Here is a 51,233-nt window from a genome sequence, read left to right as displayed (position 1 = left end):
AACGATCTCGTGCGCTCGCGCGAGGTGCTGGACGAGGTGATCGAACGGGCCGGTGAACGGGCGGCGACCTAGGTGTTGACCCCGACCCGGCGGGCGAACGCACGCAGCGGCATCTTCCGGTCGTGGTCGAGCAGTTCGGACACGATATGACGCGGCAGGGTCTGGTATTTCAGCCAGTCCGCGCCGCCCACCCGTTCCGCGGTGAGCAAGGCGTCCAGCGCGCGCCGGTGCTGTCCGGTGCGCGTCAGCGCGACCGCCGTGTCGGCGAGGTGCCGGGCCCGCGACGCCTGCGGGAGGCTGCCGTTGACCGGCATGTTCTTGGCCGCGGCCAGTGCCTCGGGGTAGCGCTCGGAGGAGACGTTGACATCGACCGTCTGCATGACGACCTGTGAGGGGCCGAAATAGGTCTCGTAGTCCTGCCGGTCCACGCCGATCCGCATTGCGACTTCGCTCGCGGCCTCGACCAGGGACAACGCGTCCCGCACGTCCTGCGCCCGGCCCGCGGCGGTCGCGCCCTGCAACACCAGCGAGCCGTAGGCGGACAGGTGCGTCGGCGTGACGTCGCCGGAGGGCTCGAGGGTCGCGGCCGCGTTGAGCGCGACGCCGCGCGATTCGTCGTAGCGGCCCTGCACCAGCAACTGCCAGGCCACCGAACCGCGGATGGTGGCCAGCAGCAGGGGGTCGTTGCCGAGCTCGGCGGCGGTGAGCGCCTGCCGGATCGCCAGGAACGCCGGATCGGTCTGGCCGAGATGCACCAGCGTGCAACCGGTCACCCAGTACATCCGGGCCAGCAACTCGTTGGCAGGCGCGACCGAACCGTTGCGCGCGGCGTGCACGGTGGCGCGGAGCTGGGTCAACCCGGGCGGGAGGATCGAGGTCAGCAGTTCGTAGCGGCCCGACCAGTAGGCGCCCCAGGCGTAGTCGACCGCCCGACGGCCGTCGTCGAGGCTGACCGCCGCCTCCTCCTTGGTCTCGCCGAGCAGGTCGTCGACCGGTGTCAGGGCGCGGCGGATCGCCACGATGCCCGCGTCCGGATCGGTAGACGGCACACCTTGGCGCTTGCCGATCAGATCGGCGATGTCCACGTCCAGGGCGCGCGCTATCTTCTGCAAGCTGGCGATGGAGGCGGTCTGGCGGCCGCCCTGCTCGAGCTTGCGCACCAGATCCACGCTGACTCCCGCCTGGTCGGCGAGCTGACGCTGGGTGAGCGCCTTGCCGCGGAACTGGCGGATCCGAACTCCGATCGACGAATCGTCCATACCCAAGTCCTTTGTTAAATCTGGGTTTCAGAGTACGACGCTATGTTATCTGGGACTACCGAAGTGGGACATTGCGTACGACTCGTTCGCTGCTGGTTGGAATACCGTTGCCTTTCTGCAACTTTGACTGCAAAGGGCGGCGGCGATGAAAACCATGCCGAATACCACCGTGCAGGCCGGGCGCGCCGATCGCGCGCCGTGGCGTGGTCCACAGACCACCCGGCCGGTGCGCCATGTCAGCGTTCTTCCCGCGAATCCCCGCACAGGGATGCGCGACCAGCGCGGGTTGCTATGCCGAAAGTCCGCCGTTATGACCGAATTCGGCTTCTGTGATGCGGAGTAGGGCGATGTTCGAGAGCTGTCACACTCCGCATGAGGTCGCGCATCTGCTGCGGCATACCTACGGGCTGCCGGTCCAGCTTCTGGCCGGACGCCCGATCATCACCACCGGATCCATCATCGGGGCGATCGTCATGCCGCCGGAACTGGGCCGGAAAGTGCTGGCCCAGTTGGACCGCAACCACACCGCGCCCGTGATCGCCGACCCCGGCGAACGCACCTGGACCTTCCTCGTCACGCCCCCGAGCCCCGCTCGTCCGGTCGAAGTCCCGGTTCGCCGCTGCCTCGCCGGTCACGGTGTCACCGTGGTCCCCGGCGGTCGCATCATCCTGCTGCCCAGCTCCGACACGGCCCTCGGCTGGCATTGGGCGGGCGAACCGGCGCCGGGCGTCCTGCGCATGCCCCCGCGCGCCGCGGTGATCGATGCCGTGCACGAGGTCATCGGCTCGCGCACCTACTGACCACCTGGCGTGACCGGTCCGTATCCGACAGCCCCGGGTGCGGGCCGGTCGGGTAGAACCCGGCTGTCTACCAGGGGTAACTACTCATGCCCGCGCACCTCGCGGAAATCAGCATGAGAGTCATGACTACCTCCATCGATCCGGCGCTGCTCGCGCGGCTCTCCGGCGAGTTCACCACGTTGGGGACGCAGCTGGGCGTGCTCGGCCAGGATCTGCGTCTGCTGCACGAGCAGGTCGCCGCGGATACAGGCGGCGTTCAGGGGGATACCGGCCTATCCGATACGGCGGGTGGACTCGTTGCCGGAAAGGCTCGCGGGTCTACGGCTGACACGTCGGCTACGTCCGTGACCGGAGACGCTCGCGGGGGGACGGCCGGTACGCGGGGTGAGTCCGTTGCCGGGGGTGGGTTCGCGGGACCGGGGCGTGCTCCGTCCGGCGCAGTGCCATTCGGGACGCCGCCATGGCCGGGCCATTCGCCGACCACCGGTATGCCGGTTTCCCCTCCGCAACCCCACTACGCTCCGCGTTTCACCCCGCCGCCCGGTGGCGCGTGGGGTGCTGCTCCGTGGCCGCCGAACGCACACGGTCCGATGCCGCCTCGACCGCCTGTCCCACCGCGCGCGAAGGCACCGGTGCCGCACACCCCGTGGTGGCAGCGCGACGGGGTGATCAGCCGGATCCTCGCGCTGGCCGGTGTCGCGGTGACGCTGATCGGCGTCGCGATGTTGCTGGTATTGGCCGCGCAGGCGGGGTTCTTCGGGCCGGTGCCGAGGGTTGTCGCCGGGGCGGCTTTCTCGGCAGCGCTGGTGGGTACCGGCATGCGCGTCTTCGGGCGGTCGGGTGGGAGGGTCGGCGGTATCGCGCTGGCGGCCACCGGTATCGCGGGCGCTTACCTCGATGTCGTCGCGCTGACCGCCGTCTACCACTGGCTGCATCCGGTGCTCGGGCTCGCCGTCGCATTCGGTGTCGCCGCCGCGGGCGTCGGGCTGGCGATGCAGTGGCGTTCGCAGCCTCTCGCGGTGCTGGTGGTGCTCGCCGCGGCGGCGCTGTCTCCGGTTCTGACCACGCGGCTGGTCCTGCTCGCGTTCTTGATCGTGTTGCAACTGGCCTGCGTGCCGGTGCAATTGACGCGGAACTGGCCGTATCTGCACGTGACACGGACTTTGCCTGCTGTATTGGCGACGTTCGCGTTCGTCGCGGGGGCGATCCTCGGTACGCCCGCGGCCGAGGAGCGCACCTGGGTGCTCGTGGCCGCGGTGGCGGTCGCGCTGGTCGGGGTCGCCGGGACGCTCGTCGTCGTCCGGCATCGGGCCGCCGATGTCACTGCCTCGCTGACGATGGCGGCGGCGCTCGCGCCGATCCTGGTGGCTCCGGGGATGTTCGAGGAGCGGTTCGTCACGGTCTCGGTGGCCTCGATCGCCGCCGCAGTGCTTCTGCTCGTCGCGGCGGTGACCATGGTGCCGAAACTGAACGCCTACCTGCGGATTCCGGGACACACCGGGCTCGTGGCCGCCGTCGCGGGCTCGATCGCCTTGCTCGAGGCGTGCGTCGGTGCGACCGGGCCGCGAACGCTCCCCACGGCGCTGCTCCTGGTGGCGTTGACATTCCTGGGCGTAGCGGGCCAGCGGAGATCACGTCCGGCGGCGGGTCTCGGCACGGCGTTCGCGGTGCTCGGCGGCTTCGCACTGCTGAATGTCGCGAGCCCGGAAATCCTCGCCTCACAGCATCGTTCGGAAGCGGAGCTGGGCGTGGCGACCGTGCTCGGCGCGGTACTCGCCCTTGGCGTGGTCGCGGTGGCCCTGTGGTGCGCGCGGCGGGTGCCCGGCTCGGCCGCGGGCAACGAGTGGCAATGGATCACGGCCAGCGTCGCCGGGTTGTACGCCGTCACCGCGACCACGGTGTCCATCGGCGTCGCCACCCGGACCCCGAACGGCTTCCTCGTCGGCCACAGCGCCGCGACCATCCTCTGGATGGCAGCCGCGACCGCCGCCCTCCTGTTCGGTTTGCGCAGGCTCGCCACCGCACCCGCCGTGGCCAAACTCGCCTTGGGCTCAGGACTGTTGGTCACGGCGGCCGCGCTGGCCAAACTCTTCCTCTTCGACCTGGCCACCCTGGACGGCTTGGTCCGCGTCGCCGCCTTCCTGGTCGTCGGCATCCTGCTGCTCCTGGCCGGAACGCGCTACGCCCGCGCTTTCGCCGATGCGAAAACCGTCAACCCCGAGGAAACGACCGTCGACTGAGCCACCTCCGGTGCGCAGTCCTGCTTGCGGCGAATCGCAGTGATCAACGAACGCGCACGGTCTACACCGGATGCGAACCGTACATTCCGGACGTCAAGCCGGACTGATGGTACTACACAGCGCGTCCGTAAACACGGATCGGTAAGGCCGCTGCGTTCTTTCCGGGCGAACTACCCGGCCAGGTCGCGGCGGCGTTTCCATTGCGCCGCCTACACGCTCACTCGCGGTCGCGGCGGCGCAGGAGTTCGTTCACGCTCACCGTGCGGCCGTCGCCGCCGTGGTGGCGGCCCTCCTCGGGCCTGCCGACGTGGCGGCGGGAAGAGCGGAGTTCGGCCATCCAGCTCTCGATACTGCTGCGGTTGGTCGTGTCCGGCCCGTTGTACGGCTCCGCGGGCGCTTCGGGCTCGGGCTCGGGTGCGCGGTGAGCGGGACCGTCGAAAGCGCCAGGGACCTCGGGCGGCAGGTGCCGCGCCGCACGAGGGGCGCCGGGCTGCTGGGCGAGGTCGAGGGTCGGGTCTTGCGAGATGCCGGACAGCGGAAGGGGTTCCGGTGCGGCGGTCGGGCGCGGTGCGGGCGGCGTGACCGAGGACACGACGGGCCGCGGGCTGTGCTCGGGGAAAACAACCGACGGCACACCGGCGTGCGGCGCGTTCTGGTCCTGCGGCAGACCCGTGGGCGGAATCGGGCGGGGCGCTACGAGGCCTTGCGGGTTCGCGGGTGGCGACGGCGGCCGCTGCTCCGTCCGGTCCGGCGTCGAGCGCGGAGGGTTCGGCGCCTGCGAGATCCGCCGCGGGCGAATCGGCTCACCCTGCGGAGGGGTGGCATTTCGCGGCGGTTCCGGTCGCTGCCTGCTCGGATCGAGCGGCGGAGGCACGGGCGTCGCCTGCGGCGCGGGCGACGGCGGAACCCGGTCCAGCCGCCTGGTGGGCGCTTCGGCCTCGATCTCGGCGACCGTACGCGGCTTACGCCTGCGCGGCATCTTGTTGGCGTCGGCGACCGCGGGAATCTGCATGGTCACCGGGTCGGTGATCGGCGTGGTCTTGACCAGGTCGACGAGATCGTCACCGCCGACTCGCTCGTCGTCGAGGATCGGCTCACCGAGCCCGACCTTCTCCTGCACCTTCTTCATCCAGGCAGGCGCCCACCAGCAGTCGTCACCGAGGAGCTTCATGGTCGCCGGGACCAGCAGCATGCGCAGCACGGTCGCGTCGATGAACAGCGCGGCGATCATGCCGTAGGCGATGTACTGCATCATCACCAGGTCGGAGAAGGCGAACGCGCCGGTGACGACGAGCAGGATCAGCGCGGCGGCGGTGATGATCCGGCCGGTCTGCGCGGTGCCGATCCGGACGGCCTCGGTGGTGCTCGCGCCCTGGGCACGCGCCTCGACCATGCGCGACATCAGGAAGACTTCGTAGTCGGTCGACAGACCGTAGATGATCGCGATGATCAGCACCAGCACGGGCGACATGATCGGCTGCGGAGTGAAGTTCAGCAGGCCCGCGCCGTGGCCATCGATGAAGATCCAGGTGAGGATGCCGAGCGTGGACCCGAGACCGAGGGCGCTCATCAGCGCGGCCTTGATCGGCAGCACCAGCGACCCGAAGGTCAGGAACATCAGCAGCGTCGTCACGAACAGGACCAGAGCGATCATCAGGGGCATCCGGCCCAGTAGCGCTTCGATGCTGTCCTTCTGGATCGTCGGCTGGCCGCCGACGAGCAGGGTGACACCGTCGGGCAATTCCAGCGAGCGCAGGTACTCGATGGTCGGATCGGCGTCTTCCGAATTGGTCAACGTGACGGACGTGTTGTAAATGGTCTTGTCGTTGGGAGCTGTGCTCGGCGGATAAGCGAATTCGCCGGCCAGCCCGGGCGCTTTGCTCGCCTCCTTCACCACCTTGCCCACCTGGGGAGCGAGGCTGGGATCGTCGACGACGAAGACCAGTTCGATCGGATCCGACTTGCGCAGCGGGAAGATCGTGTCGAACTGCTTCTGCGCCAGCCGGGTCGAATTGTCCGGCGGCAGATACCGCTCGTTGATGCCGCCGAAGGTCAGGTTCTTGACCGGAATGATCAGCAGCAGCAAGACGATGCAGAGTGGAATCGCGATCTTGAGCGGATGCTTCATCACCCAGCGGGTCGACTGCCCCCAGAGGCCGCCCTCCACCTCGTCGGCGGTCTTCGTCTTGCGGAACCGCTTGAGGCCCAGCATGTCGACGCGCTTGCCGAGCACCGCCAGCATCGCGGGCAATACGGTGATCGAGGTCAGTGCCGCCAAGGTGACCGTCGCGATGGCGCCGTAGGCGACCGATTTCAGGAAGCCCTGGGGGAACAGCAGCATGCCGCCGAGGCTGGCGACGATCATCGTGGCGGAGAACACCACGGTGCGGCCGGCGGTCATCACCGATCTGCGGACAGCTGCCTTGGTGCTGTAACCCTCGGCGAGTTCTTCCCGGAATCGGCTCACGATGAACAGGCCGTAGTCGATGGCAAGCCCGAGGCCGATCATCGAGACGACCGGCGAGACGAACGAATTCACCTCGGTGAACTCGGTGATGAAGCGGACGATCCCCCAGGCGCCGACCACGGTGAGGCCACCGACGATCAGGGGCAGCGCGGCGGCGACGATTCCGCCGAAGATGAAGAAGAGCAGGAGGGCCACGGCCGGAATGGCGAGGATCTCCATGCGCTTCTGATCGTCGGCCATGGTGTCGTTCAACGTGCCCGCTACGGCCTGCAACCCGGTCACCTGGACGTCGACGCCGGGGATGAAGAAGACGTTCTTCACCTTGCGGTAGTTGCGCACCATATCGGTGTCGTTATCGCCCTTGATGGCGATGGAGGCGAAGGCATACTTCTTGTCCTTCGACCCGAAAACGCTGGTTTGAACCGGGATATTCGCGTCGTTCCGCCAGTAGATCCCGTTGATCTTGGTGATCTCGTCCGGATGCTCGCGGGGCAGAGCGGCGAGATTCGCGACGATCTTGCCGCTGAATTCCGGATCATCGATGGTTTTGCCCTCCGGCGCCGTGTACAACACGATTACGTCGGAGTTGTGATCGCGTGCGAAGGCCCCGTCTTTGATCCGCGCCGCGCGCGCCGACTCCGAGGTCGGATCATCCCACCCGCTGGAGCTGAGGTGGTCCTCCAACCCGAGGCCGTAGCCACCGAGAGCCAGAAGACCGGCCACTACTACGCCGATGACGGCGAAACGCAGCCGGTATACCAGATCGCCCCAGCGTGTGAACACTAAGCGACTCCTTGGGCGGGGCGAGAGGTGAGCAGTGCCGACAGCGGCCGGAACGGCTGCAGCCAGGCACCCTCGTCGGGCAGCGAGTCGAGGCTCACCCGGGGCAGCGGTTCACGGAACACGCCCGGAATGTCCTCGAGGTCGATGAATTCGAGAGTATCGGATGTGACGGCCCAACTCGCGTGCTCGCGGAAGCCGAGCACCTGGACCGGGACTCCCTTGGCGGCGAGTTCCTCCAGCGGCTCGCGGAAGGCTTGGCCGTCGGCCGAGGCGACCATGATGCCCGCCAGGCCCGCGCCGCGACTGCGTAGGGCGATGTGCGCCAGCATGTCGGCGTCGACGTCGGAGTCGTCGTCGATCTTGGGTTTGGCGAAGACCGCGTAGCCGACGTTGCGCAGCGCCTCCACCCAGGGGCGCACGACGTCGGCGGTGCCCGGCGCGATGTTGGTGAAGACGGTGGCCTCGGGTTCCACGCGGTGCACCGCGCCCACCGACAATTCGGCGGTCCTGGCCAGCAGCCAGCGGCCGAGCGCGTCGAACCGCGGGCGGTAGGCGGCGGTGGGGCGACCGCCGAGAATGGCGCCGAGGCCCATGTCGAGATTCGGGGCGTCCCAGACCAACAGGACGCGGCGCACGTCCGGCGTCGAGCCGCCCAGGCCTTCCGCTCCGTCCCCGTGCACCTCCCCGGCAACATCGACCACTTCGTGGGCCATTTCACTGACGCTCATCGGTCGATCTTCCCCCATATGAGCTCGGTGATGGCGCTACCGGCGCGATGTGCCTTGCCTTCGAATTTCGTGACGGGACGCTCGAAACCGATCGGCGCCGTGCCGCGATGCTCCTCGCTGACCCCGCCCGTGGCCTCGTTCAGGCCCTCGAACAGGGGTTCCGCCATGCCGACGGTGTGGATGTGCTCGGCGTAGTCGGCATGGTCGGTGGCGACGTGCAGCACGCCTCCCGGCTTCAGGCGGCTGGCGATCAACGCGACCGTCGCGGGTTGCAGCAGCCGTCGCTTGTGGTGGCGCGCCTTCGGCCACGGGTCGGGGAAGAACACTCGGACGCCGGTCAGCGACTCGGCAGCAATCATGTTCTCCAGCACGTCGACCGCGTCTCCGCGCAGCAGGCGGATGTTCTCGATCCCTTCGCGCTCGATGCGCTGCACCAGCTGCGCGAGGCCGGGCTGGTAGACCTCGATGCCGATCAGGTTCAGGTGCGGTTCGGCCTGCGCCATGGCGGCCGTCGCGGTGCCGGTGCCGCAGCCGATCTCGATGACCAGCGGTGCGTCGCGGCCGAACCAGGCGGCCGCGTCCAGTGGCTCGTCGGCGACCTCGCGGCCGATCGAGGGCCACATCCGGTCCCAGGATTGCTGCTGGGTCGCGGTCAGCGCGCCCCTGCGCGACCGGAAGCTGGTGACTCGTGGGTACAGGCGGGAGCCGGTCTTGTGCCTGGGCCCGCCCTCGGCCGGGGCCGAAGCTGTGGACGGCGGGCCCGGAACTGACTCGGCAGTATGGTTCGCGGCGTCGTTCACGGCGTCCATTGTCCAGCATCCCGCGATCGGTGCGGTAAGCGGTTGTGTGCGGACCGCTGAGCAGGAGGTCAGGCGGCGCGTGCGGGCGCGATTCTGGTCACCGTGGGCTGTTGCTGGCGCAGCGGCCTGCCCAGCGCGACCTTGGCCGCGGTCACCGCCATTTCCACCAGGCCGCGCACGCCCGATGGCGAGGCCGCGACCGACCAGACGGTGGTGTCGCCCACATCGCGCACCGGCTGTCCGGCCAACCGGTCGGCCAGCCAGTCCAGGCTGATCGGCGTGGACAGCGGCAGCAGCGAGAAGTGCTCACTGAGCCGGTCGCGGACGTAGGTCACCGCGGCGCCGCCACGGCGGTAGCGCGCTACCTGACCGTCGATACCGTCGATGTGGATGATCTGATCGTGGATGGGTTGCACCACCAGCAGTGGGCAGGCGGGTGTCGCGTTGCCGAGCCGCAGGTCGTCGAACATCGCCCGCAGCTGCGGGGTGTCGAGTACCTCGGCGAGCGGGCGGTCGAGGAAGTCGTCCACCTTCTTGTTGGCGAGCCCGAGGATCGCCCCGAACGGCGTCGCGTTCTCCGCGCGGACGACGAAGCGGTGGCCGTCGGGGCTCAGTTCGTCATCGATGAGTGAGCTCAACGCCGGATACAGCCTGCGCAGGGCGGCGATGACGATGGCTGGCAGGCCCGCGTAGGGGGTGCCGTTGAGCCGGTCGAAGACCTGGCCCGGGTCGCCGACCGGGGCGCCGAGCACCGCGCCGACGATGTCGAGTTCCGGAGCGTAGGTCGGCGCCATCTCGACCGTCCAGGAGCTGGCCATGCCGCCGCCGGAGTAGCCCCACACCGCGACACGGGTCCGCGGGCCGAGGCCGAGCGGGCCGAAGCGCAGGGCGGCGCGGATGCCGTCGAGCGCCCGGTAGCCGGGCTCCCGCGGGGCGCCGAAGTTCCCGTGCGGTCCCTCGTGGTCGGCGATGGTCACCGCCCAGCCGCGCCGCAGCGCGTTCGCGACCAGGAGCCATTCGAACTGGGTGACCGATCCGAGTGCCCGCGCGCCGTGGCGAAGGGCGTAGGAGGGGGAGCACTTCTCGGTGACGGCGTCCATCGCGGTCTGGAAGGCCAGCAGCGGGCGATCCTCGTCCGGTTCCGCGTCCAGCGGCAGCAGGACCGTGGTGATCGCCGCTTCCGCCGCCCCGTGCAGATCACAGCTGCGGTACAGTAGCTGCCAGGCCGAGACCTGTTGCGGGACAATTCCGAACAGTGCCACGTCGATCTTCCTGCTGCGCAGGATGGTGCCGGGCGCCTTGGCCGCGAACCCCTTCGGCGGTCGATGGAACGGGTCCAGGCTGGGCAGCAGGGGCTTGCGGTCCGCGGGACCGGCGGGCTCCGGGTCCACAGCGCCGATGACATTCGCGGTCATCGCAACCTCCTCATCGTCGAGGTCGGTTGCCGCATGCGAAAGGTGAAGCTGCGCACCGGTTATGGTGCCGACCACTTCTGCAGGGTAAGTGACCGGCGGGCGTCTGGGAACCCCGGAGTACACGGCGTTCCCGGCACTAGACTCCCCGGGCATGAGCAGACCGACAGTATTCATCACCGGCGCGGCGGCCGGTATCGGCCGGGCTACGGCCTTGCTTTTCGCTGCGCAGGGATACCAGGTCGGGGCTTACGATCTCGATGAAGTCGGGCTGACCAGGCTTTCCGGTGATATCACAGCCGCCGGTGGCGCCGCGCACACCGGGGTATTGGATGTGACGAACGCCACGCAGTGGGCGGAGCGGCTCGCGGAGTTCCACGCGGCGACGGGGCGGCTGGACATCCTGGTCAACAACGCGGGCATTCTGCGCGCCGGACCGTTCGAGGCGATCGAACTCGCAGCCCATCGGGCGATCATCGAGGTCAACCTGACCGGCGTGCTCACCGGAACGCACAGCGCGTTCCAGTACCTTCGCGACACCCCGGGCGCCCAGGTGGTCAACCTCTGCTCGGCGTCGGCGATCTACGGCCAAGCCGAACTCGCGAGCTACGGTGCCAGCAAGGCGGCGGTCAAGAGTTTCACCGAGGCGCTCGACCTCGAATGGGAGCGCCACGACATCCGGGTGCTCGCGATCTGGCCGATGTTCGTGGCCACGGCCATGGTGGACGGTGTGACGACCGGGACGACGAAGTCGCTGGGTGTGCGGCTGACCGCCGACGATGTCGCCGCAGGGATCTGGGAGGCCACCCGCAAGCGCGCCCGGCTGCCGAAGGTGCACTACGAGATCGGCGCGCAGGCCAAAGTGCTGGCGACGGTGGCGAAATACGCGCCGAACTGGGCGGTGCGGACCGCGAACAAGTACTTCAGTGGCAGCTGAGCGGTCGAGCCTGTCCCTCGACCGGACTTCTGACAGAATTGCGCACCGTAAAGGGGGTGTGCGGCATGTCGACAGCCACTGATTCCGATGGGCCGCTGCGGGAGCGCGGCGTTCCCACGTCCGCTCACGATCAGCTCGGCAAACTGCTCGCCGAGCTGCGCTTCGGCACGGGGCGCGATCCGCAGATCGGATACGCCGCGGCGGCCGCTGTCAGCGCTTGGCGCAAACCGCCGCGGATCCAGGTGGCCGGACGCGCGCACGCGGGGCGGACCACGGTGCTGCACGCGCTCGCGCTGATGTCGGCGGTGGAGACCGATCCGGTGGACCGGCCCGGGACGCCCGATCCGGAGCTCGACGCCGACATCGTCGTCTACGTGTTGTCGGCCGCACCGTCGCCCGCGGATCGCAGGGTGCTCGCCACGCTTCCGCCGCAGCGCACGATCGCGGTGCTGAACAAGGCCGACGCGATCGGCTCCCGCTGGAGCGATGCGGTGGCCGCGGCTCAGCAGTACGGCAGGGAACTGCGGATCCCGGTGGTTCCGGTGGTCGCGTCTCTGGCGACCCGCACCCGGGCGGGCGCGCTGACCGACGCCGATGTCGACCTGCTGCGCAAGCTCGCCACCGAAGCCAACCCTGCCCTGATCCTCGCGCCGGACCTGTTCGTCGCACCCGGGCCGGACGCCGCCGAGCGCGAGCAGTTGCTGCTGCGCTGGGACCTGTACGGCGTGGCCTGCGCGTGCGCCGCCCTGCGCCACGATCCGGACCTCGCTCCGCAGCAGCTGTCGCAGATCCTGCACGCGGCCAGCGGCATCGACGCGCTCCACCAGTTGCTGCACCGCCGCTACGAGCAGGTGTCCGCGCTGCGCGGCGGCGAACTGCTCGACGAGCTGGCCCGACTCGCCGCGCGCGCGGTCCCGGAGGAGGGCGGCCGCGCGCGCGACCTGCTGGAGTCCTATCTCTACAGCGACGACGCCCTCTGGCTCGGGCTCTGCGCGGGCTTGGCCGGGCCCGACGTGGCCCACCTGGCCGCGGGATACGCGACGCCTGCGCCCTCCGACGCCGACGACGCGCTGGCCCGCGCGAGCCGCTGGCGCGCCGTCGTCACCAGCGATATGCCCCCGCCCGCCCGCCGTGCCGCGTTGCGTGTGCACAACGGCTACGTCCGACTATGGGAACGGATGAGCAGTGCCGGTCTCTGAGCCTCCGGAGCCGGTGCGTACGTTGTCCGACGCGGATCCGGCGTCTCAGGTGGGGGCCGATCGAGACCCGATCGGCGCGCCGATCGTCCGCGCGGGCACGACGGGCCGGGGCGGCGTCGACCTGCCCGCCGACGGCGACACCGAGCACCCCGTCCGCTCGCTCACGCCCGAGCTCGCGGCCGTGGTGGAGCGTTGGAATCCGCAGGGTATGGCGCTGCTGCGCGCGATGGACGGGCCCGGTGCCGCGGGGGCCGTCACGGTGATCGGTCCGGCCGACGTCAACACGACGTTGTTGCGGACCGAACTCGCGCGGTTCGAACCCCGTGTCACGCTCTCGGAGCCGCGCGCCGACGCGGGCGCGGAGACCGCCGCACCCGCCGGGGCGGTCCCTCCCGCGGTGGCGTTGATTTTGCTCGACGCCGGCTCCATCATCGGCGCGGACGTGCTGGAGGCGATCGCCCGGCTGCGCGCGGACGGCACCCGTCTGCTGCTCGCCATGAACGGCATCCACGCCTATCAGGACTGGCGCGCGGTGCGGGAGCGGAACCTGGAATTGCTCGCCGCGCAGGGCTCCGCCGAGCTGGATATCGTGCCGGTCTCCGCCCGGCTCGCGGCCGCCGCCCGCACCGCGGGCGACACCGGACTGCTCGATCGGTCCGGTCTGGGCGCGCTGCACGCGCAACTCACCGCGGCGGCCGCCGCCGGGGGTGACCGGCGGGGCACGGTCACCGCACGGGTCTTGGCCGACACCCGTCAGCGGGTGGCCGAGCAGGTGGCGGCGTTGCGCTCCGGGGCCGAACCGGCGCGGCTGCGGGAGGAACGTGCCATCCTCCTGGCCGGTCGTGACGGTGGACGCGCCACCGCCATGTCGACCTTGCGCGGGCAGCTGCACTTGGCCCGGGTGGATCTGATGACCGAGATCGGTGCGAGCATCCGGGCGCTGCACACCGCGGTGCGCGCCGAACTGGATCGGCTGCGTCCCGCGGAACTCGCCGATTACCCCGCGCGGTTGCAGCAGGCCGTCACCGAGATGACCGGCGCGCTCGACCACGTCATCGACCTGCGACTGGCCGAACTGAGCGCCCGGATCGAGCGCGCGAACGACGCGCCGACGCGCAGGCGCGACCCGGCCCCTCGGGTCGGCCCGGATCCCGAGCCCCGCCATAAAGGTGTCGAAGATCACCTTATGGTCGCGCTCGGCGCGTCGGCCGGTGTCGGCCTAGGTCGCCTGCTGGTTGCTCCGTTCTCGCTGGTACCGGCCCTGGACGTGGCGAGTGTGCCGGTCACGCTGCTGCTCGGGGGCGGCGCTGCGGCATGGGTGGTCCGTGCCCGCAGGCAGCTGGCCGATCGAGCGCACATCCGGCAATGGATCGCCGACGCGTTGGTCAACGTAAAAGCCCAGCTCGAGCAGCGGGTGGCGACCGCGCTCGTGGAAGCGGAAGCCGTTTTGGCAGATCACGTGGTCCGAGCAAGCACCGCGCGAATGATCGAGACGGATCGCCGGGTGGCCCGGTTGGAGACCGACTTGCGCCGAATGGCGGCCGAACAGCCGGGACAGCTCGCCGCGTGCGAGCGCGATGTCGGGATCCTCGATCGATGGATCTCACCTGTTGAAACGAACGACCGATTGGGTACACAGTGAGGAACCCGATACCGTACCGGCCGTCACATCGCGTTAACCTCTATTCAGGAACTTGGGCGTCCGCTAAGTCCTGATCTGCCGCCCTCCTGGGTGCGCGTTCGACCGGTCGGAGCGGGCGCCTTCCCGCCAACGGTGGCGCTCGGTGCATTCGCGCTGGTCATGGGCCTAGGGCCAGGCGGCGAAGCAGCGAGTAGCCGCCCATCTCAGGAGAGTTTTCATGACGTCAGCGACCATTCCTGGTCTTCGTGGATCCGACGGCAAGGCGCCGACCGAGCACAGCGAACTACTCGCCTGGGTACAAGAAGTCGCCGAACTCACCCAGCCGGATCGTGTGGTCTGGGCGGACGGCTCCGACGAAGAATGGGAGCGGCTGACCGAGCAGCTCGTGGCAGCGGGGACGTTCAAGCGGCTGGACGAGAAGAAGAAGCCGAACTCCTTCCTCGCCCTCTCCGATCCCTCCGACGTGGCCCGGGTGGAGTCCCGCACGTTCATCTGTTCGAAGTCCGAAGCCGACGCGGGCCCCACCAACAACTGGGTCGACCCCGCCGCGATGCGCGCCACGATGACCGAGCTGTACCGCGGCTCGATGAAGGGCCGCACCATGTACGTGGTGCCGTTCTGCATGGGTCCGCTTGGCGCGGATGACCCGAAGCTCGGCGTCGAGATCACCGACTCCGAGTACGTCGTGGTGTCGATGCGCGTGATGACCCGCATGGGTGCCGCCGCCCTGGAGAAGTTGGGCGCCGACCGTCCGTTCGTGAAGGCGCTGCACTCCGTGGGCGCGCCGCTGGCCGATGGCCAGGCCGACGTGCCGTGGCCGTGCAACGACACCAAGTACATCACCCACTTCCCCGAGGACCGGGAGATCTGGAGCTACGGCTCCGGCTACGGCGGCAACGCGCTGCTCGGCAAGAAGTGCTACTCGCTGCGGATCGCCTCGGCGATGGCCCACGACGAGGGCTGGCTGGCCGAGCACATGCTGATCCTCAAGCTGATCTCCCCGGAGAACAAGGCGTACTACATCGCCGCCGCGTTCCCGAGCGCCTGTGGCAAGACCAACCTCGCGATGATCCAGCCGACCGTGCCGGGCTGGCGCGCGGAGACCCTGGGCGACGACATCGCCTGGATGCGCTTCGGCAAGGACGGCCGCCTCTACGCGGTGAACCCCGAGTACGGCTTCTTCGGCGTCGCGCCGGGCACCAACCGCAGCTCGAACCCGAACGCCATGGCCACCATGGAGGCAGGCAACACGGTCTACACCAACGTCGCGCAGACCGACAACGGCGACGTGTGGTGGGAGGGCCTGGAAGGCGAACCCGATCACCTGATCGACTGGAAGGGCAACGACTGGTACCTGCGGGAGACCGAGACGCTGGCGGCCCACCCGAACTCGCGCTACTGCACGCCGATGGCGCAGTGCCCGATCCTGGCGCCCGAGTGGGACGACCCCCAAGGCGTGCCGATCTCCGCGATCCTGTTCGGTGGCCGCCGCAAGACCACCGTTCCGCTGGTCACCGAGTCCTTCGACTGGCAGCACGGTGTGTTCATGGGCGCGACGCTGTCCTCCGAGCAGACCGCGGCCGCCGAGGGCAAGGTGGGCACCGTCCGTCGCGACCCGATGGCCATGCTGCCGTTCCTGGGCTACCACGTCGGCGACTACCTGGGCCACTGGATCAACCTCGGCAAGAACGCCGACGCCGCCAAGCTGCCGAAGATCTTCTACGTCAACTGGTTCCGTCGCGGCGACGACGGCCGATTCCTGTGGCCCGGCTTCGGCGAGAACTCCCGCGTGCTGGAGTGGATCGTCGGCCGCATCGAAGGTTCCGCCGAGGCCGAGGCGACCGCGATCGGTAACGTGCCGACCGCCACGCAGCTCGACCTGGACGGGCTGGACGTCGATCCCAAGGACGTCGACGAGGCGCTCGCGGTGAACGCCGAGGAGTGGCGCAAGGAGATCCCGCTGATCGAAGAGTGGTTCGAGTTCGTCGGTGACAAGCTGCCTTCCGGCGTGCGCGACGAGTTCGAGGCGCTCAAGGAGCGTCTGGGCTGACACTCCACCCAAAGTAGCACCTCGCCCGCACCATCTGTCGGATGGTGCGGGCGATTTGTTCTGCGCGCCAAACGTTTTGCCGCCTGGATGGCGGATCGTTCCGAGCAGCGGCGCTATTCGGGGAACGGTGACATCCGGATCATGGCCAGGAAGCCGGCGCGGTTGAGCCAGCGGATCCGGCCGGTCGGCATCGCCTTCGCCTCCGCTCGGAACGCCGCGACGACGTGCCGCTTGAACTCCAGCCGCGGATGACGTCGCAACAGTTCGGCGACCCAGACCCGGTCCAGCTCGGCCAGCCGTGTTCCGAGCAGGTCCACCGAGGCTCCCGCGGAGACGAAGCCGCCGGGGTCACTGAGATCATCGGCAACGCCGGGTGTGATGTGGGTGGCGATGGCCGCGCCGATCGCGTCGGCCCGTTCCGGCGTGGCGCCCGCGTCGAGTGCGAGGGCGGCGGCCCGCTCTCCGCCTGCTACCGCGAAACACCTTCCGGGCGTGGGATGTTCGAGCTTCAGATCGTGCAGCAGGCAGGAGACGTAGACGAGTTCGTCGTCATAGGCGGCGCCGTCGAGGTCGGCCAGGACCCGTCCGAAGTAGTAGGTCCGCAGCGAATGGTTCAGTACGTGCGGAGAAAGCGCTTCACGCGCCTCGGTCTCCGCCGCGACGGCGAGCTTCGAATCCGGCAGCCGCAGCCCGGCGAACTCCAGTTTCCCGCGTCCCCGCCGCCCCAGCGCGAGCCGGACCCGGTTGGGCGCCACCGCGGGCAGCGTGCGGGCGGTCGCGACGGCCAACCCGCGGCGTTGCTGCGTCGACAACGTGCCCCCGGTGCGGGTGGCCCATGCCCAATCGAGGCCCGTCGGTCCGGCCACTTCGCCCTCCTTCTCCTCGGTACTCGGTGTGCACTCGAGTCAAGTGTGCGACGAGATCCGCGACGAGTGGCGGAAATGACAGTGATACTCGGATTCGTGCCAAACTGGGAGTGATGAAGCGAGTGGTGGCCCTCGCCCTGGACGGCGTGATGGCCTTCGATCTGGCCTGCGCCGTTCAAGCGTTCCGGCACGGGCCGGGGAAGACCGGCGAGCCGTCCGGGTTCGAGATGCGCACCTGTGGGGTGCGGCCCGGGCCGGTGTGGACGCCCAATGGCTTCGAGCTGCGGGTGGAGCACGGGCTGGAGGCGCTGGAGGAGGCGGATGTCGTCGTCGTGCCGGGGATCGGGATTCCGACGCTTCCGACCCCGCCGGAGGCGCTGATCGCCTTGCGGAGCGCGGCGGCGCGGGGGGCGACGATGGTGAGCGTTTGCGTCGGGGCTTTCGTCCTCGCCGAGGCCGGATTATTGGACGGACGACCGGCGACCACGCATTGGGCCTACTGCGGCGAGTTCGCCGAGCTGTATCCGGCGGTGAAACTGGACCCGACGGCGCTGTATGTGGATGACGGTGACGTGCTGACCTCCGCCGGGCTGTCGGCGGGTTTCGACCTGTGCCTGCACCTCGTCCGCCGCGAGCTGGGCGCGCATGCGGCGGCGGAGCTGGCCAGGTGGAATGTGACCGCCCCGCATCGAGAGGGCGGGCAGGCGCAGTACGTTCCGGATCGGCCGGGCGCGGCCGCCCGCGATGGCGGCCTCGCCGCCACCCTGGCCTGGGCGGTCGCCGAACCTGCTGCGGCGGTGGATGTCTCGGCGCTGGCCGCGCACGCGTTGATGAGCGAACGTACCTTCATCCGGCGCTTCAAGGCGGAAGTAGGACCACGCCGCGGCGGTGGCTGGATGCCCAGCGCACCGCGCGTGCCCGCGAACTTCTGGAAACTACGCGTTTGCCAGTAGAAGTCGTCGCGGCCAAGGCCGGTTTCGGCAGCGTCACCGCACTGCGCGTGCATCTGCGAGCGGCGACGGGCGCCACACCCGCTGCGTATCGCCGATCGCTGGGCCGGTGAAGGCGGCTGGACAGTTGTCCACCAGGACGAATTTCCTTGTGGAGCAAGTCTTTCGATGGCGCTGACGGAGGTGTGGCGCGGGTGGCCGCACAAGAGAGTGCCGCTGGAGAGCGAGAATTCGCGAATTTTCCACGGCTGAACGGGTTTAACCCCGAGTAGATCGGGGTAATGATCTTGTTGAGAGATTTCGTGTACTCGTGATTTATGCTTGGCGTGTTCTACCTTCCCCATCACACAGTCGGATTACCAACGGTTAACTGATCGACTGGACTACTTCCCTACCGACATCGGACCCGCGATGCCCGCGGCGTACGGCGAGATCGACGCGAGAGGTGGTTGGAGCATGGCCGATCTGGAGACGGCGACGTCCCTCGCCCCCATGGTTGCCGAATTCGAGTCGGCGACCGCGAGCACTCCGCTGCGCCGGGCCGCGGGGCGGCTGCTGGCGGTGCTGCCGCCCGGGTGGAGCGTCGAAGTCGTCGACGCGCCACCCGGGCGTTACGGCAACCGCGCGCCGCTGCTGCGGGTGGTCATGCCGCCCGACTGATCACCCGGTCCAGCCGAGTGGCATGAGCAGCGATTTCTGCTCGCAGAACGCATCGAGACCCTCCGGGCCGTTCTCGCGTCCTAGCCCGGAGGACTTGTAGCCGCCGAACGGCGAAGTCGGGTCGAAGGCGTACCAGTTGATCGCGTAGGTGCCGGTGCGCACCCGCGCCGCGATCTCGGCTCCGTGCTCGATGTCGGTCGTCCACACCGAGCCCGCGAGGCCGTAGACCGAGTCGTTGGCGATGGCGACAGCCTCGTCCTCGGTCTCGTACGGGATGACCGACAGCACCGGCCCGAAGATCTCCTCCTGGGCGATGGTCGACTTGTTGTCCACGTCGGCGAAGATCGTCGGCTCGACGAACCAGCCCCGGTCCAGCCCCTCCGGACGGCCGCCGCCGAGCACGAGTCGCGCGCCCTCGGTCTTGCCCTCGGCGATGTAGCCCTCGACCCGGTCGCGCTGGCGCTCGGAGATCAGCGGGCCGAGCAGCACGCTCGGGTCGTTCGGGTCGCCCACCTTCATCGTCTTCACATGGTCGACCAGCGCGTCGAGGATCTCGTCGTACCGGCTGCGCGGGGCGAGGATGCGGGTCTGCGCGACACAGCCCTGACCGCTGTTCATCAGGCCGGAGAACGCGAGCACCGGGATATTGGCCGCGAGGTCCATGTCGGGCAATAGGATCGCCGCCGACTTGCCGCCGAGTTCGAGCGAGACGCTCTTGAGCTGACCGGTGGCGATGGCCCCGATCTTCCGGCCGACGGCGGTGCTTCCGGTGAAGGTCACCTTGTCCACGCCGGGATGCGAGACGAGGTACTCGGCCGCGTCGGGCTCGGCGGGCAGCACCGACAGCACGCCTTCGGGCAACCCGGCCTCGGTGAAGATGTCGGCGACCATGTTGGCCGTGAGCGGCGTCAACGGGGCGGGCTTCAGCACCACGGTGCAACCGGCCAGCAGGGCCGGGGCGAGCTTGTTGACCGCGAGGAACAGCGGGACGTTCCACGCGGTGACCGCCGCGACGACACCGCGCGGCTCGCGGGTGACCCGCGTGGTGCCGAACCCGCCGACCCGGGTCTCCCGCCAAGGGAAGGACTCGGCCAGGGCGGCGTAGGCGTCCAGCGCGGCGACCGCGGGGATCTGGTTCAGCGTCATAGCCATCATCTGCGGCACGCCGACCTCGGCGGTCAGCGCGGCGAGCAGGTCCGCGGAGCGCTGCTCGATCAGCCGGGCCGCGCGGGTGAGCACCTCGGCGCGCTCCTTCGGCGGTGTCGCGGGCCACGGGCCGTGGTCGAAAGCGTGCCTGGCCGCGGCGACCGCGGCGTCGACGTCGGCCCGGCTCACCGCCGGGACGCTGCCCACCGGCTCGACCGTGGCCGGCGAGATGACCTGGATGCGCTCGGCGGTGGCTGGCGCGGTCCAGCGGCCGCCGATGAACAAGCTGTCGTAATGCATGAGAACACGTTACAGTTTTGCTCTGCCCTTGTCTGTAACCTGTTCCAGTTTTGCGCCACGGCAGCGCTCTGGCCAGTGTGAATCCCGACCTCTCGGTTCGCTTTTCGTAGAACGCACTATTGCGTTCTGTTGCTGGACGGGGGATGCTGTATCGACATATCAGCTCGCTCCATTACCGAACCGTTACCGCAAACTGGGGAGTCCGAGTCATGGCGGTGCAAGTGATCGGCCGGTCGCTGATGACCAGCGATCAAACCGAGCATCAGGCGAAGTGTGTCGGCCACGGCGGGTGGGTGGTCTCGTTCCTACCCGGCCGTACCCTGACGATCGAGCAGGCGACCGCGGCTATGCAGGCCGCGGAGGCGGTCGCCGCCGTAGGGATGCTGGCCGATCTGGTCGGCCTCACCACGCTCGAGACCGTCGGACTGGCCATGCGGGAATCGCCGTGGAGCGAACCCGTGCACGCGCCCTGCGGTAAGCGGCATTGGCGCCGCGGGTGGCTCGAGGCTTAGCTCGGCTAACTTTTGGTTGCCACCACGACCAGATTGCTCACAAGTAACTCACGCACCATCGGCACCCGGACCAACCACCACGCCCAGCGGGGGTGATAACGCGGGAAGACGGTGTACACCTCCGCCGGAGTGCCCGCCGCCCAGCGCAATCCGTCCGCGGCCCGCACCGCGAACAGCGAGGTGCCGAACCTGTTCTTGGGTTCGCGCCCGTGCTTGCGCCGGTACCGGCGCGCGGCGTACTCACCACCGAGGTAGTGCCAGGGTCCGGTCTCGTGCCCGCCGAACGGGCCGTGCCACACCGTGTAGGAGAGCACGATCAACCCGCCCGGCCTGGTCACCCGCACCATCTCGTCGGCCATCACCCACGGCTTCGAGACGTGCTCGGCGACGTTCGACGAGAAACAGATGTCGACGGCGTCGTCACGGAACGGCAGTGCCATCCCGGATCCGCGGACCGCGCCCGCCACCGAGAGCCCCGCGGCGTGCATCTCCGTCGGGTCGGGCTCCACCGGGATGTAGCGCGCCCCCGTACGGGCGAACTCGTCGGCGAAGTAGCCCGGCCCCCCACCCACGTCGAGGATCGTCGCACCGACCAGTGACCGGCCGGTGAGATCGGTGTAGAAGTCGGCGATCATCGCCGAGGTATCGGCGGCCAGACCCCCGTAGAACAGCGCAGGATCGGTCTGCTCGAACCGGAAACTGCCGAGCAGCCGCAGCGCCCGGCGCAGGGTCGCCCGGCGGGCGAACCGGGGCGAGTCGCTGCGCGTCGGCGTCGTTTGGGCTTCGAGCACGGCGCCGAGTCTCGCACAACCCCGATGCTCGGCATCTCGGGCGGGTGCTCGGGTTAGGGTGTAGCGCGACATCCGACGTTCCCACCACCTACCGACCGAGAGAAGCTCCACCGTGCGCGAAGTCCTCCTGCTCTGCTGGCGTGACACCGGGCACCCGCAGGGCGGCGGCAGCGAACGGTACCTCGAGCAGGTCGGCGCGCAGCTCGCGGCACGCGGGGTCAAGGTCACCCTGCGCACCGCCCGCTACCCAGGGGCGCCGCGGCGGGAACGCCTCGACGGCATCGATATCAGCCGCGCGGGCGGCCGCTACACGGTGTATCCGCGAGCGCTGGCCGCGCTGCTGCTCGGCAGGATCGGTCTCGGCCCCTTGCGCGGCCTGCGGCCGGACGCGGTGATCGACACCCAGAACGGCATCCCGTTCTTCGCCACCGCTGTCACCACGGCGCCGTCGGTGGTGCTCGTGCACCACGGCCACCGTGAACAGTGGCCGGTGGCGGGCCGGCTGGTCGGCCGCATCGGCTGGTGGATCGAATCGCGGCTGTCTCCGCGCGTGCACCGGCGCAACCAATATCTGACCGTTTCGCTCCCGTCGGCAGAGGAATTGGCCACGCTCGGTGTGGACCGCACGCGAATCGCGGTGGTCCGCAACGGAGCTGAACCTGTTCCAGTCGACGCGCCCACCGGCGCCGCGGAAACCCGTACTCCCGCACCGACTGTCGTGGTGCTGTCGCGTCTGGTGCCGCACAAGCAGATCGAGGACGCGCTCGCGGCCGTGGCCCGGCTGCGCGACCGCGTTCCCGGCCTGCGCATGGACGTGATCGGCGACGGCTGGTGGGCGGACAACCTGCGGGACAACGCCCGTGAACTCGGCATCGCCGACGCCGTCACCTTCCACGGGCACGTGGACGAGCGTCGCAAGCACGAACTCCTCGCCCGCGCATGGGTGCATGTGCTGCCGTCCCGCAAAGAAGGGTGGGGGCTCGCGGTGATCGAAGCCGCCCAGCACGGCGTGCCGACGGTCGGCTACCGGAGTTCGCGCGGCCTCACCGATTCCATCGTCGACGGCGCCACCGGAATCCTGGTCGACGACGTCGCCCAGTTGGCCGATGCCGTCGGTGATCTGCTGGACGACCCCGGTGCGCGCACGGTGATGGGTGAGAAGGCCCGCGCCCGCGCTCGCGAATTCTCCTGGGAGCAGACCGGGAACGGCGTCTACGAAGTGCTGGCCGCGGCCGCCCGGGGCGAGCACACGAGCGGGTTGCTCGCACCCCGCACGGTCGATTGAACGTGCCGCCGTCCGGCGGGAGACAAGACGCCCTCCACGGCGGCGCGCGTTCGTGCCGATGAGCCGGCAGCGACTCGAGCCGTGCGAGGAGCACGGTCCGGGCGTGACGTCAGCGGACCTGTAGCGCGTCGATGACCTCGGGGAGTTCGGTGAGTCCGTCGTCGGCGAGGAAGTGGCCCGCGCCTGGAATCACCCGAGAAGGGACGCCGAGGAGGCCGGCCAGGCGATCGGTGTGCGCGATGGGAACGTAATCGTCCTTGTCCGAGCGGAAGATGGTCAGGCGGTCCACGTGGTCGGGGATCGTGCTCACATCGCAGCCGGATTCGATATAGGCGTCGAGTTCGGGCAGGGCGGGGAGCGGGTCCAGGAAACCGGATACCAGTACCAGGTGCCCGAGGCGCCACTCGCCGGGAAGCGCCGTCAGGTAGCGCAGGACGGTGAGGCAGCCGAGGCTGTGCGCTACTAGGGCGGTGCCTTCGTCGGGCGGGTCGACGGCCTTCGCGGTGGCGGCGAGCCAGGCCTCCGGATCGGGATTGCCGGGGTCCGGGAGGGCGGGGACGTGGGTCGGGACGCCCGCGTTGCCGAGGCGGTCGGCGAGCCAGGCGAACCAGTGGTCCTCAGGGGTGGCGTGGTAGCCGTGGATGACGACGGCGCGGACGGGTGTTGGTCGTGATGTCACGGCGACCGACGGTAAGGGTTCACGTCGGCGTGAAGGTCAAGCCGAGGAGGGATCGTGCTCATCGGGGAACTGGCGGAGCGCGCCGGGGTGAGTGCGCGCGCCCTGCGGCACTACGAGGAGAAAGGGCTGCTGGCGCCGGAACGCGATGCGAAAGGGTACCGGCACTACGACGAGTCCGCGGTCACCGTCATCGCGCAGATCAAGGTCATGCTCGGAGCGGGGCTGAACGCCGCGACCATCCGGCGGTATCTGGATTGTGTGCGTACCGGCGAGCAAGGCGTCACCCTCGACATGTGCCCAGCCCTGCGGAAAGAGCTCGACCGGATCGCCGCCCGACTGGCCGCGCAGCAGGCGGCGGTGGAATCGGCGCGGCGCAGGCTGGACGCGCTCAGAAGTGCGTGACCGCCGCGGAGAGCCTGCGGCAGACGCAATGGCAGTTGCTGGATGCGGCGCGTTCGGTAAGCAGTTGTCGCCCGAGCAACTGGAGCGCGCGGCGGGACGGATCGGCGAGGCTTTGCGGGCGTACGCCGGGATGGATTCGTCCCGCGACGCCCTTCCATCTGGCCGGGAACGTCTGGCCCGGAGTGGATGAGCGCGCCGCGGCGTCCCGGACACCGAGCGGGCCGTCGAAGAGGCCAGCCCGTACCCGCCCCTGGGCGCAGGAGACTGTCCGTCAGTTTCGTGGTCTCCGACGCAATCGTGCGCGTGCGCCGAGGGCGGCGAGTGGACCCGCGACGAGCAACGCTCCCCAGAGCAAGTGGGCCGCGGCGGCGACGGCCCGGTGTGCGGTCGTCGATCGACCGTGCTCGACGACACCGGGCACGCGATACAGCGCGAGGTCGGCGTCCTCGTAGACCCGCTCGACGCGGGCCAGGGTCGCGGCCGATTCACCGAGCGGTCCGGGGGTGGTTCGTTCCACTAGGACCCAGCCCACTCCGAGGCGGGCCAACTCCGCGGGGGAGCCGCCACGCAGCAGCAGGCTTTCCACTTCTCTGGCTCGAGTGCCTTCGCCGGATACCGTGCGCCCGCGTACGGGCAGCTCACCGGTCTGCAAGACGTCGTTGGGCAGCATGCGCGGCGCCGGGTCCAGCACGGGCGCGGCCCCGCTGTAGCGGAACTTGCGGAACATCCCGCCCGGCAGTACGGCGATGTCGCCGGGCCCGTCCACCCGGTCGGCGACCTGCTGCCAACCGGCGGGATAGCGCACCGGGCGGACGGCCCCACCGGCGCCCCAGGCGAGGTCGTACAACGGCAGCACCAGAAGCGCGACGAAGACCACCGCGACCGTGGACGTCACGGCAGGCGGCGCCGTCGCGGGCCGGTCCGCCGACTCCCGCCGGGACGACAGACGCCGGGCCGTGACCGCGCATCCCGCCGCCGCGCACAGGGCATAGGCGGGCATGGCCAGCGCCACGTACTTCTGGGTGTCCCGCAGCAAGCCCGCACCCGGCATGTGGGCGACGAGCCACTCCAGTGCGCTCATGCCCCACACCGTCGCACCGAGCGCGGGAAACAGGATCGCGACCGCCGCGAGCAGCAGCAATGCGCGGCGGACGTGGCGATTGTCGGGGTCGGCGCCGCCGGTGGCCACGACGCGCACACCCAGCGCGACGATCGCCAGCAGCGCCAGAGTGCCGACCGCGGCCAGCGGTGTGGTTCGCGAATCCGGTACCGCCTCGGCGTTCCAGATCCCGCCGAGTCCGGCCAGGCTGCCGAGCGTGCCGAGACCGGGTTCGCCCCGCGCGGCGAAGGCCGCGATGCCCGCGGGATCCGAGGGCTCGGCGCCCGCACCCGAGAGCGCGGTCGCGACGAGCCATGGCGCGGAGGCGGCGAGCCAGAGGACGAGCGCCGCGAGGAGTTGGCGTCGATGGACCAGCGCGAAGGCGGTCACGCCCGCCAACAGCGCACCGGTCGGGGTGAGCCCGGCCGCGGCGAGTGATCCGGCCAGTGCCGCCCAGGTGGATACCGTGGCGGTCGGTGGGGCCTTCTCGAAGTGTTCGGCTTCCCGCGGTGCGGGATGTCCGATAAGGCCGTTCGCGTGCTGTGCCGGTGCGGTCGACAGAGTCCGCCTGCGCCGTTTCGCGGTGGCCGTGGATCGGAGGCGGTACGCGGCCAGTGCCGTCCACGGCAGCGCGGCGTATCCGGCCAGCAGGCTCCAATGCCCTTGCAGCATGCGCTCGGCCACGTACGGGTTCCACAACGCGACCGTCGCGGCCACCAGTTGCGGACCGAGCGACGCGCGCAGCAGCTCGCGCGCGAGTGCCGCCGCCCCGTACGCCGCGGCCCACAGCGCGACGACGAGAATCGCTTTGACCAGCAGCCCGCCGTCGACGAACGCCGACAGCACGGCCAGCAGCGCATCCTGCGGCACCGCCCGGGGCGCCGCGTCGCCGAGGCCGAGCGCCGAGTCGGTCGGATAGCTGCGCGGGGTGCTCACCGCGTCGCGCAAGAGCAGGTATCCCGGCCGCAGCAAGGGTGCGGTCACCAGCAGCGCCCCGGCCGCGCTGTATCCAGCAGCCACCGCTCGGTCTCGACCGCTCCCATTCACGCCTGAGCACTGTACGTCCCGCCGTCTTCCGTCGCCGAGTCAGCGGCCTCGCGCGTCAGTGGCCGGGCTCGGTTGATTGATGCTGGTCTCGGGCCCACAGTGCTGTCATGACGCGGTCGGTTCAGCGAGACGGCTCGGCGGAACCCAATGCGCGATCGTGCTCGAGCACCGGGGCGGCGATTCGTGCTGTACTCCGCGAGTCGCGGGCCGGTGCCGTTTCCGGCGACCGGCCTGCGCGCGGCGGAGCCCGCCGGCGTGCGTGCATGACCGGTCGCCCGGTCCGGCGGTTGGGACTGCCTGAGCAAGGGCGAGCGCGTTCGCGCTGCGGCGGGGCGGGACGGGCAACGGCCTGCGCGGGTGGGACGATGGGCCACGTGTCTGCTGTCCGTCGGTTTCCTGTGGTAGCGGATCTGACGTGGGTGACGGCGGGTGCGATGACCGCGAACGTCGCCGGATATCTGTTGCAGCTGCTGGCCGGCCGGTGGCTGGGAGTCACCGGCTACAGCGAGTTCGCGAGTCTGCTCGCCGTGCAGCTGCTGTGCGCGGTTCCGGCGCTGGCGTTGCAGAACGTGGTGGCGAGGGAACTCGTGCGCGGCGCGGGGACGGCTGCGCTGCGCGGGCTCCAGTGGCGGTGCGCGGTGATCGTGGCCTTGGCGGCCGCGGCGCTGGTGCCGCTGGTCGCCGTCACGCTGAACGTGGGGGTGGCCGCCACCGCGGCGGCGCTCGGTGCGGCGCCCGCGCTGGTGCTGTTGTCCGGTGAGCAGGGAATGTTGCAGGGCGGCAGGCGGTTTCGGGCATTGGGAACGGTGCTCGGCGCCGCCGGGATCGCCCGGGTCGCGCCCGCGCTGGTGATCCTCGCGCTCGGCGGCGGCGCGACGCTCGCCCTGTGGGGCGCGGCCTGCGGGGTGGCGGTGGCGGCGCTGCTGGCCAGGATCGTCGCCGGTGCGCCGTCCGCGCGCGTCCGCGCCCAGGAGCCGGGTGAGGTCGCCGCGGCTCCCGGCGTGCTGCCGGTGCTGCGGGCCGCCCAGGTGCAGGCGGCGATGATGGCGCTGTCGTCGGCGGATCTCATCGTGGTGCGGATCGTGCTCGACGACGTGGACGCCAGCCGCTACGCACTCGGCACCATCGCCACCAAGATCGCATTCTGGCTGCCGCAGGCGGTCGGTGTCGTGCTCTACCCGCGAATGGCACAGCCGACGCACTCCGCGAGCGCGATCCGGGCGGCATTGGCGGTGCTCAGCGGGATCGGCCTCGTCGCGGTGCTCGGCGCCGCGCTCGCCGCGCCGCTCGCTCCGCTGCTGGCCGGCGAGGACTACGCCCCGATCCAGGGCTTGCTGTGGGTGTTCGCGCTGCACGGCGCGCTGCTGGCCGTGCTGCAAGGCGCGGTGCTCTCGGCCATCGCCGTGGACCGCACTTCGCTGGCGATGGTCGCCTGGCTGGGGCTGGCCGTCGAAGTCACCCTGATGCTGTCGCTGGCCCGCTCGGTTCCGGCGCTGATCATCACGGCGGTGTCGGTGGCCGCGACCACCACCTTCGTGGTCGCCGTCATCGTCCTGCGGGCGGCAGACCACACGACTCGCCCCGAACCGCTTCGCCCCGTCGGGTGACCGCACCGCCTACGATCGTTCCATGATCACCGCGGTGCACACCCTGGTCTACGCGGACGATCCCGACGCGGCCCGCGCGTTCTTCCGCGATGTCCTGCGCTGGCCGCACCTCGACGCCCACGACGGCTGGCTGTTGTTCGCCCCCGGCCCGAGTGAACTCGGCGTACATCCCACCGAAGGCACGCCGTGCCACGAGATCTCGCTGATGTGCGACGACCTGGACCGGACGACGGCCGAGTTGGCCGCCCGTGGAGCACGGTTCGAGGGGGAGGTCACCGAGCGGGGTTTCGGCCGGTGCGTGGACCTGTGTGTTCCCGGCGCGGGCACGATGCTGCTGTATCAGCCACGGCACCCGGTCGCCTATCCGCTCGGCCGCACCGGACCCTGAGAGAACCCCCGCGAACGAATTCGGCTCCCCAGCCGGTAGGCGGGGGAGCCGAATGCGATGGCGATCAGCCGGTCAGGGCTGTTTGTCGATCCGAATCTGCTCCGTCGGCGCGTCGTCGGCGCCACGGTTGGCACGCGGTGCGGGTGCGGTCGGAGCCGCGCCGCTCGGACGCTGGCCCGGGAAGCCGCCCGCCCGCGCGGGCGTCGGAGCCGAGCCGCCGCGGATGCCGAGCACCACACCGGCGATCAGCGCGATCACACCGAGGACGCCCAGGATGATCGGCATCACCCGGCCGTAGAGCGACAGCTTGTCGATGTTCTCCTTGGCCACCGACAGCTGCGACTCGATCGTGTTCTCGTCGAACACGATGTGCGACTTCAGCGCGGTCACCTCAGGCTTGTCCGCGGTACGCGAGTAGTAGAGGTGCAGCGCCTCGCCGCCCTTGACGACCGTGCCGGTCTTCGGCTCCACCCACAGGTCGCGGGTGTTGGTGTAGTAGCGGGTCATGGTCACCGGGGCGTCGCCGCCCTCCACGCCCCACTTGGCGGCGGGCAGGCTCAGCCGGTTGGTCGGCGCCTGCACGACGTCCCACAGGCTGGTGGCGGGCACCGACATCTGGAAGTGGTAGACCTTGGTGCCGTTGACCTCGGTCTCTTCGAGGAAGTTGGCGTCGAAGGTCTTGCGGACGTTGAGATCGAAGTACGGGTAGGTCTTCTTCTCGGTGCCGATCGGGAACCGGTACTGCAGACCGGTGTGCTGCACCGGCTCGGCGAGGCTCTGGCCCTCGAGGTTCGCGGTCACCGCGATCGAGCCGTTGGGCTCGGTGCCGACCGGCTCGCCGGTCACCCGGTCGATGGTCACCCGATCGACGGTCGCGGTGAGCAGGCCGGTGTCGCCCTGCTTGTCGATGCGCCGCAGCGTCTGGCCCGCCTGCACGGTCATCTGCTCGGCGTCGGCCGGGTCCTCGACGGTGAGGAAGCGCTGCGAGACCAGCGGGACATTGGTGTCGACCTTCGCCGCGCCTTCCGGAGCGGTCAGTGACTTGGAGTCGAGCACCAGGCTGTCCTCACCCGGCTGGTTCGTGGCGATCGTGGTGATCTCCAGATCGAGGGGAGTTTTGGCCAGCTTGTCGACGGTGTAGGTCGGGATCATGATTGCGGCGACGATCAGCAACGCGCCGAGACCCACGAGCAGGCAGGCCACCGTCCTTCTGGTACCGGCACTCAGTGCCATGCAAACTCTCCTCGTCGTAGAACACAGGTCGCTCGGCGAGCACTGCGGGCAGGCCGCGGCACTCGTGAGCCCCGACACTAACAGTCCGATGTCGTACCATGCGGCGTCGAGGCCGAAACGGCCGAGAAATCGCCCGAGTCTAGCGCGAAATCTGAAACGCCGGGTTATCAACTGTGGATCCGCCAAGGCAGACTGGAGCCCGATGACAGCGACCCTGCCCACCGCCGCGCCCGCGACCGAACGGGTGCGCCCGCGCGCCTTCGTCCCGGCCCTGGAAGGCATGCGCGGAATGGCCGCGCTCGGCGTGCTGCTGACCCACGTCGCCTTCCAGACCGGCGCCGCGGGCACACCGGTCGTCGGCCGGGTGTGGGGTCGGTTCGATATGGCGGTGGCGGTGTTCTTCGCCCTCTCCGGGTTCCTGCTCTGGCGTCCGCACGCCACGGCCGCGCGCGGGCTGGACACCGCCCCGCCGGTCGGCTACTACCTGCGACATCGTGCCGCTCGCATCCTGCCCGCGTACTGGGTCGTGGTGTGCGCGGTTCTGGTGCTGCTGCCCAGCGCCGCCGGGACGGCGGGCTTGCGGGTGTGGGTGTCGAACCTGGCGCTGTTGCAGGTATTCGTGCCGCTGACGCTCACCGACGGCCTCACCCAGATGTGGAGCCTCTCGGTGGAGGTCGCCTTCTATCTCGTGCTGCCCGTGCTGGCTTTCGCGCTGGTGCGCCTGCGCGGCCCCGCGGCGCGGCGGCGGGTGCCGGTACTGCTCGCGCTCGCTCTGGTCAGCCTGAGCTGGAACTTCATTCCGGTGCCGACGCCCGACGCGATCCACGCGGACAACTGGCTGCCCGGTTATCTGCCCTGGTTCGCCGCGGGCATGATCCTCGCCGAGCTCGCCGAACATAGCGTCCGGCTATCACGGTGGTGGAAAGTCGGAGCGAATCAGCCCCTGATGTGGACCGTCGCGGTGTGCGCTTTCCTGCTCGCGGCGACCGATCTGGCCGGTCCCGCCGGGCTGAACCGGGCCGAACCCTGGCAATACGTGGTGAAGATGGGGCTCGGCGCGATCATCGGGTTCGCTCTGCTCGCGCCGCTGGTGCTGCGCGACCCGGCGGCGCGCGCGCACCGCTGGCTGGAGTCGCCGGTGGCCGCGACGCTCGGCCGCTGGTCCTACGGCATCTTCATCTGGCACCTCGCGGTGCTGTCGATCGTGTTCCCGGTCTTCGGCATCCTGCCCTTCCAGGGGGACTTCGGTTACGTCCTGGCCCTCACGATCGCCGTCACCCTTCCGGTGGCCGCGGCCAGTTACGCGCTCATCGAGGAGCCGGTGCGGCGCTGGGCCCGCCGCCGGGACCGGGTGCGGCGCAACCCGGAACCCGAGCCCGCGCCCTGATCTGCCACCCGCGCGAGGTCAGCCGTCGAGTTGCAGGTGCATGTCCAGCAGGTGGTGGCGCAGCTCGTGCAGGGTGTGCACGGCGAGCCAGCGCAGGGAACGATCCGCTGGTTCGGGATAGGGGAAGCCCAGGGTCCGCTCCCAGTCGTCGTCGCCGAGTCGCTCCAGCACGTTCGCGAACAGGAGGGCGGCGTCGCGAATCTGGCGAGCAACGTCCGCGGGGTTCTGCTCGGCGTATCCGTCGTGCTCGACGCGCTCGTCCCGGCCCATCGCGGTAGCGGGCGGGTTGTCCGAACGACGCGCGGCCAGCACGCGCTCGCGCTGGGCGAGCAGTACGTCCCGCACGTGGCAGGCGTATTCCAGCGGTGACCACACGTCCGGCTTGCCACGCCGGCGTAACTTGCCGCTGTCGGCGCCGAGCAGGTCGGCGTATTCCACTGCGTGCTCCCGCGCCAGCGACGGCACATCGGCCGCCGAAGCCAAGTCGTAGACGAAACCGCATTCGGCACAGGTGTTCACGCGGGGTCACGTTAGCAACGAGTGCGCTTGCGGTGCACGGCGAATGCGCGCCTCGTCGAGCGGAACGCCTCGCGTGCGCGCTGACAGGGGCGGTCGGATCATTGATCGGTGTGGACCGTCAGTCCCCGGCCGTCGGGGGATGCGGCTCGTCCGACCCGCTCGCACCGGCCCGATCGGCGTGCTTCGGCCGGGGCAGCGCCGCGATGCCCACCGCGATGATCGCGAGCAACGCGGGCAGCTGCACCAGCACGGAGCCGCCCATATAACCGTCCGGCGAGCGCCACGGACCCGTGGACAGTGCGGCGGCGGAGAGCATGGTGCCCGCGCCCGCCACGACGACGAGCGCGCGCGGGGTGACGTACCGCGTGAAACGGGTTGCGGCCAAGGCGATCACCGTGGCGACGGCGCCCACCGGGCCCGCGATCACGGTGGCGGCACCGGTGAGCCCTACCGCGCCCATCCAGCGTCGGCCCCAGGTACCGCGAGCATCGGCGCTCGCATCCGGCTGCTCGGCGGGCACCTCCGATTCCGCTCCGCCCGCCTCGGCCCGGGTGGTGCCCGGCCGCGCGCGGCGGGGGAAGGCCAGGACCGCGAGCGGCAGAAGCAGCAGCAGGCCGCCGAAGATGCCGAGGCGGTACCACCGGTCGTCCGGGAAAGCGATCGTCACCGGGCCGGTGGCATCGGCTGGCAGCAGCCAGGCCTGCTGCCAGCCGTCCACCACCACCGGTTCGAGCGCATGTCCGTCCGCGCTGGTCGCACGCCATCCGACGTTGGTGCTCAGCGGCAGCACGAGCAGTCGCGTGCCCGCGTCCACCGCGGGGACCGCGGCGGTTTCCGCCCCGCTTCGGTGCAAGCGCAGCCGATCCACGAAGAACAGGTCGGTCGGCCCGACCGCCACGTCGGCCCGGCCCTGCGGCAGGGCGAACTCGCTCGGTGTCCCGGCCTCCGGCTCGCCCGCGTCGTCGATGCACACCCGGGCGGGAACGGGTGCGCCGGAGCGCAATTCGCCGACGGTGGCGGTGACCGACGTGCGCAGCGTCCGACCGCCCGCATCGATCGTCGGCCCGAGCGCGCACGGCACGGTGATCTCGCGGTCCGGTGCGGCGGCCGGGGGGTAGTCCGGTCCCAGCACCGTCACCTCCGCCAGTCCGGGCGGCTGGGTCTGGACGAACCCGAGCGCGGTCCGGTCCAGCACCGGCCGCCAGGTTCGCATGCTGAGTTCGATGCGGTCGGTCACGGTGGGATGCAGGGAGATTCGGATGGGTGTGCCCGAGCCGTCGTCCTCGAGTTCACGCACCTGCGGGCCGTCCCCGAGATTCACCGTCACCGAGGTGGGCGTCGCGGGCAAACCGCCGAGCGATGGGGTCAGCTCGAGGCCGGTCACCAGCGTGGGCTCGGGCAGCTCGAGGGTGAGCGTCGGCCTGCCGCCGGTCGGCTCGCGCACCGAGGCCTCGGGCGCGGTCCAGCTCGTGCGCGGATCACCGTCGGTCGCGGCGAACGCGGCCCCGCGCAAGTCGCCGACGTCGGCCTTGCCCCGGGCCACCGGCCGGGCGTGGTCGGTGAGCAGCGCCTCCAGGGCCGGGCCCTGCCTGGTGCGGACGGTCAGTTCCGGGGCGACCGACATCGGTTCCGGGACGGTCAGGGTGCGCTGGAACGTGCCGGGTTCCTCCGGCGCCAAAGCGAGACCTTTGCTGCAACGCACCCGGTCGGGCGCATCGAAACACGCGCTGCGGCCGGGAAATTCCTGACCGAGATCCCAGCCGCGCAGTCGCGCGCCCGCTGGAGCGGACGGAACCACCGTCCGATGCCTGATGTCGACACGGACCGGCGCGTTACGCACCGAATAATCGTCCAGCGCGAGTTCGCTGATGCCGAATTGCCCACCACCCGAGCCGCCTTCGGTGCGAATGGCGGTGATGGTCAGCCACTCCGTGCGACCGGCGGGAAGCGAAACAGAGACCGGCGCACCGGGTTCGGGCACCCGGACGGAGACGGTGCCGTTCGCGGTGCGCACCTCGATCCATTTGACCGGGTCGCCGATGGCGGCCGAACTGGTGGTCAGTTTCAGCTGCCCGGTCTGGATCGGATGGTCGAGATCGAGTCGCAGCCACTGTCCGAGCGCGCGTTCGATGCCGTTGCTGATCCACGCGGTGGCCGGATCGCCGTCGACGACGGCCGCGGTGGAGCTTCCCGGCGCGGCGCCGCCGAGCTGCGTGGCGTCCGCGGCCGAACTGGACGCGGTGATGGTGGCGCCGGACCATTCGCCGCGCACCAGTTCCGCGCCGGGCACCGGATAGTCGGGCACCAGGTTGTGCGTGCGGCGCGCGTCGTCGGGGGCGCGCAACGCCGAGTTGTGGTTGTCCACCCGGCCGAAATCGGCTTCGCGATCCATCGGCGTATCGGTGACCGTCACGGGGCCGATCGGCAACCCGGCCCCGATCGCGTCGGCGGCGAGCAAGCCGGGCGTCCGGGCGGCGGCAGGGTCGCGACGCATCCGCTCGAACACTTCGGGTCCGCCCTGGACCACCGGAACATCGCCCAGCGGGACGGTATACGCGCCGGGGAACGCCTCCGGCGCACCGGTACCGCCGCGCACCTCGGCGGGCGTGCCCAGCGCCGGCGGGTCGACCCGGTAGATCTCGACCGCCGGATACGGCGGGCGCAGGTCGCCGTCGGCCACCAAGCCGTCGGCGAGCACCACCGATTCGATCGGGTTGCCGAACTCGGCCACCTTGCGCAGACCGGGCGACTCGTCGAGCGCCTGGTGGGCCAGCATCGGCCGGGTCGATCGGGAGGTCTCCGGGTCGAGATCGTTGCGCAGGACGACGACGCCGATGCCCTGAGCGCTCAGCGTCGCGGCAAGGCCCGCCGAGGGCCTGCCGTCGGCGATGAGCCGCTGCACCGAATCCATCGCGCGGATGGTGCCGGGCGGGTTCAGCGGCACCGCGTCGCGGATCGCCCACGGCGTTCGGGCCAGCGCCTGCAGTGGTTCGTCGCGCGTGAGTCCCCAGATCTGGCTGCCGAAGGGGGCGCCCGGCACCACCAGGGCGCGGGTGTCGGAGGCATTGCTCGCGAGCCAGTCCGCGGTCTGCTGCCAATAGGCGGGGACCCGGTCGTAGGCGCCGCGCGGCGCGAGCTTACCGGTCCAGGCCAGTGAGCTGGACAGGGCGAGCGCGGTGAGGATCAGCGCCGCCACCGCGACCGCGCGGTCCCGCTCCGGGTGCGCGAACGCGCCGCGCCAAACCCGGAAAGGAACGGAGGCGGGCAGCGGAACCCGGGCGAGCAACTGCGCCAACCCGAGCACGAGCGGGATGCGGATCAGCGGCTCCAGCTTGTGCACGTTGCGCAGCGGAGCGCCCCCGGAGTCGAGGAAGACGCGTACCGACTCGGCGAACGGGCCGCTCAGCTCACCGACGAATCCGGCGCAGATGCCGACCAGCCCGACACACAGGATCAGGACGAGCCTGCCCCGGTACGGCATGGATCGCAGCGCCAGACCGGCCATGCCCGCCGCCGCGACCAGCCCGGTCGCGAGCACCGCCGCGGGCTGGGTCACCAATACCGCGCCCGCGATACGTTCCGGCGAGACGAACGGGGTCCAGCTGTCGGTGCCGCGCAGCACCTCGCCCAGCGACGCCCACTGCGTCGTCACCCCCGACGACTCGATGTAGTCCAGGAACGGCGGACTCACCTTGCCCAGCAGCAGCAGCGGGACCGCCCACCAGAACGTGGCCAGCACCAGCAGCGGAATCCACGCCGCGGTGAAACGCCACCAACTGCGATCCGGCCGATGGGAGCCGCGTCGCGCCGGGGCGAGCGCAGGCGAGGCAGCCGCCCACCACAGCAGCGCGGGCAGGAAGGCGGCCACCGTCGCGACCGCGTTGACCGAGCCCATCAGGGCGAGCGCGAGCGCACTGCCCGCGGGCGACTCCGCTCCGCCCCGCCGCCTGGCGCGCCCGGCGACGCCGAGCGCGGCGGGTGCGAGCAGCACCCACGGCGCCAGCATCATCGGCAGCGTCTCCGAGGAGATCGACCCGATGGTGGTCAGGACCCGAGGTGACAGCGCGAACGCGAGCGCGGCGACGACCCGCGACCCGCGCGACCCGATGCCGAGCGCCTCGCACAGGCGAACGATCCCCCAGAAGCCGGCGAGCAGCAGCAGCGCCCACCAGACCCGCTGCGTCACCCAGGCGGGCACGCCCAGCAGATGGCCGAGCGAGAAGAACGCGCCGTGTGGGAAGAAGTATCCGTAGGCCTGGTTCTGCACCTGGCCCATCGGCGCCTGGCTACTCCACAGATGTGCGGCGCGCGCGAGAAACCCGAGCGGATTCTGCGCCAGGTCGTATTTCGTGTCGGCGACCGTGAGTCCGGGCGCCTGCACGAAGGTCAGCAGGAACGCCGCGAGGACGGTCGCGGCGAACCAACGTCTGCCCAGCGGCGCGGTGCTGTGCTGCCCCGGCGCCGCGGAAGATCCGAACGAATTCGCGGTTGAAGCGGAGGTCAGCGGGTCAGCGGCTGCCGTACTCAACGTTGTTCAGCAGCGAGGAGTCCTTGTCGCCGCTGCGGTCGATGTCCGGGCGCGAGTTCTGCTGCACCGCGAGGGTGATGAGGAAAACACTGAGCACGCCCAGCACGGCGCCCGCGACAGCACTCGCAACACCCGGGACAGCAAACTTCATCGCGGCACTCCAATACGTCGATGCAGGCACGTTCCCGGCCAACCTAGCAGGACGTCCGGTATTTGTATGCGTTCAGGCCGGGGAATCTCCGGTGAGCACGCGTCGGCCGGCCCTTCGGACCGCGCGCCGGACCACTTCGAAGCGGGTGCGTCAGTGGGTGGGAAGAGCGCAGTGCAGCGCGCCGAGCAGGGTGCGCAGTTTGGCGGTGGTCTCGTCGAGCTCCGTCTGCGGGTCGGAGGCGGCGACGATGCCGCCGCCCGCGTACGCCCGCACCGTACGACCGTCGGCCGAGAGTTCCGCGCAGCGGATGGCGACCACCCAGGCGCCGTCGCCGTCCGCGGCACACCAGCCGACGGCGCCTCCGTAGAAACCGCGGTCGTCCTCGATGTGTGTGATGGTGTCCAGTGCCAGATCGGTGGGAGTGCCGCAGACCGCGGGCGTGGGGTGCAGCAGCAACGCCAGGTCCAGCGCGGTGGTCGTGGTGTCGCGCAGGCGCCCGGTGATCGGCGTCGCCAGATGCCACACCTCGGGGGTGCTGACCAGTTCGGGGCTCTCCGGAATCGACAGCTCGGCGCAGACGGTTCCGAGCCGCTCCCGGATCCAGTCGATCACGAACGCGTGCTCGTCGCGATTCTTGGTGCTGGCCAGCAGTTCCCGGGCCTGCGCGGCATCGGCGCCTCGATCGAGCAGCCGTGGCGCGGTGCCGGCCAGCGGGCGCAAGGTCACCAGGTCGCCTTGCCGGGCGATCAGCACTTCGGGCGTCGCGCCCACCAGCGTCGCGCCGGGGCGTCCGGCGGGAGTGAGATCGACCGCGAAGACGTTCGCGTGCGGGTGCCTGGTCAGCAGGTGCCCCGCGACGACCTGCGGGTCGAGCGCGGACTGTGCCTCGGCCAGCACCGAACGCGCCGCGACCACCTTGCGCAACGGTTGCCCGGGATCGTTGAGCTGCTCGACCAATTTGGCCACCCGCGCCACATGCTCCGCCCGGCTCGGTATCTCGGTCACCACGCGCACCGCGGGCAGGTCGGGCAGTGCGGCGGGCCGCCATGGACCCGCGGTGTGCACGGCGCGCTCCGGCACGCTCAGCGCCGCGGGCTTGCGTGGATCGAAGGGCAGCGCACCGACCACCAGTCGCGCCCGGCCGTCCCGCAGCGCGGCCCGCGCTCGCTGCGCGTCGTCGAAGAAGACCCGGCTCCCATGACCCCGAACAACCCCGTCGGCCCGAGCAAGCAGGAACCCATCCATGACCCCAACCTAGCCCCGTCGCCGCGCCCCATCGCGGTGGAGCGATCCAGATCTCACGCCGGGCGCGGGTCAGGAATTCTTGCCGGGCGGGACGAGCAGGACCGGGCGGTGGCAATGCCTGAGGACGGCGTCGGCGACGCTGCTGTGCAGCAGCGCGCGGATCCCGGTGGCGCCCCGCGTGCCCGCGACGATGATGTCGACGTCCAGTTCGTCGGCGCAATCGACGATGGCGTTCCAGATGGTGGTGGTGCATTCCGCGGTGCGCGCCTCGGCGTTCAGCCCCGCCATTTCGGCCAGCCGCACACCCTCGGTATTGGTGGCGCGCGCGTCGACGTAGGCGATGTCCTCGATCTCGTCGTCCGGCACCCATTCCGGTTGCATGACACCCGACAGCCCGGACAGGCGAGCGGCTTGACGCACCATGGGTTCCCAGGCGGTCAGCACGACGGCGCGGTTCGCGCTGAGGAATCGCCCGGCGTATTCGACAGCCCGCTTCGCGTTCTCGGAGCCGTCGTAGGCGATGAGCATCAGATCGCAGGGCACGATGACCTCCTGAGGGAGACACACGGCGACAACTCGAGATTACCCCGCGCAGGCCCGGGTGAACCGGCTTGTCAAGTGGTATGACCTGCGTAAACGTCGGCCCCTCGTGGTCACGGCGATGAGCCTCGGACTTCTCCTTTCGCGGCTCGGAACTACTGGCCCGGTGACTGGGCTGCGCTGCGTCGGACTCGATTGTGCGGCCGGAAACCACGGGCCGGGCGAGCCTGTGCCCGCCGCGTCCGACTCAGCTGTGCCGCTTGAGACCACTGGGCGAGCGGGCCGCGTCGGCGGGTACGACAACCGACCGTGATCAGCGCGAAGCCATCCGGGCGACTTGTCGGCATGCGACGGCGGGTGTGGGCAGGCCCGGCGAATGGCGAACGCCGAAATCACGATGCGGACAAGGCGGTGACCCATCGGTCCGGTATGGCCGAGTGCGAGACAACGATTCGGTACCGGTGCGTGAGTTACCCGTCCGGTAGCGACGTAGCGACTGCGGTCGCGCACGTCACCACGAGTACGGTTGGCCTCTATGCGGAAGACGCCTCTGCTCGTCCTCACCGTTCTCGCCGCCGTCGCGACTGCCTGCTCGAACGGCGGCTCCACCGAGTCGGCGTCATCGAGCACCACCACGCCCGAAGCGACCACCGCGGCGATTCCCGTCACCAGCGCGGCGCCGCCGGACTGCAATGCGGGATACCTCGCACAGTTCACCACCCGCGCGAAACTCGCGCAGTTGCTGACGGTCGGCGTCACCGGCGCCGACGACGCCACGAACGTGGTGCGCGACGAGCAGATCGGCGGCATCTTCGTGGGCGGATGGACCGACCAGGCGCTGCTCGCCTCCGGCCAGATCGCCCAGGTGAAGCAGGCTGCCAAGGTGCCCCTGATGGTGACCATCGACGAGGAAGGCGGCCGAGTCTCGCGGGTGCGCGACCTGATCGGCGCGGCTCCGTCGGCGCGGGAAACGGCGCAGACCATGACCCCCGAGCAGTTCTACGACGCGACGGTGACCAGAGGCCGTGCGCTGAAGGATCTCGGCGTGACGGTGGACTTCGCCCCCGACGTCGACGTCAGTTCTCAGCCGGACGACTCGGTCATCGGCGACCGCTCCTTCTCCGACGATCCGAACGTCGTCACCCGCTACGCGGACGCCTACATCCGCGCGATGCGCGAGGTCGGCGTCGGCACCGTGATGAAGCACTTCCCCGGTCACGGCTCCGGATCCGGCGACTCGCACACCGGCGCGGTGCGCACCCCGCCGCTGGACCAGATGCAGCAGGTGGACCTGATGCCGTTCCGCAACCTGATCGGCTCGGGCGCGGCCGTGATGGTCGGCCACCTGGACGTGCCCGGTCTGACCACACCGGAGGTCCCGGCCAGTATCAGCCCGGAGGCGATGCGGTTGCTGCGCGACGGCAGCGGCTACGGCGCCGCGCCGTTCCAGGGCCCGATCTTCACCGACGACCTCGGAGGCATGGCGGCGATCACCAGCCGGATGTCGATCGAAGACGCCGTGGAAGCCGCGCTGGTCGCCGGTGCGGACAGCGCCCTGTGGATCACCACCGACGCGGTGCCGCAGGTGCTCGACCGGCTGGAGCAGGCGGTGTCGAGCGGACGCCTGCCGATGGCGCGGGTGGACGCGTCGGTGTTGCGTGTGGCCGCGTTCAAGGGTGCGTTGCCGCGCTGCTGAGGCGCGCCGCACGGCCCAGTCGGGCGACCGGTGAGCAAATCGGACCGCCGGAACTTACCTTGGAGTAATATATGAGATTCATCTGTGGTAGGAGTGTGGATGGCGGGCGGTACGAAGCGGCTTCCGCGGGCGGTACGCGAGCAGCAGATGCTCGACGCCGCCGTGGAGGTCTTCTCGCGTAAAGGCTTCCACGACACGTCGATGGACGCGATCGCCGCCGAGGCGAAGATCTCCAAACCGATGCTGTATCTGTACTACGGCTCCAAGGACGAACTATTTCGCGCCTGCATCCAGCGAGAGGGGTTGCGCTTCATCGAATCCGTCGCGCCCGCGGGCAACCCGCTGCTCACCCCGCACGAGCAGGTGCGCACCGCGCTGGAGGGCTTCCTCGGCTTCGTCGACCGGAACCGGCGCTCCTGGCAGGTGCTCTACCGGCAGGCCATCGGCCAGCAGGCGTTCGCCTCGGAGATCGAGAACGCGCGCGAACGCGTCATCGAGCTGACCGCCAAACTGCTGGAATCCAGCGCCAAGCACGCCGAGCCGGGGACGAACTTCGACGTCGTCGCGGTCGCCGTGATCGGCGCGGGCGAGGCCATCGCCGACCGGTTGGCCAGCGGCCGGATCGAGGTCGCCGAGGCCGTCGACCTACTCGACGATCTGGCCTGGCGCGGTCTGGCCGGCCGGAAGAAAACCGAGTAGCCCGCCTTTTGCCCGTTTCGGTTGCTTCGGCGCCGCCCTCCTGCCACAGTGCGTGAGTTCGCAAACAGCGGGCCGGCTCACGCGATCGAGCCGGGGAGAAACGGGGCGGAAGTGTTCGGGTTGCTCAGGCCGTGTGCGCACGGCGCTCAGAAGTATGGAATCGATGCGGCCGAGTGGCAGGCGCATCTGTGCGGTTTGTGTCTCGGGCTGCGGGACGGGCACGGTCAATTCGCTCGCTCCACCACCAACAAAGACGCGCTGGTGCTGAGCGTGCTCACCGAGGCGCAGTCCGGTTCCGTGGCACGCACCACCGCGGCGCCGTGTCCGCTGCGCGGGATGCGCCGGGCGTCGGTGGTCACCGCCGGCTCACCCGGCGTCCAGCTCGCCACCACCGCGTCACTGCTGCTGGCATCGGCCAAGATTCGCGATCACGTGGACGACGGTGACGTCTCCGCAATCGCCCGCAGGCCGCTGGCGAAAGCCGCGACGCGATGGAACCGGGAGGCGCGCGCGGGTGCGGCGCGGATCGGCCTGGACGTCGAGCCGCTCGTCGCGGCGCTCGCCGCGCAGGTGCGCTTGGAGCAGGAAGCGAAAGATTTGGTCGCCGTGAGTGGTTCGGGCGCGGGATCGGTGCCGGAATCGCTCGCCGCTTCACCGCACTGGCGCTCGGCGATGGCGCCGTCGGCCGATCCGCTGGATCGCTTGACCGCGCCGACCCAGCTGTGCGCGTCGGCGTTCTTCGCGCACACCGCCGTGCTGGCCGATCGCTCGGACAACATCGACGCGTTGCGCGAGGCGGGCTGGCAGTTCGGGCGGATCGCGCATCTGGCCGACGCCGTCGCCGACTACGACGACGACGCCACCCATGACCGCTTCAACCCCCTCGAGGCCACCGACACCACCGTGCCCGAGGCTTACGAACTGCTCCGGCAATCGAATTCGAGCCTGCGCGCCGCCGTGGCGGCGGCCGAGCTCAGCCGGGTGCCCACCGTCCGCTGGATGCTGCTCGACCCGCTGACCGCGGTGCTGCGCCGGCTCGGCGGCGGGCTCGGCGCACTCGCCGCCCACACGTGCTCGGTCTCGCCCGACGCCGAGGTCCGCGCCCACGCCCGCAGAACCGGCCACCGTCCGCCGACTCGTCGCCCGGGTATCGGCGAATCCCTCACGCTCGTCCTGGGCGGCTACTGCACCGGCTACGCGTGCTGCGCCGACCACACGCAACCGTGCACCGGTGAACGCAAGGACGCGTGGATCAAGAACTGCGATTGCGGCGATTGCGGCGAGTGTGACTGCGGCTGCTGCGATTGCGGGGATTGCAACTGCTGCGACTGCGGATGCGACTGCTGATCGGTGCCCGACGGGCGCGCGACAGCAGGCAGGCCGAGGTCACTGGAAAGCGCGAAGCCACATTCCGATTCACGCGAATCGGAATGCGGCTCCGGCTTGTTCAGCGCAGGGTCGCCGTCAGATGCGGGTACCCCTTCTTCGGATGGCGCAGCGCCAAGTCCCAACCGCCTTCGGCCTGATCGGCATACAGGTTGACGGTGGAGGGCAGCAGAATCGGCTTACCGAACTTGACCGCGTACGTGGTCCGCTCCGGAATGCGGCCCTCGACCGCGCCGAGCACGGTTGCCGCCGACCACATGCCATGAGCGATCGACCGGGGGAAGCCGAATGCCTTCGCGCCCAAGGCCGAGGTGTGGATCGGGTTGTGGTCTCCGGACGCGGCCGCGTACCGGGTGATCGTCTTCTGATCCACCCGCAGCGTGCGCAGCGGAGGCGGCGGAACCTCGTCCGGCTTCGGCTCTTGCTTCGGACCGCCCGACAGCGAGGTGCGCTGCTGGTGCAGGAACGTGGTGACCTGGTGCCACACCAGCTCGCGACCCACCTTCACATCGCTGATCGCGTCCACGAGAAGGCCCTTCGGGTGCTCGCGCAGGTTCTCGATGTGTGTGCGGATGTCCAGTGGCTCGCTCACCGAGATGTCCCGGGTCCGCTCGATGACGTTCTGCGCGTGCACCGCGCCCACCGCGACGAACGGGAAGTCGCGCGCCACCACCAGCTGCATGGCCAGCGGGAAGGTGAGGATGAACGGATAGGTCAGCGGCAGCGCGTCGCCGAACCGCAAACCGGTCGCGCGGCAGTAGGCGGCCAGGTGATCGGGGTCCACCCGCAGCCCGTCGAGCTGAACCGCCCGGTCCGGCAGCGCCGGCTTGCGCGCCGACAGCAGCGGCACCGCGCCCAGCGCCGCCTTGACGAACAGGCGACTGTTCTTCGGCGGTTCGGTGAGGCTGATCACCTGGGTCTTCTCCTTGCCTGCCGGAGCCTGGGTCATCATGCTCCGATCAGGCTCTGCCCGCACACCCGGACGACGTTGCCGGTCACCGCGTTCGACGCCGGGCTCGCGAAATAGGCGATGGTCTCGGCGACATCGACGGTCTGGCCGCCCTGCAGCAGCGAACTCATCAGTCGTCCCGCTTCCCGGGTGGCCAGCGGGATGGCGGCGGTCATCGCGGTCTCGATGAAACCGGGCGCGACGGCGTTGATGGTGATGTTCTTCTCCGCCAGCTTCGGCGCCTCGGCGTTCACCATGCCGATGACACCCGCCTTGGAGGCGCCGTAGTTGGTCTGGCCGCGGTTGCCCGCGATGCCCGCGATCGAGGACACGTCGATCACGCGGCCGCCCTCCTTCAGCGCGCCCCTGGCCACCAGGCCCTCGGTGATCCGGTGCGGCGCCGCGAGATTCACGTTGATGACCGAGTTCCAGCGGCCCTCGTCCATGTTCGCCAGCAGCTTGTCCCTGGTGATGCCCGCGTTGTGCACGATGATGTCGATGCCGCCGAACCGCTCGGTGGCGAATTCGGCCAGCTTCTCCGCCGCGTCGGGCGCGGTCACGTCGAGCGCGAGCGCGGTGCCGCCCACCTTGTTCGCGGTCTGCGACAGCGCCTCGCCCGCGGCCGGGATGTCGGCCACGATCACCTGGGCCCCATCGCGGGCGAACACCTCGGCGATGGTCGCGCCGATGCCGCGCGCCGCACCGGTCACCACGGCGACCTTGCCGGCCAGCGGGCGGTCCCAATCGGCAGGTGCGCTCGCGTCGTCCTTGCCGACCCGGATGACCTGGCCGTCGACGAACGCCGACTTCGCCGAGAGCAGGAAGCGCAGGGTCGATTCCAGGCCGGTCGCCGTGGCGGACGCTTCGGGGTGCAGGTAGACCAGCTGAGCGGTCGAGCCGCGCAGCAATTCCTTGGCCACCGAGCGGGTGAAGCCCTCCAGCGCGCGTTGCGCGATCTGCTCGTCCACGCCGCCCGCCAGTTCGGGCGTGGTGCCGATGACCACGATGCGCCCGGACGCGGTGAGGCTGCGCAGGGCGGGCTGGAAGAACTCGAACAGCTGGGAGAGGTCCTCGATGGAGCCGATGCCGGTGGCGTCGAACACCAGGGCGCTGTACTTGGTGCCCTGGCTCGGCGCGTCGGCGAAGTCGTAGTCCGACAGCAGGGCGCGCACCGGCTCGGCGACCCGGCCCTTACCGCCGATCAGCACCGGGCCCGTCAGCGGCGGCTCGCCCGCGACGTAGCGGCGCAGTGTCTCCGGCTTCGGGAGGCCGAGCTTGCTGGCCAGGAACGCGCCAGGTGCGGAGTGTACGAACGATCCATAGAGGTTGGGAGCACCCTTGCTCTTGCTGGCTGCCACTATTCCTACCTTTTCTGAGTTCTGTCTCTCGGGTCTGGGGTCGCCCCGGCATGGTTTGCTGGCGCACTTTTGCGGGGGTACGTATCGACATTAAACTTACTCCAGAGTAAGTTTAATGTAAACAACCGCGACGGGGCGCCGAGCAGTGCGGAATGTCCGCGCTCGACCGGGCCGCCGGGACATCCATCCACGAGACCTTGGAGACTCGAGTGACTAGCAAAGCCCGTTCGGCGAAGAGCACCGCCAAGACCGGTAAGACCACCCGTCCGGTCGCGATCGTGGGTGGCAACCGGATTCCGTTCGCTCGCTCCGACAAGGCGTACGCCCGCGCCTCCAACCAGGACATGTTCACCGCCGCGCTGGACGGGCTGGTCAGCCGCTTCGGCCTGCAGGGCGAGCGGCTCGGCATGGTCGTCGGCGGCGCCGTGCTGAAGCGGGTCGGCGAGCACGGCCTGATCCGGGAGAGCGTGCTCGGCAGCAAGCTGAGCCCGTACACCCCGGCGCACGACCTGCAACTGGCCTGCGGCACCGGACTGCAGGCGATCGTCACCGTCGGTGACGCGATCGCCGCGGGCCGGATCGAAGCCGGTGTCGGCGGTGGCACCGACACCACCTCCGACGCTCCGATCGGGGTGAGCGAGGGCATGCGCGAGTGGATGCTCGACGCCAACCGCGCCAAGACCGGCAAAGACCGCCTCAAGCTGGTCGGCCAGCTGCGCCCGAGCATGCTCGGTATCGAGATCCCGCGCAACGCCGAGCCGCGCACCGGCTTGTCCATGGGTGAGCACGCCGCCATCACCGCCAAGGAGTTCGGTGTCCCGCGCGAGGCGCAGGACGAGCTGGCCTACCTGTCGCACAAGAACATGGCGGCCGCCTACGACCGCGGTTTCTTCGACGATCTGATCACGCCGTTCCTCGGCCTCACCCGGGACGACAACCTGCGCCCGAACTCCTCGATCGAGAAGCTGGCGACGCTGAAGCCGGTCTTCGGGGTCAAGGCGGGCGACGCGACCATGACCGCGGGCAACTCCACCCCGCTGACCGACGGCGCCTCCGCGGTGCTGCTGTCCAGCGAGGAGTGGGCCGCCGAGCACAAGCTGCCCGTGCTGGCCCACCTGGTCGACAGCGAGGTCGCCGCGGTCGACTACATCCACGGCCCCGACGGCCTGCTGATGGCGCCGACCTACGCGGTGCCGCGCCTGCTCGCCCGCAACGGCCTGACCCTGCAGGACTTCGACTACTACGAGATCCACGAGGCGTTCGCCTCGGTGGTGCTGGCCACTCTGGCCGCGTGGGAGTCCGACGCCTACTGCAAGGAGCGCCTCGGCCTCGACGGCGCGCTCGGGTCGATCGATCGCAGCAAGCTCAACGTCAACGGCTCCTCGCTGGCCGCAGGGCACCCGTTCGCCGCGACCGGCGGCCGTATCGTCGCCTCCACCGCGAAAATGCTGGCCGAGAAAGGCTCCGGCCGCGCGCTGATCTCCATCTGCGCCGCGGGCGGCCAGGGCGTGGTCGCCATCCTGGAGCGCTGACCGCGGGCGTAGTCGTACACCACGAAGGTGGTCCGATCGGATTTCCGGCCGGACCACCTTCGCGTTTCGCCTACTCGCCGGGCAGTTCGAGATGCCCGCCGAAGGCTTTGCGCATCGCCGAGAGCACTTTGTCCGCGTACAGCGCTTCGCCCCGCGAGGAGAATCGCGCGAACAAGGCGGACGACAGCACGGGCACGGGTACGCCGGTGTCGATGGCGGCATCGATCGTCCAGCGGCCCTCGCCGGAATCGGACACCCGGCCGCTGTAGGAATCCAGGTTCGGGTCCGCGTGCAGTGCGGCGGCGGTGAGATCGAGCAACCAGGACGCGACCACCGACCCGCGCCGCCACACCTCGGTGATCTCCGGTACGTCGAGGTCGTACTGGTAGTACTCGGGGTGCTCCAGCGGCGTCTCCTCCGCGGAGAACTCGCCCGTGTGCTCGGCCCCGTAGTTGGCTCGCCGCAGCACGTTCAATCCTTCGGCGTAGGCGGCCATCGCCCCGTACTCGATGCCGTTGTGCACCATCTTCACGAAGTGACCCGCCCCCACCGGGCCGCAGTGCAGGTAACCGAGTTCGGCGGTGGACGGTTCGCCGGTGCGTCCCGGTGTCCGCTCCGCCGCCCCGACGCCCGGCGCGATGGATTTCAGCAGCGGGTCCAGGTGCTTCACCGGCTCGGACTCGCCGCCGATCATCAGGCAGAAGCCGCGGGTGCGGCCGAACACCCCGCCCGAGGTGCCGATGTCCACGTAGTGGATGCCCTTGGGCCGCAGCTTCGCGGCGCGCTCGAGGTCTTCGTGGTAGCGGCTGTTGCCGCCGTCGATGACGATGTCACCCGGCTCGAGCAGTTCGGCGACCTGCTCGATCACCGCCCCGGTCGCGCCGGCCGGGATCATCACCCAGACCACGCGCGGGGTCTCCAGCATGCCCACGAACTCGGTGAGATCGGTGCTGCCCCGGAAGCCGTCACCGAGCTCCGCGCGCAGTTCGTCGATGTGGGCGGAGCGCCGTTCGTATCCGACCGCGGTGTGCCCGTCCTCGACGACGCGGCGCACGATGTTCGCGCCCATCCGGCCGAGGCCGATCATTCCCAGCTGCATGCCATCCATCTCCCTTGCGTATGCGAAGTGTTGCGGCGGGATCGTCCTGTTCGATTCTCCCGCGTGGGATCGATCACGGCCGGGCTCGCGGGTGTAACGCCGCCCGCGACGGTCCGATAAACAGGTCGGCTCCGCGCAGTTGCCAGACCCCCGACCCGGCAACTGCGCGGTGCCTCTTTGTGTGGTGTACCCGGTTCTTTGCGCGGGATGTGCGCTATGTCCGTGCTGTGCCGATCGCTGTCGGCAGGACCACTATCGTGATGGGGACTCGCATCGTCGCGGGTCCACAATTCAATCGAAACGGGGAGGACGGTTCGTGACGAGCCAGCCGAGCACCGGAGGACGCGGCCCACATCCTGGTGGCGAAGTCGGATGGCGCCAGCTCCTCGGGGCGGAGCGACCTCCGGAATCGGACCGGTCGGTCGCATGGAGCGGCGACGCGCAGCCCACGCAGCCCCTGCAAACTACCCCGCGCCGGCCCGCGCCCCCGGCACCCCGCCGCGCGTCCGCGCGTCGTCCGATCTCCACCCCGCCGCCGAAGCGCTTGGACAGCGCGCTCGTGCGCCGGGTGGGTATCGCGGTCGGCGCCGTATTGGCGGTCGCGGGGCTCGGCTACGTGGTCGACCTGATGCTCTCCTCGGGGGAGGTACCGCGCGGCACCGTCGTCGCGGGTGTCGAGGTGGGCGGCATGGACACCTCCGCCGCCGACGCCCGCCTGCGCGCCGAACTGGACCCGAGGGCGGCCAGGGAGCTGCCGCTGCGCATCGGCGACGTACAGACCCGCATCGTGCCGAGCGCCGCCGGACTGGCCGTGGACTGGGACGCCACCTGGTCGCGGATCGGCTCGCAGCCGCTCAACCCGTTCACCCGCCTCGCCTCCGTCTTCACCACGCGCGAGGTGTCGATCGTCAGCGCGATCGACGAACCGGCGCTGGATCGTCAGCTCACCGAGTTGCGGGTGCACGACCGGGCCTCCGTCGACGGCACCATCACCTTCGACAGGGCCGAACCCGTTGCGGTGCCTCCCATTCCGGGTCGGGTCCTCGACATCGCCGCCGCGCGTACGGAATTGGCCGACCGGTGGATCACCGGGTCTACGGTGGACCTGCCCGTTGTCCCCGCGCCGTTGCAGGTGCGTCCGGAAGCGGTGGACAAAGCCCTGCGCGAGATCGCGCAGCCCGCTGTGCGGACGCCGATCGCGTTCGCGGGCAAAGGCGGTGCGGCGCGGCTCGATCCCCCGCAGATCGCGTCCGTCCTGGCCTTCGGGCCGGACGGGCAGGGTGGTCTCGCCGTCTCGGTGAATCAGGACGCCGCGATCGGTCTGCTCGCGCCGCAGCTGGCCACCACCGAAGTCGAGCCGAAGGACGCGACGTTCACGGTGTCGGGCGGCAAGCCGTCGGTCGTACCCGCCGTGGTCGGAGACAAGATCAACTGGCCGAAGACCCTCGAACAGTTCACCGCGGTGCTGACCGCACCGGGCGAGCGAACCGCGCAGGTGGTCTACGAGCGGATCGAACCGAAACTGACCACCGAGGCCGCGCAGGGCCTCGGCGTGATCGAGACCGTGGGATCGTTCACCACCAGCGGGTTCAGCGGTCCCTCCGGCGTCAATATCCGCACCGTGGCCAGGAAGGTCGACGGTGCGATCGTGAAGCCGGGAGACACGTTCTCGCTCAACGATTTCACCGGGCCGCGCGGTACCGCCGAGGGATATGTCGAATCCGGCATCATCGACCACGGCCGTCCCAGCACCGCGGTCGGCGGCGGCATCAGCCAGTTCGCCACCACGCTGTACAACGCGGCGTATTTCGCCGGTCTCGAGGATGCGGGTCACACCGAGCACAGCTACTACATCTCGCGTTACCCCGCCGCCCGCGAAGCCACCGTCTTCGACGGCGCGATCGACCTGAAATTCCGCAACAACACCCAAACCGGCATCTACATCGAGACGTTCGCGACGAACTCCGACATCACCGTCCGCCTGTGGGGGACCAAGACGGTCGACGTCGAATCCATCACGGGTGAGAAGACCAAACCGACCGACCCCACCACCGTCACCTTGCCCAAGGGCAAGGACTGCATCGCTTCCGAAGGCGCACCCGGCTTCACCATCTCCGACACCCGCGTCATCACCGACCGCAAAACGGGCCGCGAAGTCTCCCGCAAGACCCGCACGGTGAAGTACGACCCGATCCCGGTGGTGAAGTGCGAGTGAGCGAGTCCGCCCTCTCACGCGTTGAACAGGACGGATTCCCGCTTCCTCACAATGGCGTTCGCATCAGCAGAACGTTGTACTGGGTGTGCTGGGTGACCAGGAAGTAGAGATCGCGGCCGGTCTGGTAAGGGAAGATCATGGGTGCGTAGGCGGTGGGAAGCGAACGGGCGTCGATGAGGACGCGAGGTTCGCTCCACGGCCCTTCGGGAGCGGGCGCGGTGCGCAGGACGACGTTGTTGGCCGGATCGGTGGTCGACATGACGTACTGCCCCAGGTATTCGTTCCACATCACCGACAGTTCGGCGACGCCACCGACGATCGGGGCCGCGGTCTTGGCATCGGTGGGCTTCCACTCCTTGCCGTCCCAGTATTCGTAGGCCTCGATATTCGCGATATCGGATTCCTTCGTGCGGGAGACGAATCCTGGATTGTTGCGTCCCGCGGGCGTGCCGTAGCGGTAGACGTAGCCGCCCGCTTTCAGGAAGGCGTTCTGCTGGAAGTTCTCGTGGCCGTCGACGTTGGCGCGGCGCGTGTGGGTGAGCTGCGTCCAGGTGCTGCCGCCGTCACCGGAGGAGGCCAGGGTGGAGAAGTTGGTGTGCCACTTCCCGTGATCACCCCATTCGCGCACCGACATCATGCTCATGTACTGCACTCCGCCCACCGAGATGCCCGCCGTGGGGATGAGGCTGATCTCGATGCCGGGAATCTTCGGGCTGGGCAACGGGTTCGGGACCACATCGTCGAAGACGATGCCCGCGGCCGGGTCGTGTGTGGAGCTGCGGAACAGCACGTTGCTGGTCCAGGCCCAGATGCTGCCCGCGAGGAGGTTGGGTACGCCGATGCCCGCGCTGTCGCCGAAGGCGGTGATCATCCGGCCGTTGCCGTCGTCCCACATGATGCCGAGGTCGGTGCCGAGCACGTTGACGCTCTGCGTGCGATTCGGGCTGTCCATACCGGTCACCTGGAACACCGCTTTGGTCGGTCCGGGCAGCTCGGGCAGGCCGTGAATGCCGTTGAGCGCGGGGATGGGGATGACGTTGTTCGGGTCGGCTCCGGCGGGCGCGGCCACGGCCAGCGCGAGGATCGCGGCGAGCGAGCCGGTTCGGGCGAGGGCGGACAGCGATCGGGTCATGCTGGGTCATTCTGCCCGCTGGTCGCCACGCTGTCGCCTACATCGACGCGTGTGCTCCGCGCGTTCGGCCGATCGTCACCAGCCGGTAGAGCCACCACGGCCGTTCCGGGAGTTCGGGGCTGTAGACCCGCATGCTCATCGAGCGGATCCGGCGCGTGGCGAGGTCACGCACCTGCAAGCTGCGGCGGGGGATGTCCGCGGCTCTCACTTCGGTGGTCCACATGCGGTCCCAATCGGGGGAGCGGCGGCAGCGTTCGGCGATCTGCTCCACGCGCTCGCGCGGGGCGAGCGGGGAAAGGATGCGAAAGGCGTCGACGAGCAGGTGCGCCTCCACGGCCCACTCGACCATCACCCGTCGAGCCGCCGCGTCGAGGAACATCCACTCCAGCACGTTTCCCCGGGCGACCGCCCCCGGGAAGGCGCGTTCGTAGGCGGAGTTGGCCTCCACCAGATCCTGCGTAGGCATCCGCTGGTAACAGGCCGGGTCGGGGAGGCTGTGCAGGTCGGCACGGTCGTCCGGAGTCGGCGCGTCGGGACCGGGGCCGTAGGCGGCCGTGAAGAAGCTCGGCAAGGTCAGCACGACGATGTGCTTGCGGTACCAGATCGGCACCTCGAGCGCGTCGAACAACTGCTGGAGCAAGGCGTGATCCGGTGCCACCGAACCTGTTTCGACCTGTTCCAGCACCGCTTCGGTAAGGCCGGCGCGCTGGGCGAGATGGGCGGACGGGAGCCCCGCGGCGAGGCGTCGTTCGCGCAGATAAGCGCCGATGCCAGTTGCGTTGCGCGTCACCTCGGGCACCTCTGCCGACGATTCTCGTGTCGAACCGTGTGAAAGGGGAGGCTCCTGCTCCCCGGGAGCACGCAATCTACCGGAGAGGATCGGCGTCGAGCGGTGATCGAACGTCACGAAACGACAAATCTAGACGACAACGGCCCGGAGATGATCTCCGGGCCGTTGTGTCGTATCGCAGAGCGTCAGAACGCGGCTTCGTCCAGCTCCATGATGTCGTTGTCCAGGTTGGACAGCACCGCGCGGGTGGCGGTCAGCTCCGGCAGGACGTTGCGGGCGAAGAACTGCGCGACCGCGATCTTGCCGTTGTAGAACGCCTCGTCGGCGCCGGTCGCGCCGTTGTCGAGGGCCGCGATGGCGACCTCCGCCTGGCGCAGCAGCTGCCAGCCGATCAGCAGGTCGCCGACGGAGAGCAGGAAGCGCACCGAACCGAGGCCGACCTTGTACAGCTCGCTCGGCTGCTCCTGGGCGCCCATCAGGTGGCCGGTGAGCGTGGCGGCCATGGCCTGCACGTCCTCCAGCGCGGTGGCCAGCAGCTTGCGCTCACCCTTCAGGCGGCCGTTGCCCGCCTCGGCATCGATGAACTTCTGCACCTGACCGGCCACGTGGGCCAGTGCGACACCACGGTCACGGGCGATCTTGCGGAAGAAGAAGTCCTGCGCCTGGATGGCGGTGGTGCCTTCGTAGAGCGAGTCGATCTTCGCGTCGCGGATGTACTGCTCGAT

General features: G+C 69.8%; 41 protein-coding genes and 1 pseudogene. 20 read left to right on the top strand and 22 right to left on the bottom strand.

The genetic code is table 11. The features are described 5' to 3' along the window. Positions 1-68: 68 nt before the first annotated feature. Positions 69-1,259, bottom strand: coding sequence for a helix-turn-helix domain-containing protein (locus ABZ420_RS32545; RefSeq protein WP_357131019.1), 1,191 nt, complete (start codon positions 1,257-1,259; stop codon positions 69-71). Between the two features lie 347 nt (positions 1,260-1,606). On the opposite strand from ABZ420_RS32545, the gene ABZ420_RS32540 reads away from it, so the two are divergent. Together ABZ420_RS32540 and ABZ420_RS32535 are read left to right on the top strand one after the other, a co-directional pair. Further along, positions 1,607-2,059, top strand: coding sequence for a hypothetical protein (locus ABZ420_RS32540; protein ID WP_357131016.1), 453 nt, complete (start codon positions 1,607-1,609; stop codon positions 2,057-2,059). 632 nt (positions 2,060-2,691) lie between these two features. Beyond that, the gene (locus ABZ420_RS32535) at positions 2,692-4,299 is read left to right on the top strand and encodes a DUF2339 domain-containing protein (protein ID WP_357131013.1); all 1,608 of its coding nucleotides are present in this window, start codon (positions 2,692-2,694) and stop codon (positions 4,297-4,299) included. Positions 4,300-4,516: 217 nt separating this feature from the next. On the opposite strand, the gene ABZ420_RS32530 is transcribed toward ABZ420_RS32535, so the two are convergent. The 4 genes from ABZ420_RS32530 to ABZ420_RS32515 are packed head-to-tail and all read right to left on the bottom strand — an operon-like array spanning position 4,517 to position 10,492. Further along, on the bottom strand, positions 4,517-7,549 hold the full coding sequence (locus ABZ420_RS32530) for an MMPL family transporter (RefSeq protein ID WP_357131010.1): 3,033 nt from the start codon (positions 7,547-7,549) through the stop codon (positions 4,517-4,519). Next, on the bottom strand, positions 7,549-8,277 hold the full coding sequence (locus tag ABZ420_RS32525) for an NYN domain-containing protein (RefSeq protein ID WP_357131007.1): 729 nt from the start codon (positions 8,275-8,277) through the stop codon (positions 7,549-7,551). Before ABZ420_RS32525 ends, ABZ420_RS32530 begins: the two co-directional genes overlap by 1 nt. After that, entirely contained in the window at positions 8,274-9,086 is an 813-nt protein-coding gene (gene trmB, locus ABZ420_RS32520; protein WP_357131004.1) for a tRNA (guanosine(46)-N7)-methyltransferase TrmB, read from the bottom strand. Before trmB ends, ABZ420_RS32525 begins: the two co-directional genes overlap by 4 nt. 59 nt (positions 9,087-9,145) lie before the next feature. Further along, positions 9,146-10,492, bottom strand: a complete 1,347-nt coding sequence (locus tag ABZ420_RS32515) for a lipase family protein (RefSeq protein WP_357131001.1) — start codon at positions 10,490-10,492, stop codon at positions 9,146-9,148. Between the two features lie 151 nt (positions 10,493-10,643). Between ABZ420_RS32515 and ABZ420_RS32510 the strand changes: the two genes are divergently transcribed. The 4 genes from ABZ420_RS32510 to ABZ420_RS32495 all read left to right on the top strand — a co-directional run bounded on the left by ABZ420_RS32510 (position 10,644) and on the right by ABZ420_RS32495 (position 16,317). Continuing rightward, complete coding sequence (locus ABZ420_RS32510; RefSeq protein WP_357130998.1) at positions 10,644-11,426, top strand: SDR family oxidoreductase; 783 nt, start codon at positions 10,644-10,646, stop codon at positions 11,424-11,426. A 65-nt stretch (positions 11,427-11,491) separates the two neighbouring features. Then, the gene (locus ABZ420_RS32505; protein WP_357130995.1) at positions 11,492-12,625 is read left to right on the top strand and encodes a hypothetical protein; all 1,134 of its coding nucleotides are present in this window, start codon (positions 11,492-11,494) and stop codon (positions 12,623-12,625) included. After that, a complete protein-coding gene (locus ABZ420_RS32500; protein WP_357130992.1) occupies positions 12,612-14,267 on the top strand; it encodes a hypothetical protein in 1,656 nt (551 codons plus the stop codon). Before ABZ420_RS32505 ends, ABZ420_RS32500 begins: the two co-directional genes overlap by 14 nt. Before the next feature lie 217 nt (positions 14,268-14,484). Continuing rightward, positions 14,485-16,317: a phosphoenolpyruvate carboxykinase (GTP) gene (locus ABZ420_RS32495; protein WP_357130989.1), complete on the top strand. Its 1,833-nt coding sequence runs from the start codon at positions 14,485-14,487 to the stop codon at positions 16,315-16,317. A 113-nt stretch (positions 16,318-16,430) separates the two neighbouring features. On the opposite strand, the gene ABZ420_RS32490 is transcribed toward ABZ420_RS32495, so the two are convergent. Further along, positions 16,431-17,183 carry a phosphohydrolase gene (locus tag ABZ420_RS32490; protein WP_357130986.1) on the bottom strand — a complete coding sequence of 251 codons (753 nt, stop codon included), beginning with the start codon at positions 17,181-17,183 and terminating at the stop codon, positions 16,431-16,433. Positions 17,184-17,287: 104 nt separating this feature from the next. On the opposite strand from ABZ420_RS32490, the pseudogene ABZ420_RS32485 reads away from it, so the two are divergent. Beyond that, a pseudogene (locus ABZ420_RS32485) lies at positions 17,288-18,246 on the top strand (helix-turn-helix domain-containing protein). A 343-nt stretch (positions 18,247-18,589) separates the two neighbouring features. Next, the gene (locus ABZ420_RS32480) at positions 18,590-18,793 is read left to right on the top strand and encodes a hypothetical protein (protein ID WP_157172932.1); all 204 of its coding nucleotides are present in this window, start codon (positions 18,590-18,592) and stop codon (positions 18,791-18,793) included. Here ABZ420_RS32480 and ABZ420_RS32475 read toward each other — a convergent pair whose 3' ends face one another. Continuing rightward, on the bottom strand, positions 18,794-20,239 hold the full coding sequence (locus ABZ420_RS32475) for an aldehyde dehydrogenase (RefSeq protein WP_357130983.1): 1,446 nt from the start codon (positions 20,237-20,239) through the stop codon (positions 18,794-18,796). It abuts the gene before it with no gap. A 209-nt stretch (positions 20,240-20,448) separates the two neighbouring features. Here ABZ420_RS32475 and ABZ420_RS32470 point away from each other — a divergent pair, with 209 nt between their 5' ends. Continuing rightward, a complete protein-coding gene (locus ABZ420_RS32470; protein WP_040871049.1) occupies positions 20,449-20,751 on the top strand; it encodes a hypothetical protein in 303 nt (100 codons plus the stop codon). A 5-nt stretch (positions 20,752-20,756) separates the two neighbouring features. Here the strand turns inward: ABZ420_RS32470 and ABZ420_RS32465 are convergent, their stop codons facing one another. After that, complete coding sequence (locus ABZ420_RS32465) at positions 20,757-21,542, bottom strand: class I SAM-dependent methyltransferase (protein ID WP_357130980.1); 786 nt, start codon at positions 21,540-21,542, stop codon at positions 20,757-20,759. Between the two features lie 112 nt (positions 21,543-21,654). Between ABZ420_RS32465 and ABZ420_RS32460 the strand changes: the two genes are divergently transcribed. Continuing rightward, entirely contained in the window at positions 21,655-22,827 is a 1,173-nt protein-coding gene (locus ABZ420_RS32460; RefSeq protein WP_357130977.1) for a glycosyltransferase family 4 protein, read from the top strand. A 109-nt stretch (positions 22,828-22,936) separates the two neighbouring features. Here the strand turns inward: ABZ420_RS32460 and ABZ420_RS32455 are convergent, their stop codons facing one another. After that, on the bottom strand, positions 22,937-23,506 hold the full coding sequence (locus ABZ420_RS32455; protein ID WP_357130974.1) for an alpha/beta hydrolase: 570 nt from the start codon (positions 23,504-23,506) through the stop codon (positions 22,937-22,939). A gap of 54 nt (positions 23,507-23,560) precedes the next feature. Here ABZ420_RS32455 and ABZ420_RS32450 point away from each other — a divergent pair, with 54 nt between their 5' ends. Together ABZ420_RS32450 and ABZ420_RS32445 are read left to right on the top strand one after the other, a co-directional pair. Beyond that, the gene (locus tag ABZ420_RS32450; protein WP_357130971.1) at positions 23,561-23,908 is read left to right on the top strand and encodes a MerR family transcriptional regulator; all 348 of its coding nucleotides are present in this window, start codon (positions 23,561-23,563) and stop codon (positions 23,906-23,908) included. A 28-nt stretch (positions 23,909-23,936) separates the two neighbouring features. Continuing rightward, complete coding sequence (locus ABZ420_RS32445; protein ID WP_357130969.1) at positions 23,937-24,098, top strand: DUF6374 family protein; 162 nt, start codon at positions 23,937-23,939, stop codon at positions 24,096-24,098. 81 nt (positions 24,099-24,179) lie between these two features. Here ABZ420_RS32445 and ABZ420_RS32440 read toward each other — a convergent pair whose 3' ends face one another. After that, the gene (locus ABZ420_RS32440; protein ID WP_357130967.1) at positions 24,180-26,027 is read right to left on the bottom strand and encodes a hypothetical protein; all 1,848 of its coding nucleotides are present in this window, start codon (positions 26,025-26,027) and stop codon (positions 24,180-24,182) included. A 461-nt stretch (positions 26,028-26,488) separates the two neighbouring features. On the opposite strand from ABZ420_RS32440, the gene ABZ420_RS32435 reads away from it, so the two are divergent. Beyond that, complete coding sequence (locus ABZ420_RS32435; RefSeq protein WP_357130964.1) at positions 26,489-27,661, top strand: polysaccharide biosynthesis protein; 1,173 nt, start codon at positions 26,489-26,491, stop codon at positions 27,659-27,661. A gap of 22 nt (positions 27,662-27,683) precedes the next feature. Continuing rightward, on the top strand, positions 27,684-28,049 hold the full coding sequence (locus tag ABZ420_RS32430; RefSeq protein WP_357130961.1) for a VOC family protein: 366 nt from the start codon (positions 27,684-27,686) through the stop codon (positions 28,047-28,049). Positions 28,050-28,121: 72 nt separating this feature from the next. On the opposite strand, the gene ABZ420_RS32425 is transcribed toward ABZ420_RS32430, so the two are convergent. Next, positions 28,122-29,282: a DUF3068 domain-containing protein gene (locus ABZ420_RS32425; RefSeq protein ID WP_357130958.1), complete on the bottom strand. Its 1,161-nt coding sequence runs from the start codon at positions 29,280-29,282 to the stop codon at positions 28,122-28,124. Positions 29,283-29,484: 202 nt separating this feature from the next. Here ABZ420_RS32425 and ABZ420_RS32420 point away from each other — a divergent pair, with 202 nt between their 5' ends. Then, entirely contained in the window at positions 29,485-30,669 is a 1,185-nt protein-coding gene (locus ABZ420_RS32420; protein WP_357130955.1) for an acyltransferase, read from the top strand. Between the two features lie 18 nt (positions 30,670-30,687). Here the strand turns inward: ABZ420_RS32420 and ABZ420_RS32415 are convergent, their stop codons facing one another. The 5 genes from ABZ420_RS32415 to ABZ420_RS32395 all read right to left on the bottom strand — a co-directional run bounded on the left by ABZ420_RS32415 (position 30,688) and on the right by ABZ420_RS32395 (position 37,655). Further along, positions 30,688-31,125, bottom strand: a complete 438-nt coding sequence (locus ABZ420_RS32415; RefSeq protein ID WP_357131025.1) for a DinB family protein — start codon at positions 31,123-31,125, stop codon at positions 30,688-30,690. A 181-nt stretch (positions 31,126-31,306) separates the two neighbouring features. After that, complete coding sequence (locus ABZ420_RS32410) at positions 31,307-35,623, bottom strand: alpha-(1->3)-arabinofuranosyltransferase (RefSeq protein WP_357131022.1); 4,317 nt, start codon at positions 35,621-35,623, stop codon at positions 31,307-31,309. Between the two features lie 73 nt (positions 35,624-35,696). Then, positions 35,697-35,867, bottom strand: coding sequence for a DUF2613 domain-containing protein (locus ABZ420_RS32405; RefSeq protein ID WP_357130952.1), 171 nt, complete (start codon positions 35,865-35,867; stop codon positions 35,697-35,699). Between the two features lie 150 nt (positions 35,868-36,017). After that, on the bottom strand, positions 36,018-37,112 hold the full coding sequence (locus ABZ420_RS32400; RefSeq protein ID WP_357130949.1) for an isochorismate synthase: 1,095 nt from the start codon (positions 37,110-37,112) through the stop codon (positions 36,018-36,020). A gap of 69 nt (positions 37,113-37,181) precedes the next feature. Then, positions 37,182-37,655 carry a universal stress protein gene (locus tag ABZ420_RS32395; RefSeq protein WP_357130946.1) on the bottom strand — a complete coding sequence of 158 codons (474 nt, stop codon included), beginning with the start codon at positions 37,653-37,655 and terminating at the stop codon, positions 37,182-37,184. Between the two features lie 532 nt (positions 37,656-38,187). On the opposite strand from ABZ420_RS32395, the gene ABZ420_RS32390 reads away from it, so the two are divergent. The 3 genes from ABZ420_RS32390 to ABZ420_RS32380 all read left to right on the top strand — a co-directional run bounded on the left by ABZ420_RS32390 (position 38,188) and on the right by ABZ420_RS32380 (position 41,394). Continuing rightward, the gene (locus ABZ420_RS32390) at positions 38,188-39,348 is read left to right on the top strand and encodes a glycoside hydrolase family 3 N-terminal domain-containing protein (RefSeq protein WP_357130943.1); all 1,161 of its coding nucleotides are present in this window, start codon (positions 38,188-38,190) and stop codon (positions 39,346-39,348) included. A gap of 99 nt (positions 39,349-39,447) precedes the next feature. After that, positions 39,448-40,047 (top strand): TetR/AcrR family transcriptional regulator, encoded by a 600-nt coding sequence (locus tag ABZ420_RS32385; RefSeq protein ID WP_040870930.1) that lies wholly within the window; start codon positions 39,448-39,450, stop codon positions 40,045-40,047. Between the two features lie 111 nt (positions 40,048-40,158). Further along, entirely contained in the window at positions 40,159-41,394 is a 1,236-nt protein-coding gene (locus ABZ420_RS32380; RefSeq protein WP_357130940.1) for a DUF5685 family protein, read from the top strand. 100 nt (positions 41,395-41,494) lie between these two features. Here ABZ420_RS32380 and ABZ420_RS32375 read toward each other — a convergent pair whose 3' ends face one another. Together ABZ420_RS32375 and ABZ420_RS32370 are read right to left on the bottom strand one after the other, a co-directional pair. Beyond that, positions 41,495-42,385, bottom strand: coding sequence for a MaoC/PaaZ C-terminal domain-containing protein (locus ABZ420_RS32375; RefSeq protein WP_357130937.1), 891 nt, complete (start codon positions 42,383-42,385; stop codon positions 41,495-41,497). Then, entirely contained in the window at positions 42,382-43,740 is a 1,359-nt protein-coding gene (locus tag ABZ420_RS32370; protein ID WP_357130934.1) for a 3-oxoacyl-ACP reductase, read from the bottom strand. Before ABZ420_RS32370 ends, ABZ420_RS32375 begins: the two co-directional genes overlap by 4 nt. 209 nt (positions 43,741-43,949) lie before the next feature. On the opposite strand from ABZ420_RS32370, the gene ABZ420_RS32365 reads away from it, so the two are divergent. Then, positions 43,950-45,272 carry an acetyl-CoA C-acetyltransferase gene (locus ABZ420_RS32365; protein WP_040870928.1) on the top strand — a complete coding sequence of 441 codons (1,323 nt, stop codon included), beginning with the start codon at positions 43,950-43,952 and terminating at the stop codon, positions 45,270-45,272. Positions 45,273-45,342: 70 nt separating this feature from the next. Here ABZ420_RS32365 and gnd read toward each other — a convergent pair whose 3' ends face one another. Next, positions 45,343-46,371, bottom strand: coding sequence for a phosphogluconate dehydrogenase (NAD(+)-dependent, decarboxylating) (gene gnd / locus ABZ420_RS32360; protein ID WP_357130931.1), 1,029 nt, complete (start codon positions 46,369-46,371; stop codon positions 45,343-45,345). Between the two features lie 544 nt (positions 46,372-46,915). Between gnd and ABZ420_RS32355 the strand changes: the two genes are divergently transcribed. After that, positions 46,916-48,586: a VanW family protein gene (locus tag ABZ420_RS32355; protein ID WP_357130928.1), complete on the top strand. Its 1,671-nt coding sequence runs from the start codon at positions 46,916-46,918 to the stop codon at positions 48,584-48,586. A 46-nt stretch (positions 48,587-48,632) separates the two neighbouring features. Here ABZ420_RS32355 and ABZ420_RS32350 read toward each other — a convergent pair whose 3' ends face one another. The 3 genes from ABZ420_RS32350 to ABZ420_RS32340 form a co-directional block, all read right to left on the bottom strand. Next, positions 48,633-49,718 carry a DUF4185 domain-containing protein gene (locus ABZ420_RS32350; RefSeq protein ID WP_357130925.1) on the bottom strand — a complete coding sequence of 362 codons (1,086 nt, stop codon included), beginning with the start codon at positions 49,716-49,718 and terminating at the stop codon, positions 48,633-48,635. Positions 49,719-49,755: 37 nt separating this feature from the next. Continuing rightward, the gene (locus ABZ420_RS32345) at positions 49,756-50,508 is read right to left on the bottom strand and encodes a helix-turn-helix domain-containing protein (protein ID WP_357130922.1); all 753 of its coding nucleotides are present in this window, start codon (positions 50,506-50,508) and stop codon (positions 49,756-49,758) included. Positions 50,509-50,693: 185 nt separating this feature from the next. Next, positions 50,694-51,233, bottom strand: a 540-nt coding sequence (locus ABZ420_RS32340; RefSeq protein ID WP_357130919.1) for an acyl-CoA dehydrogenase, incomplete at its 5' end; no start/stop codon positions are given.

This window comes from Nocardia sp. NPDC005745 (genome assembly GCF_040630775.1).
In the GTDB taxonomy this organism is placed as follows: domain Bacteria; phylum Actinomycetota; class Actinomycetes; order Mycobacteriales; family Mycobacteriaceae; genus Nocardia.
This window is presented reverse-complemented; position numbering and strand designations above follow the sequence as displayed.

Coding starts and splice junctions, on each gene's coding strand:
- ABZ420_RS32470 (WP_040871049.1), top strand. CDS start 20,449: ATGGCGGTGCAAGTGATCGGCCGGTCGCTGATGACCAGCGATCAAACC.
- ABZ420_RS32430 (WP_357130961.1), top strand. CDS start 27,684: ATGATCACCGCGGTGCACACCCTGGTCTACGCGGACGATCCCGACGCG.
- ABZ420_RS32545 (WP_357131019.1), bottom strand. CDS start 1,259: ATGGACGATTCGTCGATCGGAGTTCGGATCCGCCAGTTCCGCGGCAAG.
- ABZ420_RS32475 (WP_357130983.1), bottom strand. CDS start 20,239: ATGCATTACGACAGCTTGTTCATCGGCGGCCGCTGGACCGCGCCAGCC.
- ABZ420_RS32400 (WP_357130949.1), bottom strand. CDS start 37,112: ATGGATGGGTTCCTGCTTGCTCGGGCCGACGGGGTTGTTCGGGGTCAT.
- ABZ420_RS32420 (WP_357130955.1), top strand. CDS start 29,485: ATGACAGCGACCCTGCCCACCGCCGCGCCCGCGACCGAACGGGTGCGC.
- ABZ420_RS32385 (WP_040870930.1), top strand. CDS start 39,448: ATGGCGGGCGGTACGAAGCGGCTTCCGCGGGCGGTACGCGAGCAGCAG.
- ABZ420_RS32510 (WP_357130998.1), top strand. CDS start 10,644: ATGAGCAGACCGACAGTATTCATCACCGGCGCGGCGGCCGGTATCGGC.
- ABZ420_RS32480 (WP_157172932.1), top strand. CDS start 18,590: ATGGCCGATCTGGAGACGGCGACGTCCCTCGCCCCCATGGTTGCCGAA.
- ABZ420_RS32435 (WP_357130964.1), top strand. CDS start 26,489: ATGACCGCGAACGTCGCCGGATATCTGTTGCAGCTGCTGGCCGGCCGG.
- ABZ420_RS32515 (WP_357131001.1), bottom strand. CDS start 10,492: ATGACCGCGAATGTCATCGGCGCTGTGGACCCGGAGCCCGCCGGTCCC.
- ABZ420_RS32505 (WP_357130995.1), top strand. CDS start 11,492: ATGTCGACAGCCACTGATTCCGATGGGCCGCTGCGGGAGCGCGGCGTT.
- ABZ420_RS32375 (WP_357130937.1), bottom strand. CDS start 42,385: ATGATGACCCAGGCTCCGGCAGGCAAGGAGAAGACCCAGGTGATCAGC.
- ABZ420_RS32495 (WP_357130989.1), top strand. CDS start 14,485: ATGACGTCAGCGACCATTCCTGGTCTTCGTGGATCCGACGGCAAGGCG.
- gnd (WP_357130931.1), bottom strand. CDS start 46,371: ATGCAGCTGGGAATGATCGGCCTCGGCCGGATGGGCGCGAACATCGTG.
- ABZ420_RS32405 (WP_357130952.1), bottom strand. CDS start 35,867: ATGAAGTTTGCTGTCCCGGGTGTTGCGAGTGCTGTCGCGGGCGCCGTG.
- ABZ420_RS32525 (WP_357131007.1), bottom strand. CDS start 8,277: ATGAGCGTCAGTGAAATGGCCCACGAAGTGGTCGATGTTGCCGGGGAG.
- ABZ420_RS32540 (WP_357131016.1), top strand. CDS start 1,607: ATGTTCGAGAGCTGTCACACTCCGCATGAGGTCGCGCATCTGCTGCGG.
- trmB (WP_357131004.1), bottom strand. CDS start 9,086: ATGGACGCCGTGAACGACGCCGCGAACCATACTGCCGAGTCAGTTCCG.
- ABZ420_RS32445 (WP_357130969.1), top strand. CDS start 23,937: ATGGCAGTTGCTGGATGCGGCGCGTTCGGTAAGCAGTTGTCGCCCGAG.
- ABZ420_RS32390 (WP_357130943.1), top strand. CDS start 38,188: ATGCGGAAGACGCCTCTGCTCGTCCTCACCGTTCTCGCCGCCGTCGCG.
- ABZ420_RS32425 (WP_357130958.1), bottom strand. CDS start 29,282: ATGGCACTGAGTGCCGGTACCAGAAGGACGGTGGCCTGCCTGCTCGTG.
- ABZ420_RS32350 (WP_357130925.1), bottom strand. CDS start 49,718: ATGACCCGATCGCTGTCCGCCCTCGCCCGAACCGGCTCGCTCGCCGCG.